Annotated in this window: 49 protein-coding genes (2 of these 49 running past the window's edge); 31 read left to right on the plus strand and 18 right to left on the minus strand. The window is 60.9% G+C overall.

Annotation, left to right across the window (positions count from 1 at the left end; all coding sequences use genetic code 11):
• The 11 genes from murF to lpxC form a co-directional block, all read left to right on the plus strand.
• Positions 1–583, plus strand: partial view of a UDP-N-acetylmuramoyl-tripeptide--D-alanyl-D-alanine ligase gene (gene murF / locus AC2CGQ_RS18425; protein ID WP_049277355.1) — the end only. It extends 779 nt beyond the left edge of the window; 583 of the gene's 1,362 nt are visible here — the last part of the coding sequence; its start codon lies off the left edge, out of view; its stop codon occupies positions 581–583.
• The gene (mraY, locus tag AC2CGQ_RS18430) at positions 577–1,659 is read left to right on the plus strand and encodes a phospho-N-acetylmuramoyl-pentapeptide-transferase (RefSeq protein ID WP_004932782.1); all 1,083 of its coding nucleotides are present in this window, start codon (positions 577–579) and stop codon (positions 1,657–1,659) included. The genes murF and mraY overlap by 7 nt, the downstream gene beginning before the upstream one ends.
• Positions 1,660–1,661: 2 nt before the next feature.
• Positions 1,662–2,981 carry a UDP-N-acetylmuramoyl-L-alanine--D-glutamate ligase gene (gene murD / locus AC2CGQ_RS18435; protein ID WP_351005524.1) on the plus strand — a complete coding sequence of 440 codons (1,320 nt, stop codon included), beginning with the start codon at positions 1,662–1,664 and terminating at the stop codon, positions 2,979–2,981.
• On the plus strand, positions 2,978–4,180 hold the full coding sequence (ftsW, locus tag AC2CGQ_RS18440; protein WP_004932776.1) for a cell division protein FtsW: 1,203 nt from the start codon (positions 2,978–2,980) through the stop codon (positions 4,178–4,180). The genes murD and ftsW overlap by 4 nt, the downstream gene beginning before the upstream one ends.
• A 3-nt stretch (positions 4,181–4,183) precedes the next feature.
• Complete coding sequence (gene murG / locus AC2CGQ_RS18445; RefSeq protein WP_004932773.1) at positions 4,184–5,248, plus strand: undecaprenyldiphospho-muramoylpentapeptide beta-N-acetylglucosaminyltransferase; 1,065 nt, start codon at positions 4,184–4,186, stop codon at positions 5,246–5,248.
• 84 nt (positions 5,249–5,332) lie between these two features.
• On the plus strand, positions 5,333–6,808 hold the full coding sequence (gene murC / locus AC2CGQ_RS18450; RefSeq protein ID WP_484593814.1) for a UDP-N-acetylmuramate--L-alanine ligase: 1,476 nt from the start codon (positions 5,333–5,335) through the stop codon (positions 6,806–6,808).
• Entirely contained in the window at positions 6,801–7,721 is a 921-nt protein-coding gene (locus tag AC2CGQ_RS18455) for a D-alanine--D-alanine ligase (RefSeq protein WP_021505336.1), read from the plus strand. The genes murC and AC2CGQ_RS18455 overlap by 8 nt, the downstream gene beginning before the upstream one ends.
• Position 7,722: 1 nt before the next feature.
• Complete coding sequence (gene ftsQ / locus AC2CGQ_RS18460; protein ID WP_004932761.1) at positions 7,723–8,574, plus strand: cell division protein FtsQ; 852 nt, start codon at positions 7,723–7,725, stop codon at positions 8,572–8,574.
• Positions 8,571–9,827, plus strand: a complete 1,257-nt coding sequence (gene ftsA / locus AC2CGQ_RS18465) for a cell division protein FtsA (RefSeq protein ID WP_004932758.1) — start codon at positions 8,571–8,573, stop codon at positions 9,825–9,827. Before ftsQ ends, ftsA begins: the two co-directional genes overlap by 4 nt.
• 74 nt (positions 9,828–9,901) lie before the next feature.
• A complete protein-coding gene (ftsZ, locus tag AC2CGQ_RS18470; protein ID WP_004932757.1) occupies positions 9,902–11,056 on the plus strand; it encodes a cell division protein FtsZ in 1,155 nt (384 codons plus the stop codon).
• Positions 11,057–11,159: 103 nt separating this feature from the next.
• Positions 11,160–12,077, plus strand: coding sequence for a UDP-3-O-acyl-N-acetylglucosamine deacetylase (lpxC, locus tag AC2CGQ_RS18475; RefSeq protein WP_004932754.1), 918 nt, complete (start codon positions 11,160–11,162; stop codon positions 12,075–12,077).
• 104 nt (positions 12,078–12,181) lie between these two features.
• On the opposite strand, the gene AC2CGQ_RS18480 is transcribed toward lpxC, so the two are convergent.
• On the minus strand, positions 12,182–12,697 hold the full coding sequence (locus tag AC2CGQ_RS18480; protein ID WP_004932751.1) for a DUF721 domain-containing protein: 516 nt from the start codon (positions 12,695–12,697) through the stop codon (positions 12,182–12,184).
• Between the two features lie 26 nt (positions 12,698–12,723).
• On the opposite strand from AC2CGQ_RS18480, the gene secM reads away from it, so the two are divergent.
• The 3 genes from secM to mutT all read left to right on the plus strand — a co-directional run bounded on the left by secM (position 12,724) and on the right by mutT (position 16,530).
• Positions 12,724–13,254, plus strand: coding sequence for a secA translation cis-regulator SecM (gene secM / locus AC2CGQ_RS18485; protein ID WP_004932747.1), 531 nt, complete (start codon positions 12,724–12,726; stop codon positions 13,252–13,254).
• Between the two features lie 82 nt (positions 13,255–13,336).
• On the plus strand, positions 13,337–16,045 hold the full coding sequence (gene secA / locus AC2CGQ_RS18490) for a preprotein translocase subunit SecA (RefSeq protein WP_046898126.1): 2,709 nt from the start codon (positions 13,337–13,339) through the stop codon (positions 16,043–16,045).
• Between the two features lie 80 nt (positions 16,046–16,125).
• Entirely contained in the window at positions 16,126–16,530 is a 405-nt protein-coding gene (gene mutT / locus AC2CGQ_RS18495) for an 8-oxo-dGTP diphosphatase MutT (protein ID WP_015376655.1), read from the plus strand.
• A gap of 39 nt (positions 16,531–16,569) precedes the next feature.
• Here mutT and yacG read toward each other — a convergent pair whose 3' ends face one another.
• The 3 genes from yacG to coaE are packed head-to-tail and all read right to left on the minus strand — an operon-like array spanning position 16,570 to position 18,185.
• Positions 16,570–16,761 carry a DNA gyrase inhibitor YacG gene (yacG, locus tag AC2CGQ_RS18500; protein ID WP_004932737.1) on the minus strand — a complete coding sequence of 64 codons (192 nt, stop codon included), beginning with the start codon at positions 16,759–16,761 and terminating at the stop codon, positions 16,570–16,572.
• A gap of 51 nt (positions 16,762–16,812) precedes the next feature.
• Complete coding sequence (zapD, locus tag AC2CGQ_RS18505; RefSeq protein WP_004932732.1) at positions 16,813–17,565, minus strand: cell division protein ZapD; 753 nt, start codon at positions 17,563–17,565, stop codon at positions 16,813–16,815.
• A 5-nt stretch (positions 17,566–17,570) separates the two neighbouring features.
• Positions 17,571–18,185, minus strand: coding sequence for a dephospho-CoA kinase (gene coaE / locus AC2CGQ_RS18510; RefSeq protein WP_484593815.1), 615 nt, complete (start codon positions 18,183–18,185; stop codon positions 17,571–17,573).
• 362 nt (positions 18,186–18,547) lie between these two features.
• Between coaE and AC2CGQ_RS18515 the strand changes: the two genes are divergently transcribed.
• A complete protein-coding gene (locus AC2CGQ_RS18515) occupies positions 18,548–19,591 on the plus strand; it encodes a GMP reductase (RefSeq protein WP_015376656.1) in 1,044 nt (347 codons plus the stop codon).
• A gap of 52 nt (positions 19,592–19,643) precedes the next feature.
• Here the strand turns inward: AC2CGQ_RS18515 and hofC are convergent, their stop codons facing one another.
• The 4 genes from hofC to nadC form a co-directional block, all read right to left on the minus strand.
• Entirely contained in the window at positions 19,644–20,843 is a 1,200-nt protein-coding gene (hofC, locus tag AC2CGQ_RS18520; RefSeq protein WP_166444845.1) for a protein transport protein HofC, read from the minus strand.
• Positions 20,840–22,282, minus strand: coding sequence for a type II secretion system protein GspE (gspE, locus tag AC2CGQ_RS18525; protein WP_103085968.1), 1,443 nt, complete (start codon positions 22,280–22,282; stop codon positions 20,840–20,842). Before gspE ends, hofC begins: the two co-directional genes overlap by 4 nt.
• Before the next feature lie 5 nt (positions 22,283–22,287).
• The gene (ppdD, locus tag AC2CGQ_RS18530) at positions 22,288–22,725 is read right to left on the minus strand and encodes a prepilin peptidase-dependent pilin (RefSeq protein WP_033631793.1); all 438 of its coding nucleotides are present in this window, start codon (positions 22,723–22,725) and stop codon (positions 22,288–22,290) included.
• Between the two features lie 188 nt (positions 22,726–22,913).
• Positions 22,914–23,804 (minus strand): carboxylating nicotinate-nucleotide diphosphorylase, encoded by an 891-nt coding sequence (nadC, locus tag AC2CGQ_RS18535; RefSeq protein ID WP_004932717.1) that lies wholly within the window; start codon positions 23,802–23,804, stop codon positions 22,914–22,916.
• Positions 23,805–23,888: 84 nt separating this feature from the next.
• Between nadC and ampD the strand changes: the two genes are divergently transcribed.
• Together ampD and ampE are read left to right on the plus strand one after the other, a co-directional pair.
• The gene (gene ampD / locus AC2CGQ_RS18540; protein WP_099981621.1) at positions 23,889–24,485 is read left to right on the plus strand and encodes a 1,6-anhydro-N-acetylmuramyl-L-alanine amidase AmpD; all 597 of its coding nucleotides are present in this window, start codon (positions 23,889–23,891) and stop codon (positions 24,483–24,485) included.
• Positions 24,485–25,339, plus strand: a complete 855-nt coding sequence (ampE, locus tag AC2CGQ_RS18545; RefSeq protein ID WP_004932714.1) for a beta-lactamase regulator AmpE — start codon at positions 24,485–24,487, stop codon at positions 25,337–25,339. The genes ampD and ampE overlap by 1 nt, the downstream gene beginning before the upstream one ends.
• A gap of 57 nt (positions 25,340–25,396) precedes the next feature.
• Here the strand turns inward: ampE and hemL are convergent, their stop codons facing one another.
• Positions 25,397–26,686 carry a glutamate-1-semialdehyde 2,1-aminomutase gene (gene hemL / locus AC2CGQ_RS18550; RefSeq protein WP_049242056.1) on the minus strand — a complete coding sequence of 430 codons (1,290 nt, stop codon included), beginning with the start codon at positions 26,684–26,686 and terminating at the stop codon, positions 25,397–25,399.
• 174 nt (positions 26,687–26,860) lie between these two features.
• Between hemL and clcA the strand changes: the two genes are divergently transcribed.
• Together clcA and erpA are read left to right on the plus strand one after the other, a co-directional pair.
• Entirely contained in the window at positions 26,861–28,300 is a 1,440-nt protein-coding gene (gene clcA, locus AC2CGQ_RS18555) for a H(+)/Cl(-) exchange transporter ClcA (RefSeq protein ID WP_033631797.1), read from the plus strand.
• Positions 28,301–28,389: 89 nt separating this feature from the next.
• Positions 28,390–28,734 carry an iron-sulfur cluster insertion protein ErpA gene (erpA, locus tag AC2CGQ_RS18560; RefSeq protein WP_004932708.1) on the plus strand — a complete coding sequence of 115 codons (345 nt, stop codon included), beginning with the start codon at positions 28,390–28,392 and terminating at the stop codon, positions 28,732–28,734.
• Positions 28,735–28,864: 130 nt separating this feature from the next.
• On the opposite strand, the gene AC2CGQ_RS18565 is transcribed toward erpA, so the two are convergent.
• The 3 genes from AC2CGQ_RS18565 to mtnN are packed head-to-tail and all read right to left on the minus strand — an operon-like array spanning position 28,865 to position 30,988.
• Positions 28,865–29,479 carry a TRIC cation channel family protein gene (locus tag AC2CGQ_RS18565; protein WP_015376663.1) on the minus strand — a complete coding sequence of 205 codons (615 nt, stop codon included), beginning with the start codon at positions 29,477–29,479 and terminating at the stop codon, positions 28,865–28,867.
• Positions 29,479–30,264, minus strand: a complete 786-nt coding sequence (btuF, locus tag AC2CGQ_RS18570) for a vitamin B12 ABC transporter substrate-binding protein BtuF (RefSeq protein WP_088382032.1) — start codon at positions 30,262–30,264, stop codon at positions 29,479–29,481. The genes AC2CGQ_RS18565 and btuF overlap by 1 nt, the downstream gene beginning before the upstream one ends.
• 22 nt (positions 30,265–30,286) lie before the next feature.
• A complete protein-coding gene (mtnN, locus tag AC2CGQ_RS18575) occupies positions 30,287–30,988 on the minus strand; it encodes a 5'-methylthioadenosine/S-adenosylhomocysteine nucleosidase (RefSeq protein WP_015376665.1) in 702 nt (233 codons plus the stop codon).
• A gap of 129 nt (positions 30,989–31,117) precedes the next feature.
• Between mtnN and dgt the strand changes: the two genes are divergently transcribed.
• Positions 31,118–32,635 (plus strand): dGTPase, encoded by a 1,518-nt coding sequence (gene dgt / locus AC2CGQ_RS18580; protein WP_076740945.1) that lies wholly within the window; start codon positions 31,118–31,120, stop codon positions 32,633–32,635.
• Positions 32,636–32,816: 181 nt separating this feature from the next.
• Positions 32,817–34,256: a serine endoprotease DegP gene (degP, locus tag AC2CGQ_RS18585; protein WP_015376667.1), complete on the plus strand. Its 1,440-nt coding sequence runs from the start codon at positions 32,817–32,819 to the stop codon at positions 34,254–34,256.
• 68 nt (positions 34,257–34,324) lie between these two features.
• Here the strand turns inward: degP and barA are convergent, their stop codons facing one another.
• Positions 34,325–37,051, minus strand: coding sequence for a two-component sensor histidine kinase BarA (gene barA / locus AC2CGQ_RS18590; protein WP_015376668.1), 2,727 nt, complete (start codon positions 37,049–37,051; stop codon positions 34,325–34,327).
• A gap of 66 nt (positions 37,052–37,117) precedes the next feature.
• Here barA and rlmD point away from each other — a divergent pair, with 66 nt between their 5' ends.
• The 9 genes from rlmD (at position 37,118) to AC2CGQ_RS18635 (ending at position 49,067) form a co-directional block, all read left to right on the plus strand.
• Complete coding sequence (rlmD, locus tag AC2CGQ_RS18595) at positions 37,118–38,467, plus strand: 23S rRNA (uracil(1939)-C(5))-methyltransferase RlmD (RefSeq protein ID WP_021505325.1); 1,350 nt, start codon at positions 37,118–37,120, stop codon at positions 38,465–38,467.
• Positions 38,468–38,476: 9 nt separating this feature from the next.
• A complete protein-coding gene (gene relA, locus AC2CGQ_RS18600; RefSeq protein ID WP_004932686.1) occupies positions 38,477–40,708 on the plus strand; it encodes a GTP diphosphokinase in 2,232 nt (743 codons plus the stop codon).
• Between the two features lie 102 nt (positions 40,709–40,810).
• Positions 40,811–41,608 carry a nucleoside triphosphate pyrophosphohydrolase gene (mazG, locus tag AC2CGQ_RS18605; RefSeq protein ID WP_099982109.1) on the plus strand — a complete coding sequence of 266 codons (798 nt, stop codon included), beginning with the start codon at positions 40,811–40,813 and terminating at the stop codon, positions 41,606–41,608.
• A 71-nt stretch (positions 41,609–41,679) separates the two neighbouring features.
• On the plus strand, positions 41,680–42,543 hold the full coding sequence (locus AC2CGQ_RS18610) for a pepsin/retropepsin-like aspartic protease family protein (protein WP_015376671.1): 864 nt from the start codon (positions 41,680–41,682) through the stop codon (positions 42,541–42,543).
• A gap of 392 nt (positions 42,544–42,935) precedes the next feature.
• Positions 42,936–44,573: a glutamine hydrolyzing CTP synthase gene (pyrG, locus tag AC2CGQ_RS18615; protein ID WP_004932674.1), complete on the plus strand. Its 1,638-nt coding sequence runs from the start codon at positions 42,936–42,938 to the stop codon at positions 44,571–44,573.
• A gap of 81 nt (positions 44,574–44,654) precedes the next feature.
• Entirely contained in the window at positions 44,655–45,950 is a 1,296-nt protein-coding gene (gene eno, locus AC2CGQ_RS18620; RefSeq protein WP_004932670.1) for a phosphopyruvate hydratase, read from the plus strand.
• Between the two features lie 298 nt (positions 45,951–46,248).
• The gene (locus AC2CGQ_RS18625) at positions 46,249–47,439 is read left to right on the plus strand and encodes an NAD(P)/FAD-dependent oxidoreductase (RefSeq protein ID WP_048326192.1); all 1,191 of its coding nucleotides are present in this window, start codon (positions 46,249–46,251) and stop codon (positions 47,437–47,439) included.
• Complete coding sequence (locus AC2CGQ_RS18630) at positions 47,436–47,840, plus strand: hypothetical protein (RefSeq protein ID WP_079007592.1); 405 nt, start codon at positions 47,436–47,438, stop codon at positions 47,838–47,840. Before AC2CGQ_RS18625 ends, AC2CGQ_RS18630 begins: the two co-directional genes overlap by 4 nt.
• Positions 47,841–47,870: 30 nt before the next feature.
• On the plus strand, positions 47,871–49,067 hold the full coding sequence (locus AC2CGQ_RS18635; RefSeq protein ID WP_172574489.1) for a methionine gamma-lyase: 1,197 nt from the start codon (positions 47,871–47,873) through the stop codon (positions 49,065–49,067).
• A 37-nt stretch (positions 49,068–49,104) separates the two neighbouring features.
• On the opposite strand, the gene AC2CGQ_RS18640 is transcribed toward AC2CGQ_RS18635, so the two are convergent.
• The 4 genes from AC2CGQ_RS18640 to AC2CGQ_RS18655 all read right to left on the minus strand — a co-directional run bounded on the left by AC2CGQ_RS18640 (position 49,105) and on the right by AC2CGQ_RS18655 (position 55,541).
• The gene (locus AC2CGQ_RS18640; RefSeq protein ID WP_015376675.1) at positions 49,105–50,499 is read right to left on the minus strand and encodes an amino acid permease; all 1,395 of its coding nucleotides are present in this window, start codon (positions 50,497–50,499) and stop codon (positions 49,105–49,107) included.
• 102 nt (positions 50,500–50,601) lie between these two features.
• Entirely contained in the window at positions 50,602–52,137 is a 1,536-nt protein-coding gene (gene hutH / locus AC2CGQ_RS18645) for a histidine ammonia-lyase (protein ID WP_015376676.1), read from the minus strand.
• The gene (gene hutU, locus AC2CGQ_RS18650) at positions 52,134–53,825 is read right to left on the minus strand and encodes a urocanate hydratase (RefSeq protein WP_015376677.1); all 1,692 of its coding nucleotides are present in this window, start codon (positions 53,823–53,825) and stop codon (positions 52,134–52,136) included. Before hutU ends, hutH begins: the two co-directional genes overlap by 4 nt.
• Positions 53,826–54,200: 375 nt before the next feature.
• Positions 54,201–55,541, minus strand: coding sequence for an MFS transporter (locus tag AC2CGQ_RS18655; RefSeq protein ID WP_015376678.1), 1,341 nt, complete (start codon positions 55,539–55,541; stop codon positions 54,201–54,203).
• Between the two features lie 327 nt (positions 55,542–55,868).
• On the opposite strand from AC2CGQ_RS18655, the gene queE reads away from it, so the two are divergent.
• Positions 55,869–56,540, plus strand: coding sequence for a 7-carboxy-7-deazaguanine synthase QueE (gene queE / locus AC2CGQ_RS18660; RefSeq protein ID WP_004932641.1), 672 nt, complete (start codon positions 55,869–55,871; stop codon positions 56,538–56,540).
• Between the two features lie 30 nt (positions 56,541–56,570).
• Here the strand turns inward: queE and queD are convergent, their stop codons facing one another.
• A protein-coding gene (gene queD / locus AC2CGQ_RS18665) for a 6-carboxytetrahydropterin synthase QueD (protein WP_004932638.1) crosses the window boundary here: on the minus strand, positions 56,571–56,850 show its 3' portion. It continues 80 nt past the right edge of the window; only the last 280 of its 360 coding nucleotides appear in the window; its start codon lies beyond the right edge, outside the window — the gene reads right to left on this strand; the stop codon is at positions 56,571–56,573.

Raw genomic sequence — 56,850 nt, forward strand, 5'->3', positions numbered from 1 at the left:
CACGCAGTTTACGCTGCACAGCCCGTTCGGCAGCGCCGAGATCGCACTGCCGCTGCCGGGGCGCCACAACGTGGCCAACGCGCTGGCGGCCACGGCGCTGGCGATGTCGGTAGGCGCCACCCTGGAAGCGGTGCGTCAGGGGTTAAAACAATTGCAGGCGGTGCCGGGACGTTTGTTCCCGGTGGCGCTGGCCGAAAGCAAGCTGCTGCTGGACGACAGCTACAACGCCAACGTCGGGTCGATGACCGCGGCGGCGCAGGTGCTGGCGGAGATGCCGGGCTACCGCGTGATGGTGGTCGGCGATATGGCCGAGCTGGGCGCAGAAGCGGAAGAGTGCCACCGTCAGGTGGGCGAAGCCGCCCGTCTGGCCGGGGTCGACAAAGTGATCAGCGTCGGCGGGTTGAGCCGCGTGCTGAGCGAAGCCTCCGGCAACGGCGAACATTATCAGGACAAGACAGCAGTGATCGCGCGCGTGGCGGAATTACTGTCGGAACATGCGGTCATCACCGTGTTAATCAAAGGTTCACGTAGTGCCGCAATGGAGCAGGTAGTACGCGCGTTACAGGAGAAAGCACCATGTTAGTTTGGCTGGCCGAGCATTTGGTCAAATATTACTCAGGCTTCAACGTCTTTTCTTATCTGACGTTCCGAGCCATTGTCAGCCTGCTGACCGCGCTGTTCCTGTCGCTGTGGATGGGCCCGCGGGTGATCAAGCGCCTGCAAGAAATGTCCTTCGGTCAGGTGGTGCGCAACGACGGCCCCGAGTCACACTTCAGCAAGCGCGGCACGCCGACCATGGGCGGCATCATGATCCTGACCTCCATCACCATTTCGGTGCTGATGTGGGCTTACCCGTCCAACCCGTATGTCTGGTGCGTGCTGTTTGTGCTGGTGGGTTACGGCATCGTCGGTTTCGTCGACGACTACCGCAAGGTGGTGCGTAAGGACACCAAAGGACTGATCGCCCGCTGGAAGTATTTCTGGCAGTCGGTGATTGCGCTGATTGTCGCATTCGCCATGTACGCCGTAGGAAAAGACACGCCAGCCACCGAGCTGGTTGTGCCGTTCTTTAAGGACGTGATGCCGCAGCTGGGCCTGCTGTACATCCTGCTGGCCTATTTCGTCATCGTCGGCACCAGCAACGCGGTCAACCTGACCGACGGCCTGGACGGCCTGGCGATTATGCCGACGGTATTCGTGGCGGCCGGTTTCGCGCTGGTGGCCTGGGCGACCGGTAACATGAACTTCGCCAACTACCTGCATATTCCGTATCTGCGTCATGCCGGTGAGTTGGTGATTGTCTGCACCGCCATCGTCGGCGCCGGCCTCGGGTTCCTGTGGTTCAACACCTACCCGGCTCAGGTGTTTATGGGCGACGTCGGTTCGCTGGCGCTGGGCGGCGCGCTGGGCACCATCGCGGTGCTGCTGCGCCAGGAGTTCTTGTTGGTGATCATGGGCGGCGTGTTCGTGGTAGAGACGCTGTCGGTGATCCTGCAGGTGGGATCGTTCAAGCTGCGCGGACAACGCATTTTCCGCATGGCGCCGATTCACCACCACTATGAATTGAAAGGCTGGCCGGAGCCGCGCGTGATCGTGCGCTTCTGGATCATTTCGCTGATGCTAGTGCTGATTGGCCTGGCAACGCTGAAGGTGCGTTAATCATGGCAGACTATCAGGGTAGAAAAGTCGTCATCATCGGGTTGGGCCTCACCGGCCTGTCCTGTGTCGATTTCTTCATGGCGCGCGGCGTGACGCCGCGCGTGATGGATACCCGTATCGCGCCGCCAGGGTTGGACAAACTGCCTGAAAGCGTGGAGCGCCATTTGGGCGATTTGAATCAGGACTGGCTGCTGGCGGCGGATCTGATCGTCGCCAGTCCGGGCATCGCGTTGGCGACCCCGGCATTGAGCGCCGCAGCGGACGCCGGCGTGGAAATCGTCGGCGACGTCGAACTGTTCTGCCGCGAGGCGCAGGCGCCGATCGTGGCGATCACCGGCTCCAACGGCAAGAGCACCGTCACCACCCTGGTGGGCGAAATGGCGAAAGCCGCCGGTTGGGCGGTGGGCGTAGGCGGCAATATCGGCCTGCCGGCGCTGAGCCTGCTGCGCCAGGAATGTCAGCTTTACGTGCTGGAGCTGTCCAGCTTCCAGTTGGAAACGACGTATAGCCTGCGAGCGGCGGCGGCGACCATCCTGAACGTGACCGAAGATCATATGGATCGTTATCCATTTGGCCTGCAGCAGTATCGCGGCGCCAAGCTGCGCGTGTATGAAAACGCTGCGGTGTGCGTGGTGAACGCGGACGATGCGCTGACCATGCCGGTGCGCGGCGCCGACGAACGCTGCGTCAGCTTCGGGGCGGACGTGGGCGACTATCACCTGAACCGTCAGCAGGGCGAAACCTGGCTGCGGGTGCGCGGTGAGAAGGTGCTGAATACGCGCGAGATGAAGCTGACCGGCCGCCACAACTACACCAACGCCCTGGCGGCGCTGGCGTTGGCGGATGCGGTCAATATCCCGCGTGCCTCCAGCCTGAAGGCGTTGACCACCTTCACCGGCCTGGCGCACCGCTTCCAGCTGGCCTGGGAGAACAACGGCGTGCGTTGGATCAACGATTCCAAAGCCACCAACGTCGGCAGCACCGAAGCGGCGCTGAACGGCCTGCAGGTGGACGGCACGCTGCATCTGCTGCTGGGCGGCGACGGCAAGTCCGCCGATTTCTCGCCGCTGGCGCGCTATCTGCAGGGCGACAACGTGCGTCTGTACTGCTTTGGCCGCGACGGCGCCCAGCTGGCGCAGCTGCGGCCGGAAGTGGCGACGCTGACCGAGACCATGGAGCAGGCGATGCGCACCATCGCCGGCCGCGTACAGCCCGGCGATATGGTGCTGTTGTCGCCGGCCTGCGCCAGTCTCGATCAGTTCCGTAATTTTGAAGTGCGCGGCGATGAGTTCGCCCGCCTGGCGCAGGAGCTTGGCGGATGAAACTACGCTTGCCGAACTTCGGGCTGACAGAGCGGATGAAAGACTGGGTGACCGGCGCGCGTGACAACGACGCGGTCAACATGGTGCTGTACGATCGCACCCTGCTGTGGCTGACCTTCGGGTTGGCGATCATCGGCTTCGTGATGGTGACTTCGGCGTCGATGCCGATCGGCCAGCGCCTGGCGGACGATCCGTTCCTGTTCGCCAAGCGTGATGCGTTGTACCTCGGCCTGGCGTTCGGCCTGTCGCTGGTGACGCTGCGCATCCCGATGGAAGTTTGGCAGCGCTACAGCAACGTGATGCTGCTGATGTCGATCGTGATGCTGCTGATCGTCCTGGTGGTGGGGAGCTCGGTAAACGGGGCCTCGCGCTGGATCGCGCTCGGCCCGCTGCGTATTCAGCCGGCGGAGCTGTCCAAGCTGTCGCTGTTCTGCTATCTGGCGAGCTATCTGGTGCGCAAGGTGGAAGAGGTGCGCAGCAACTTCTGGGGCTTCTGCAAGCCGATGGGCGTGATGGTGGTGCTGGCGGTGCTGCTGCTGGCGCAGCCGGACCTCGGCACCGTGGTGGTGCTGTTCATCACCACGCTGGCGATGCTGTTCCTGGCCGGCGCGAAAATGTGGCAGTTCCTGGCGATCATCGGCTCCGGCGTGTTCGCCGTGGTGCTGCTGATTATCGCGGAACCCTACCGTATGCGCCGCGTGACCTCGTTCTGGAACCCGTGGGCCGACCCGTTCGGCAGCGGCTACCAGCTGACCCAGTCGCTGATGGCATTCGGTCGCGGCGAGTTCTGGGGGCAGGGGCTCGGCAACTCGGTGCAGAAACTGGAGTATTTGCCGGAAGCGCACACCGACTTCATCTTCTCCATTTTGGGTGAAGAACTGGGCTATATCGGTGTGGTTTTAGCCCTGTTAATGGTATTCTTCGTCGCTTTTCGCGCGATGTCCATCGGGCGCCGCGCGTTGGAGATCGACCAACGCTTCTCCGGCTTCCTGGCCTGCGCGATCGGCGTGTGGTTCAGCTTCCAGGCGCTGGTTAACGTCGGCGCCGCCGCAGGCATGCTGCCGACCAAAGGTCTGACGCTGCCGCTGATCAGTTACGGCGGCTCGAGCTTGCTGATTATGTCGACGGCGATCGTGCTGTTGCTGCGAATTGATTATGAAACGCGCCTGACCAAGGCTCAGGCGTTTGTGAAGAGGTAAGGGATGAGCGGGAAACCTAAGCGTTTAATGGTGATGGCAGGCGGTACCGGCGGGCACGTGTTCCCGGGGCTGGCGGTCGCGCATCATCTGATGGCGCAGGGCTGGCAGGTGCGCTGGCTCGGAACCGCAGACCGAATGGAAGCCGATCTGGTGCCGAAGCACGGGATCGAGATTGATTTTATCCGCATCTCCGGCCTGCGCGGCAAGGGCCTGAAGGCCCAGTTGACGGCGCCGCTGCGGATCTGGCAGGCAGTGCGGCAGGCGAAAGCCATCATGCGCAGTTATCAGCCGGATGTGGTGCTGGGGATGGGGGGCTACGTTTCCGGCCCCGGCGGCCTGGCGGCCTGGCAGTGTGGCATCCCGGTGGTGCTGCACGAACAGAACGGCATTGCCGGCTTGACCAACCGCTGGCTGGCGCGCATCGCCGCCAAAGTGATGCAGGCCTTCCCCGGCGCGTTCCCGAACGCCGAGGTGGTGGGCAACCCGGTGCGCACCGACGTGTTGGCGCTGCCGTTGCCGGCGGAGCGGTTGCAGGGGCGCGAAGGCCCGATCCGCGTGCTGGTGATTGGCGGAAGTCAGGGCGCGCGCGTGCTGAATCAGACAGTTCCTGAAGTCGCGGCGCGTTTGGGCGATAGAATTACGCTCTGGCATCAGGTTGGCAAGGGCGCGCTGGAAACGGTGCTGCGCGATTACGAAAGGGTAGGGCAGACGCAGCACAAGGTGACCGAGTTCATCGACGACATGGCCGCCGCCTATGCCTGGGCCGACGTGGTGGTCTGCCGCTCCGGCGCGTTGACCGTCAGCGAAATCGCGGCGGCGGGGCTGCCGGCGATTTTCGTGCCGTTCATGCACAAGGACCGCCAGCAGTACTGGAATGCGCGTCCGCTGGAAGAAGCCGGCGCGGCGAAGATTATCGAACAGCCGCAGTTCAACGCCGATGTGGTGGCCGAACTGCTGGCGAGCTGGGATCGCAAGACGCTGCTGGCCATGGCCGAGAAAGCGCGCGCGGTCGCCATTCCGGACGCCACCGAGCGCGTGGCGGCGGAGCTGGTGCGGCTCGCCAAGTAACGAGTGCAGGGGTTCGGTGCGCCGAACCTGAATAAAAGCAATGTGATGTAGGGCCGGGGTACCGGATCCGGATTAGAGAGAGTGATGAATACACAACAACTGGCGAAACTACGTACTATCGTGCCCGAGATGCGTCGCGTCCGGCACATTCACTTTGTCGGCATCGGTGGCGCCGGCATGGGTGGTATCGCCGAAGTGTTGGCAAACGAAGGGTATCAGATCAGCGGCTCCGACCTGGCGCCGAATCCGGTGACCCAACAGCTGAGCGCGCTCGGAGCGACGATTTATTTCAATCACCGTCCGGAAAACGTGCTGGATGCGAGCGTGGTGGTGGTCTCTACCGCCATCTCCGCCGACAACCCGGAGATCGTCGCCGCTCGTGAAGCGCGCATCCCGGTGATCCGCCGCGCTGAAATGCTGGCGGAGCTGATGCGTTTTCGTCACGGCATCGCTATTGCCGGCACGCACGGCAAAACCACCACCACGGCGATGGTCTCGAGCATTTATGCCGAAGCCCGCCTGGACCCGACCTTCGTCAACGGCGGGCTGGTGAAGGCGGCGGGTACCCACGCACGACTGGGGTCCAGCCGTTATCTGATCGCGGAAGCGGATGAGAGCGATGCGTCGTTCCTGCATCTGCAGCCGATGGTGGCCGTGGTCACCAACATTGAAGCCGACCACATGGACACGTACCAGGGCGACTTCGAGAACCTGAAGCAGACGTTTATCAATTTCTTGCACAACCTGCCGTTCTACGGCCGTGCGGTGATGTGCATTGACGATCCGGTGGTGCGTGAGCTGTTGCCGCGCGTGGGGCGCCATATCACCACCTACGGCTTCAGTGAGGATGCCGATGTGCGCATCGAAGACTACCGGCAGATTGGGCCGCAGGGGCACTTTACCCTGAGCCGTCAGGGCAAACCGTTGCTGACGGTGACGCTGAACGCGCCGGGCCGCCACAATGCGTTGAACGCAGCGGCGGCGGTGGCGGTAGCGACCGAAGAAGGCATCGACGACGAAGATATCCTGCGCGCGCTGGCGGGCTTCCAGGGCACCGGGCGCCGCTTCGATTTCCTCGGCGAGTTCCCGCTGGAACCAGTCAACGGCAAAGCGGGCAGCGCGATGCTGGTGGACGATTACGGCCACCATCCGACCGAGGTGGACGCCACGCTGAAAGCGGCGCGCGCCGGCTGGCCGGACAAGCGTCTGGTGATGATCTTCCAGCCGCACCGTTATACGCGCACCCGCGATCTGTACGACGATTTCGCCAACGTGCTGTCGCAGGTGGATGTGCTGCTGATGCTTGACGTGTACGCCGCCGGCGAAGCGCCGATCCCGGGCGCGGACAGCCGTTCGCTGTGCCGCACCATCCGCAGCCGCGGCAAGCTGGATCCGATCCTGGTTTCCGATGCCGATAGCGTGCCGGAAACCCTGGCGCAGCTGCTGCAGGATGAAGACCTGGTGCTGGTGCAAGGCGCCGGCAACGTGGGCAAAATCGCCCGTAAACTGGCCGAGCTGAAGCTGCAGCCGCCGAAGAAAGAGGAGGAGCACCATGGCTGATAAAGTTGCAGTTCTGCTGGGCGGCACCTCCGCCGAACGCGAAGTTTCTCTGCAATCCGGCGCCGCGGTGCTGGCCGGGTTGCGCGAAGCCGGTATCGATGCGCACGGCGTCGACACCCGCGATTTCCCGGTGACCCAGCTGAAAGATCAAGGGTTCACCAAAGTGTTTATCGCGCTGCACGGCCGCGGCGGCGAGGACGGCACCCTGCAGGGGCTGCTGGAGTTCCTCGAGCTGCCTTATACCGGCAGCGGCGTAATGGCCTCGGCGCTGACCATGGACAAATGGCGCACCAAGATGGTGTGGCAGTCGATGGGCTTGCCGGTAGCGCCTTACGTGGCGCTGAATCGCCAGCTGTACCTCGGCGCCGAAAAAGCGGCGCTGCTGGCGCGCGTGGCGGATCTCGGTTTGCCGCTGATCGTCAAGCCGAGCCGCGAAGGCTCCAGCGTCGGCATGAGCAAGGTCACCGAAAGCGCGGCGTTGGCAGCGGCATTGGAAGAGGCCTTCCGCCATGACGACGACGTGCTGGTGGAGAAGTGGCTGAGCGGCCCGGAATACACCGTAGCGATGCTGGGCGACCAGGTTCTGCCATCGATCCGCATCCAGCCGGCCGGCGTGTTTTATGACTACCAGGCCAAGTACATTTCGGACGATACGCAGTACTTCTGCCCGAGCGGTTTGAGCGCCGAGCAGGAAGCTGAGATGGCGGCGTTGGCGCTGCGCGCCTACCGCGGTCTGGACTGCAGCGGCTGGGGCCGCGTCGACGTGATGCAAGACAGCGATGGTCGCTTCTATCTGCTTGAGGTGAACACCTCTCCGGGCATGACCAGTCATAGCCTGGTGCCGATGGCGGCGCGCCAGTTTGGATTAAGCTTCTCGCAGTTGGTGGCGAGAATTTTGGAGTTGGCCGACTGATATGTCGCAAGCTGCCCTGAATGCGCGCGATCGCGAGGTGGATAACGGCCCGCGCCGCAGCAATGGAACCCAGTTGGCGGGAATGATTTTCCTGCTGATGGTGTTGGGAACGGTCGTGTGGAGCGGTTGGGCGGTGCTTGGCTGGATGAAAGACGCCAGCCGCCTGCCGCTCTCAAGGCTGGTGGTGACCGGCGAACGCCATTACACCACCAACGATGATATTCGTCAGGCGATCCTGGCGCTGGGCGCACCCGGCACCTTTATGACGCAGGATGTGGACGTCATCCAGCAGCAGATCGAACGTCTGCCGTGGATCAAGCAGGCCAGCGTGCGCAAACAATGGCCGGATGAGCTGAAGATCCATCTGGTGGAGTACGTCCCGGTGGCGCGCTGGAACGATTTGCACATGGTGGACGCCGAGGGCAAAGCGTTCAGCGTACCGGCGGAGCGGGCGGGCAAGCAGAAGTTGCCGCTGCTCTACGGGCCGGAAGGGAGCGAGCAGGATGTGCTGGAAGGCTATCGGGCGATGAGCGCCACGTTGGCGGCCAGCAAATATACGCTGAAAATGGCGGCGATGACCGCGCGCCATTCCTGGCAGCTGGCGCTGGACAACGATGTCCGGCTTGAGCTGGGGCGCGATGACCGCAACGGGCGTTTGCAGCGGTTTATCGAGCTTTACCCGGTATTGCAGCAGCAGGGCCAGGCGGAGAGCAAGCGTGTCAGCTATGTCGATCTGCGCTACGAGTCCGGCGCTTCGGTAGGGTGGGCTCCGGTGTTGGTCGATCCGCAGGCGCTTGGCGGTCAGCAAAACAGTAATCAGCAACAGAATCAGGCACAGGCAAAACAACAATGATCAAGTCGACGGACAGAAAACTGGTAGTTGGACTGGAGATCGGTACTGCAAAAGTCTCCGCGTTGGTAGGGGAAGTTCTGCCCGATGGCATGGTCAACATTATCGGGGTGGGCAGCTGCCCGTCTCGCGGTATGGATAAGGGTGGCGTAAACGACCTGGAATCGGTGGTGAAGTGCGTACAGCGCGCCATCGATCAGGCCGAGCTGATGGCGGACTGCCAGATCTCTTCGGTGTACCTGGCGCTGTCGGGCAAACACATCAGCTGCCAGAACGAAATCGGCATGGTGCCGATCTCGGAAGAGGAAGTGACGCAGGACGACGTGGAGAATGTGGTGCACACCGCCAAATCGGTGCGCGTGCGCGACGAACACCGTATCCTGCACGTGATTCCTCAGGAATACGCCATCGATTATCAGGAAGGCATCAAAAACCCGGTTGGGCTGTCCGGCGTGCGCATGCAGGCCAAGGTGCATCTGATTACCTGCCATAACGATATGGCGAAGAACATCGTCAAGGCCGTGGAACGTTGCGGCCTGAAAGTTGACCAACTTATTTTCGCCGGTCTGGCCGCGAGCTACGCGGTGCTGACCGAAGATGAACGCGAACTCGGCGTTTGCGTGGTGGATATCGGCGGCGGCACCATGGATATGGCGGTGTATACCGGCGGTGCGCTGCGCCACACCAAAGTGATCCCTTATGCCGGGAACGTGGTCACCAGCGATATCGCCTACGCCTTCGGCACGCCGCCGACCGATGCGGAAGCGATTAAAGTTCGACACGGTTGTGCGCTTGGGTCGATTGTTAGCAAGGATGAGAATGTAGAGGTGCCTAGCGTCGGGGGACGTCCTCCGCGCAGTCTGCAAAGACAGACGCTGGCTGAAGTCATTGAGCCACGCTACACCGAACTGTTGAATCTGGTTAACGATGAAATTTTGCAATTGCAGGAGCAACTGCGTCAGCAAGGGGTGAAGCATCATCTGGCGGCAGGTATCGTGCTGACCGGTGGCGCCGCCCAGATTGATGGCCTGGCAGCCTGTGCGCAACGGGTGTTCCACACTCAGGTACGCATCGGCCAACCCTTGAACATCACGGGTCTGACGGATTATGCGCAGGAGCCTTACTACTCGACGGCGGTAGGTCTGCTGCACTATGGAAAAGAGTCTCACCTGAGCGGTGAGACAGAAGTAGAAAAACGCGCCTCGGTGGGCAATTGGTTTAAACGCATCAATAGCTGGCTGAGAAAAGAGTTTTAATGTTTCAACAAAGAGATCATGCTGAGTAATCTTTTTATGATCTCGCAGCGACAGGCACAAAACGGAGAGAAACTATGTTTGAACCAATGGAACTAACCAATGACGCGGTGATTAAAGTCATCGGCGTCGGCGGCGGCGGTGGCAACGCCGTTGAACACATGGTGCGCGAGCGCATCGAAGGTGTTGAATTCTTCGCTGTGAACACGGACGCCCAGGCGCTCCGCAAAACGGCGGTTGGCCAAACCATCCAGATTGGTAGTGGTATTACCAAAGGTCTGGGTGCGGGCGCGAACCCTGAGGTGGGTCGCAATTCAGCGGAAGAAGACCGCGAAGCCCTGCGCGCAGCGCTGGACGGCGCAGACATGGTCTTCATCGCAGCCGGCATGGGCGGCGGTACCGGTACCGGTGCGGCGCCAGTGGTGGCTGAAGTGGCTAAAGATTTGGGTATTCTGACCGTGGCCGTGGTGACCAAGCCTTTCAACTTCGAAGGCAAGAAGCGCATGGCATTCGCGGAGCAGGGTATCGCTGAACTGTCCAAACACGTGGACTCGCTGATCACCATCCCGAACGACAAGCTGTTGAAAGTTCTGGGGCGCGGCATCTCTCTGCTGGACGCGTTCGGCGCGGCCAACGACGTGCTGAAAGGCGCGGTGCAGGGTATCGCCGAGCTGATCACCCGTCCGGGCCTGATGAACGTCGACTTCGCCGACGTGCGCACCGTGATGTCCGAAATGGGCTACGCGATGATGGGTTCCGGCGTGGCTTGCGGTGAAGACCGCGCCGAAGAAGCGGCCGAAATGGCGATCTCCAGCCCGCTGCTGGAAGACATCGACCTGTCCGGCGCGCGCGGCGTGCTGGTCAACATTACCGCTGGCTTCGATCTGCGTCTGGATGAGTTCGAAACTGTGGGTAACACCATCCGTGCGTTCGCTTCCGACAACGCTACCGTGGTTATCGGTACCTCGCTGGATCCGGAAATGAACGACGAACTGCGCGTTACCGTGGTTGCAACCGGTATCGGTATGGACAAGCGTCCTGAAATCACTCTGGTGACCAATAAGCAGGCCAGCCAGCCAGTGATGGATCACCGTTATCAGCAGCACGGCATGTCGCCTCTGCCGCAGGAAGTGAAACCTGCCGCCAAGGTGGTCAACGACCAAGCTGCGCAGCCGAATAAAGAGCCCGACTATCTTGATATTCCAGCCTTCCTGCGTAAACAGGCAGACTAAGAATATCCTGAGAATTTGGAATCTCCGCTCTTTGTGCTAAACTGTCCCGCCGGCCATGCTGTATGCTTGGCTGGTAGGATGGATAACATTGCGAGATAAAACGATGATCAAACAAAGGACATTAAAACGTATTGTTCAGGCGACTGGCGTCGGTTTGCATACCGGCAAGAAAGTCACGCTGACAATGCGCCCAGCGCCGGCTAATACCGGGGTCATCTATCGTCGCACTGACTTGAATCCACCGGTTGATTTTCCGGCTGATGCAAAATCCGTGCGTGATACCATGCTCTGTACTTGCCTGGTGAATGAGCATGACGTGCGTATTTCGACCGTTGAGCACCTCAACGCCGCGCTGGCTGGGCTGGGCATCGACAATATCGTCATCGAAGTCGACGCCGCTGAAATCCCAATCATGGACGGCAGCGCCAGTCCGTTCGTGTTCTTGCTGCTGGATGCCGGCATCGAAGAACTGAACTCGGCGAAGAAATTCCTGCGTCTGAAAGAGACTGTGCGTGTTGAAGATGGCGACAAATGGGCCGAGCTGTCCCCGCATAACGGGTTCCGCCTGGACTTCACCATCGACTTCAACCACCCGGCTATCGACGCCAGCTCTCAGCGCTACCGTCTTGATTTCTCGGCTGAGTCGTTCGTGCGTCAAATCAGCCGCGCGCGCACCTTCGGGTTCATGCGCGATATCGAATATCTGCAGTCCCGCGGCTTGGCCCTGGGCGGCAGCTTCGATTGCGCCATCGTGGTAGATGACTACCGCGTGCTGAACGAAGACGGTCTGCGTTTCGAAGACGAGTTCGTACGTCACAAAATGCTGGACGCCATCGGCGACCTGTTCATGTGCGGCCACAACATCATTGGCGCGTTCACCGCGTTCAAGTCTGGGCACGCGCTGAACAACAAACTGCTGCAGGCCGTACTGGCCAAGCAGGAAGCGTGGGAATACGTGACCTTCCAGGACGAAGCCGAAATGCCGTTGGCATTCAAGGCACCGTCTACCGTATTGGCGTAAGGTCTGAATTCCTCGCCTGCTGCGAATAACGGCAGGCGCATCCTCTGAGAGCCTGAGAATTCAGGCTCGTGATGCCGTCTGATGTTTTGCAGTTGTGTCGCTGATTACTTATCACGACTGGTTGTGTTGGTACCCTCTCCGGCCAATGCAGCCAGCCGTTCCAATATCTTGCGCAGTTTCTCCGGGCTACGGCTCGCCAATCCTCTCAGCTCTTCCGCACTTTCCAGACTCAAATGCCGCATCGGCACGGGTTTTTCCGGCGCTTTCTCGGCGTTTTGCACCTGGTTGCTGCCTTTCGCCATCAAGGCCGGATTAATCCTGATGTCGATCGACGACAATGATGGTAGAATTTGCGCTCGTAGTGCAGACAGCAAAGCGGGTTGTTCGTAGCGCAAGCGCATCATCCAACTGGCATTTGCCGTTTCGAGCACTAAAATACCCTGTCGGAAATTCGCGACGCGGCACCAGGGATGCAGGGGAGCGGGCAACAGGCCCTTCACTGCACGGTTAAGCTTGAGCAGCGCCACCGCGCGTTGCTGGACGTTATGCAGCGGCCCTTTGCTGCCGGCAGACGCGTCGTCGAACAGGACATCTAATAATTGTGGACGGCTATCGCGCATAATGGGCTCCGGCGGATTATAAACTCGTGATCGGTATTCTAAATCGTTGGCGACAATTTGGCAGACGTTATTTCTGGCCCCATCTCCTGTTAGGGATGGTTGCGGCCACGCTTGGCGCGTCTTCCAATTTGTCCGGCGCTCCCGATCAGGCCGCACTGCCGAATACGTCGTCCAGCCTTAACCGGCAAAATTCGGCCAACGGCACCTTCAACAGCCTGGCCCTGCTGCAGGACGCGCACCGCCGCCCTACCTTCAGCGTAGATTATTGGCAGCAGCATGCACTGCGCACCGTCATTCGTCATCTCTCTTTCGCGTTGGCGCCGCAGGCGGTTTATGCGCGGGTACAGGAGAGCGAAGCCGAAGCGGAACCGCCTTTGCAGGTAGCGCAACTGGCGCTGCTGTCTACCCTCAATGCGCTGCTGACGCATGAGCCGAAGCCGCCGACCATCATTCGCCACACCCACCTTGAGGTGCTGCCAACGCTGGCGCGGCACCAGACCGGCCTGTGGGTGGCTCAGGTGCAAGGCATTCGCGCCGGGCCCGTCGTTCTCGTCTGACTCCGCCCTTAGGGCATAAAAACCATAAATAATAGCAAGTTGACTGCCGCATTCGGCCGTCATGACAGAGATATCAAACATCATGTTAGTGAAATTATTAACCAAAGTTTTTGGCAGCCGTAACGATCGTACCCTGCGCCGCATGCGCAAAGTGGTTGAGCAGATCAACCGCATGGAACCGGACATGGAAAAACTGTCCGATGACGAGCTGAAAGCGAAAACCAACGAGTTCCGCGCACGCCTGGAAAAAGGCGAGTCGCTGGAAAGCCTGATCCCGGAAGCCTTCGCCGTGGTGCGTGAGGCGAGCAAGCGCGTGTTCGGCATGCGTCACTTCGACGTGCAGCTGCTGGGCGGCATGGTGCTGAACGACCGCTGCATCGCCGAGATGCGCACCGGTGAAGGTAAAACCCTGACCGCGACGCTGCCGGCCTACCTGAACGCCCTGAGCGGCCGCGGCGTGCACGTGGTGACCGTCAACGACTATCTGGCGCAGCGTGACGCCGAAAACAACCGCCCGCTGTTCGAGTTCCTCGGCCTGAGCATCGGCATCAACCTGCCGGGCATGCCGGCGCCGGCCAAGCGTGAAGCTTACGCTGCCGACATCACCTACGGCACCAACAACGAATACGGCTTCGACTACCTGCGCGACAACATGGCGTTCAGCCCGGAAGAGCGCGTGCAGCGCAAACTGCACTATGCGCTGGTGGATGAGGTGGACTCCATCCTGATCGATGAAGCGCGTACGCCGCTGATCATCTCCGGCCCGGCCGAAGACAGCTCCGAGATGTACATCAAGGTCAACAAGCTGATCCCTAAACTGATCCGCCAGGAAAAAGAAGACTCCGACACCTTCAAGGGTGAAGGGCACTTCTCGGTGGATGAGAAGGCGCGCCAGGTTCACCTGACCGAACGCGGCCTGATCCTGATCGAAGAGATGCTGGTAGAGGCTGGCATCATGGATGAAGGCGAATCGCTGTACTCGCCGACCAATATCATGCTGATGCACCACGTTACCGCCGCGCTGCGCGCCCACGTGCTGTTCACCCGCGACGTTGACTACATCGTGAAAGACGGCGAAGTGATCATCGTCGATGAGCACACCGGCCGCACCATGCAGGGCCGCCGTTGGTCCGATGGCCTGCACCAGGCGGTGGAAGCCAAAGAAGGCGTGGAGATCCAGAACGAGAACCAGACGCTGGCTTCGATCACCTTCCAGAACTACTTCCGTCTGTACGAGAAGCTGGCCGGGATGACCGGTACCGCCGATACCGAAGCCTTCGAATTCAGCTCGATCTACAAGCTGGACACCATCGTGGTGCCAACCAACCGTCCGATGATCCGTAAGGACATGCCGGATCTGGTGTACATGACCGAGAAAGAGAAGATCGGCGCCATCATCGAGGACATCCGCGAGCGTACCGCCAAAGGCCAGCCGGTGTTGGTGGGTACCATCTCAATCGAGAAATCCGAAGTGGTGTCCCGTGAGCTGACCAAAGCGGGCATCGACCACAAGGTGCTGAACGCCAAATTCCACGCCATGGAAGCGGACATCGTCGCCCAGGCCGGCCAGAGCGGTGCGGTAACCATCGCCACCAACATGGCGGGCCGTGGTACCGATATCGTGTTGGGCGGCAGCTGGCAGGCTGAAGTGGCGCTGCTGGAAGAACCGACCGAAGAGCAGATCGAAGCCATCAAAGCCGCCTGGAAAGAGCGCCACGACGCGGTGCTGGCGGCGGGCGGCCTGCATATCATCGGCACCGAGCGCCATGAATCGCGCCGTATCGATAACCAGCTGCGCGGCCGTTCCGGTCGTCAGGGCGACGCCGGTTCATCCCGCTTCTACCTGTCGATGGAAGATGCCCTGATGCGTATCTTCGCCTCGGATCGCGTGTCCGGCATGATGCGTAAACTGGGCATGAAAGAAGGCGAAGCGATTGAGCACCCGTGGGTGACCAAGGCGATCGCCAATGCCCAGCGTAAGGTAGAGAGCCGCAACTTCGACATCCGTAAGCAGCTGCTGGAGTACGATGACGTCGCCAACGATCAGCGCCGCGCCATCTACAGCCAACGCAACGAATTGCTGGACGTGTCCGACGTGAGCGAAACCATCGCCAGCATCCGCGAGGACGTGTTCAAGAGCACCATCGACAACTACATCACGCCGCAGTCGCTGGAAGAAGAGTGGGACATTCAGGGGCTGGAAGAGCGCCTGAAGAACGACTTCGATCTGGAGATGCCGATCGCCCAGTGGCTGGACAAAGAGCCGGAGCTGCACGAAGAGACGCTGCGCGAACGCATTCTGGAGAACGCCAAAGAGCAGTATCAGCGTAAGGAAGAAGTGGTCGGCAGCGAGATGATGCGCAACTTCGAGAAGGGCGTGATGCTGCAGACGTTGGATTCTCTGTGGAAAGAGCATCTGGCGGCGATGGACTACCTGCGCCAGGGTATCCACCTGCGCGGTTACGCGCAGAAGGATCCGAAGCAGGAGTACAAGCGTGAATCCTTCAACATGTTCGCCACCATGCTGGAATCGCTGAAATATGAAGTGATCAGCGTGCTGAGCAAGGTACAGGTGCGGATGCCGGAAGAGGTGGAAGCGCTGGAACAGCAGCGCCGTGAAGAGGCCGAGCGTCTGGCGCAGCAGCAACAGCTGAGCCACCACGACGAGAACGCGCTGGTGACTGAAGATCCGAACGCGCCGGCGACCGCCGAGCGTAAAGTGGGGCGCAACGATCCTTGCCCATGCGGTTCCGGCAAGAAATACAAGCAGTGCCACGGCCGCCTGCAGTAATGCCGGCCGCGGTTAACCGATAACACCCAGGGGTTCAGCTTGCTGAGCCCCTGTTTTTTGGCACCCATCAGGAGGGTGAGATGAAACATCTGAATATCGCCGTGGGCATTATCCGCAATGCTCAACAGGAGATCTTTATTACCCGCCGCGCCGCCGATGCGCACATGGCCGGCTTTTGGGAGTTTCCCGGCGGTAAGATCGAACAGGGTGAAACGCCGGAACAGGCGTTGAGCCGCGAGCTGCGGGAAGAGACCGGTATCGAAACCGAACGCGCCGAACTGCTGGAGGTGGTGGAGCACCGCTTCAGCGATCGCATCGTGACGCTGAATTTTTATCTGGTAGAAGCCTGGGCGGGTGAGCCGTTCGGCCGCGAGGGGCAACCGATGCGCTGGGTAAAACAGGTGGACCTGCGTGAAGACGAGTTCCCGGAAGCCAACGTCGGCATTATTCAGCTGCTGGTGGCACAGGCGAACGCCGCGCAATAACCAGTTTGGCCTGGCGTCCGCCAGGCCAACAGCGGGCGATCAGCGATCGTCCATTTCGCTCCAGTCTTCGCTTTCCGACAGATCGCTGTTGCTCGGAATGCGCTTCTCTTCATCGGCCCACTCGCCGAGATCGATCAGCTGGCAGCGTTTGCTGCAAAACGGCCGGAATGGGCTGACTTCACCCCAAACCACGCCGGTGCCACAGGTTGGGCATTTTACTACGGTCGTCATAACGGTTCCTTACGCCTTCTTGCGGTGCTGAGAAGGCTTTCTTTCATAAGTTCAACAACAGGCCAGTTCGAACGTCAGGCGTTCAGGCACCGCGCCATGTTCGCTGTCCAGCGGCAGGAAACGAATAGCATAACGCGTCTTATGGCCGGAAATCTGCGGATAAAGCTGCGGCGCCAGATGGAGGCGCAGGCGCAGCAGATCCGCCCCTTCGGCGTTGTCCTGGAAAAAACCGTTCAGGCTGATTTGATTGCGGAACGGCCCGGATTGGCGGATCAGATCCAACACCATGATCAGCGCCTGGTTCAGCGGATCCAGCGACTGCAGCCAGGCGGCGACGTCGGCATCGCGATCTTGCTGCGGCGCGTGCATCCACATGTGCAGGGTCGGCAGATCGAAGCTGCAGCAACCGCCAGGAATGTTCAGCCGCTGACGCACCAGGCCGATCAGCCGATCTTCGCGCAGCGCCTGGCCGAGGCGCGGCGCCGCCATCAGCGCCGATGAGCGCGACTTCAGCTGGCCGCGCAGCTGGTCGATCAGCGCCATATCCACGCCCGGCACATCGGCCCAGGCCAACAGTTTCTGCTGCTGGCGCTCCAGCTCTTTGAGCAGTTCGGTGCGCACTTCGCCGCGCTCCAGCACGTCCAGCAAGTCGGAGACGGTGCGAAAGAAGGTGAGGGCGATGGCGGTTTCACTCAGGGCGCGTTGGCCGTGCAGCTGTTGCAGCAGGAATTCGATGCGCAGCCAGGTGCGCATCTTCTCGTTCAGCGGGTGTTCAAAGAGAACGGTTGGGGAAACATCACTCATGCAGTTTAATCCTGTTGGGGCGCTGTTGCCGCCAGTTCAAGGTAGCGACGATGCAGAGCGGCGACCTGTGGCTCTATCCCCTGAGCGGCGCCGCTGTTGTCAATAATGTCATCCGCCACGGCGAGGCGCTGCTGGCGCGTGGCCTGGGCGGCGAGAATGCTCTGCGCTTGCTCACGGCTTACGCCGTCGCGCGCGATGGTGCGAGCCAGCTGGGTTTCGGCGTCGACGTCGATCACCAGCACCCGATCGGCGCGATCCTGCAGGCGGTTTTCCACCAGCAGCGGCACCACCCACAGCGCGTACGGGCTGGTGGCTTGCGCCAGTTGGCGCTGGGTTTCACGGTGTATCAGCGGGTGCAGCAGCTGGTTCAGCCAGGTTTTGTCATCGGGATGGCTGAAGATGCGCTGACGCAGCGCAGCGCGGTTCAACGCACCGTCCGGCAGCAACATTTCATTACCAAATCGTTCGGCGATCGCGGCCAAGGCAGGGGTGCCCGGCTCGACGACCTGACGGGCGATCATGTCAGCATCGACAAGGGTTGCGCCGTGGCGCGCAAAGGCGTTCGCGACGGTCGTCTTGCCGCTGCCTATGCCCCCGGTCAACGCAACAATGTAGGCCATGGTGTTAGGTGCATCCGATGTTCATAAAAAAATAATAGTCGAATCATAAAGCGATCGCGCAGAAGTGCAAGTCGGCAGGCGGCGCTTGCGCATCGGCACCGATTGGGTGGTGAGAAAAAACGCAGCGGCACGGCAAAAATGAGCGGGCAGTCACACTGCGATTATGCAGGTAAATTTGTCGGATTGTAGCGTAAATAAAGGCGAATTCGCAGTCTTGTTCGGCGATTATTAGCGCGTATTATAACGTCACTGGAACTGGCATTAATCTCGCCGCCGTCTTTTTGCGCCACTGGAAAGCCGTCGGGTAGAGGTGCGAATATCCTCCTTGCGATCCGTCGCCATTAACCAGGAAATCATAAGTCATGCGTATTGAAGAAGATTTGAAGTTGGGCTTTAAAGACGTGTTGATCCGCCCTAAGCGCTCCACGCTGAAAAGCCGCTCCGAGGTTGAACTGGAACGTCAGTTTACCTTCAAGCATTCAGGTTGCAGCTGGTCCGGCGTGCCGATTATCGCCGCCAACATGGACACGGTGGGCACCTTCCGCATGGCCGAGGCCCTGGCTTCTTTCGACGTTCTCACCGCCGTACACAAACATTACAGCGTCGAGCAATGGGCTGACTTCGTGCAGCGCATGCCGGAATCGGTGCTGCGCCATGTGATGGTCTCCACCGGCACCTCCGAAGCCGACTTCGCCAAAATGCAGCAGATCCTGGCCCTGTCTCCGGCGCTGAAATTCATCTGTATCGACGTGGCCAACGGCTACTCCGAACACTTCGTCGCCTTCCTGCAGAAAGCGCGCGAAGCCTGCCCGAATCACGTCATCTGCGCAGGTAACGTGGTAACCGGCGAAATGGTGGAAGAGTTGATCCTCTCCGGCGCCGACATCGTTAAAGTCGGCATCGGCCCGGGGTCGGTATGCACCACCCGCGTGAAGACCGGTGTGGGCTACCCGCAGTTGTCGGCGGTGATCGAATGCGCCGATGCGGCCCACGGGCTGGGCGGCCAAATCGTCAGCGACGGCGGCTGCTCGGTGCCGGGCGATGTCGCCAAAGCCTTCGGCGGCGGCGCGGACTTCGTGATGCTGGGCGGCATGCTGGCCGGCCACGACGAGTGCGAAGGCACCGTGGTGGAAGAGAACGGCGAGAAATTTATGCTGTTCTACGGCATGAGCTCCGAGTCAGCGATGAAGCGCCACGTCGGCGGCGTAGCAGAGTATCGCGCGGCCGAAGGCAAAACCGTCAAGCTGCCGCTGCGCGGCGAGGTAGAGTTTACCGTGCGCGATATCCTCGGCGGCCTGCGTTCCGCCTGCACCTACGTCGGCGCCGAGCGTCTGAAAGAGCTGACCAAGCGCACCACCTTTATCCGCGTGGCGGAGCAGGAAAACCGCGTCTTCGGCAGCAAATAAGCCGCAGCTTGCATTCGGGCGCCGCGCACCACGGCGCCCGCTATCCTCTTCTTTATCCCAGCACGCTGCCCAGTTGAAAGATAGGCAGATACATGGCGATAACCAAAGCGCCGACAATCCCGCCCACCACCAGCATCAACAGCGGCTCCAGCGTTTGCGCCAGCGTATCGGCCAGCTCGTGCGTCTGCCGTTCATACCACTGCGCCAACTTATCCAGCAAGGCGTCCAGCGAACCGGACTCCTCGCCCACCCGCACCAGCTGCCGGCACAGCGGCGGAAACAGCGGTTGCAGGCCCAGGGCATGATGAAACGCTTCGCCTTCGGCGATCTGCCGTTGCACCTGCTCCAGCGCCTGCCGGTACAACGGATGATCCGCCGCCAGCGCCGCCGCGTTCAAGCCTTCCACCAGCGTCAGCCCCGCGCGTTGGGTCATGGTCAGGATACGAAATGTTTGGCTCAGCGCGCCGCCGCTCACCAGCCGGGCAATTAGCGGCAGGCGCAGCAAGGCGGCCTGTTCGCGTTGGCGCCACGGAGGGCGCGGATGCAGCCAGCGGCAGTAGCCGAACAGCAACGCGCCGAGCAGCAGCGCCAAATAGGGGCCAACGGCGATCAGCAGCGCGGACAACCCCAATAATCCTTGGGTAAACCAGGGCAGCTGCGCATCGAACGACTGATAAACCTTGGCAAATTCCGGCAGCACCATCACCAGCATCAGCACGCTGACCAGCAGCGCCACCGCGCAGATGAAGAGGGGATAACGCAGCGCTTTGGTCACCTTGCGGCGCAGCAGCAGCTGGGCCTCCTGCTGTTGCGCCAGCTGCAGGCAGCAGCGATCGAGGTTGCCGGTCAGTTCGCCGATGGCGATCAGTTGGCGATAGATCAGTGGAAAAACGCTTGGTTGTGCGGCAAGGCTTTCGGAGAGCGGCTGCCCTTCGCACACCTGGTCGGCCAGCTGGCGCAGCAGGCAACGCCAGGCTGCCGAAGGATGCTCTGCCGCCAGAAGCTGCAGCGTATTGACCAGCGGCAGCCCGGCCTGCAACAGGGTAGCGAGCTGGCGGGTGAAGTGGATTAACGGTTCTCCGCGCCATTGGCCGGGCGTGACGCGTTTGCCGTGCCCGATCCGCCAAGGTTGCAGGCCTTGTTCGATCAGCAGCCGGCTCACCTGCCGTTTTTCATCGCTCATCAGTTCGCCGCGGCGTAAGGTGCCCTGAGCGTCGAAAGCCTGCCACAGAAACAACCGGCGCGCTTTCATGGCGTGGTTACGCCGGGCTGGACGACGTCGATCACGCGGTACAGTTCTTCCAGCGAGGTCGTGCCTTCGGCGGCCAGCGACAGACCCGCCTGCAGCAGCGAAAGCTGCCCCTGCTCGTGGGCGATATCCGCCAGCAGACTGGGAGCGGCGTTCGCCAGCAATGCCGCCTGAATTTCCGGCGTAATGGCCAACAGTTCATACACGCCGATGCGCCCATAATAGCCGCCGAAGCAGTGCTCGCAGCCGTCGGCGCGCCAGGCGGTCAGCGGTTCCGGCCAGAGCGCGGTGGGAAAATGCGCCGGCTGGCTTTGCGGGTAGCGGCAGTGGCGACACAGCCTGCGCACCAGCCGCTGGGCGACGACCAGCTTCAGGCAGCCGGCGAGCAGGTAGCCGGGGATACCCATGTGCATCAGCCGCGTCAGGGTTTCAGCAGTGGAGTTGGTATGCAGCGTCGACAGCACCAGGTGGCCGGTTTGTGCGGCCTTGACCGCGATCTCGGCGGTTTCCGCATCGCGGATCTCGCCGATCATGATGACGTCCGGATCCTGGCGCAGCAGGGCACGCAGCACTCGGGTGAAGTTCAGCTCGGTTTTGGCGTTGATCTGGGTCTGATTGACGCCGAACAGCGGGATCTCGACCGGATCCTCGACGCTGCACAGGTTGCTTTGCGCATCATTCAACTGGCGCAGCCCGCTGTACAGCGTTACCGTCTTGCCGCTGCCGGTCGGGCCGGTCACCAGGATCAAACCTTGCGGGCAGGCCAACGCTGCCGCGTAGCGCGCCAGATCCGTCCGGCTCATGCCCAGTTGATCCAGCGGCAGCTCTTGCTGCTCGCCCTGCTGAACGCGCAGCACCACCTTTTCGCCGTGCAACGTCGGCAGGGTGGCGATGCGCATGGCATAGCGCGCGCTGTCCAGCGTCAGGCTGAGCTGCCCGTCCTGAGGTTGACGGCGCTCGGTGATATCCAGTTGGCCGAGGATCTTCAGCCGGGCGATGAGGCGCGCAGCCAGCTGCGGCGGCGGTGAGGCAAGGGTTTGCAGCACGCCGTCGATGCGCAGGCGAATGCGAAAATGCTGCCGAAAGGGCTCAAAGTGAATGTCCGAGGCGCGGCGCTGAATGGCCAGGCGCAGCGTCTGGTTGATGAACTGTACCACCGGCGCATCGCCGTCGTCGGGGTAGGCGATGTCGGTCGTGTCCTCTTCGGCCGTCAACGGCGCCGGGAGCGGCTCGTGGTGCTGGTTCAGTGCCATCTCCAGCCTGGCCGCCGGCCATTGTTCCAAATGGATGCGCTTGCCGGTGGCGAAACGTAGCGCCGCCAGCAGCCCCTGCGGCGCTTCTTCGCTGAGCGCGACCGTCAGGGTGGTCGGGTCTTCGCTCAGCGCCAGCGCCTGATAGCGCCGGCACAGGGCGTGAACCTCTTCGCTGATTTGCGCGTTCATCGCCATTACTCCGCCGCGTTGTCGAAGCGGAAGACTTCCTGGCACACCTCAACCAGCGTCGCGTTTTCGCTGCTGCACAGCCGGCTCCAGCGGGTCAGCCCATCGGCGTTAGACTTGGGGGTTAATGCCACCGCCAGGCCCTGCAGCGTTTGGCTGCCGGTCAGCGTGATCACGCCTTTGACGACTTTCACCCCGCTGACATAGCGCGATGTGCCGCCGGTGGGAATGCCTTTGCTGCCGGCCTCGCAGCCGGCGGGCGCGCCTTCGTCCAGCACGCACAGCTCGACCGCCATTTTATACGGCGCCATGGTTTGCAGCATGTCGGTCATCGCTGCTTTCTGGATGTAGCGCTGGTAGGCGGGAATGCCGATGGCGCTGAGGATGGCGATGATGGCGATCACCACCATCAGTTCTATCAGGGTAAAGCCGCGTTGTGTTTCCATGCGTTGTTTCCTCCATTGGGGTGTGGAAGACAACGGTAGCGGCTTGCTCGGGGGCACGGCGAGGGGCGGTTACGCGTTTCTCGGCGTACTTCCATCAGTAATGATGTGGTTTGCAGCGGTGAAAAAAACGGTGCGAGGGGCTTCGCAAACTGCGGTAACGCCCCCGGCAGCGGCCGGGGGCGAGGGGATCATTTGAAGCGCATCGACAGATCGAGCGCGGTCACATGCTTGGTCAGCGCGCCGACCGAAATGTAATCCACGCCGGTCTCGGCGAAGGTGCGCAGCGTCTCGCGGGTGACGTTGCCGGACACTTCCAGCTGGGCGCGGCCCTGGGTTTGTGCGACCGCCTGACGCATCATCTCTACGCTGAAGTTGTCCAGCATGATGATGTCGGCGCCGGCATCCAGCGCCTGCTGCAGTTCATCGAGCGACTCGACTTCCACTTCCACCGGCACGTCGGCGTGCAGCCAGAAGGCTTTTTCCACCGCGTTCTTGATAGAACCGGAGGCGATGATGTGGTTTTCCTTGATCAGGAAGGCATCGGACAGCCCCAGCCGGTGGTTGCTGCCGCCCCCGCACAGCACGGCGTATTTCAGCGCGGTGCGCAGGCCGGGTAAGGTCTTGCGGGTATCGAGCAGGCGAGTCCGGGTGCCTTCCAGCAGGGCCACGTAGCGGCTGACTTCGGTCGCCACACCGGAGAGCGTCTGCACGAAGTTCAGCGCGGTGCGCTCGCCGGTCAGCATCACCCGCGCCGGGCCGCGCAGCCGGCAGAGCGGTTGGTTCGGCGTCAGACGGTCGCCGTCCGCCACCAGCCACTCCACCTGCACCTGATTGCCCAACTGAATAAAGACTTCGTTCAGCCAGCGACGGCCACAGAACACGCCGGCTTCGCGGGTGATGACGGTGGCTTCGGCCTGTTTGTCTGCCGGTAACAATTGCGCGGTAATATCGCGCCCGGCGTCGACTTCGCCCCCCAGGTCTTCGCGCAGCGCCTGGGCGACGGCATAGGGAATATCACTTTCAATTCGTTCAAGAAGCTCGGTGCGGCGACTGTCGGCACTGTAGCGGCGTGTCGGCATGGAAAACTCCGAAATGGACGGTTAGATCGTAGGGGAACATGCTACTCTGTTGCAGGAATAAGTACCACCGCAGAGAGGTGTCTGATGCAGTTGGAAAATGGCTGGATTGTTGGGGTGACGCGAGTGCTCTCGCCGCACTGCGATCGGCGCCCGGATGACGAGCCGCCCTCGCTGCTGGTCATCCACAACATCAGCTTGCCGCCCGGCGAGTTCGGTGGCCCCTATATCGACCAGCTGTTCACCGGCACGCTCGACCCTGCGCAGCACCCTTATTTCGCCGAGATCCATCAGCTGCGGGTGTCGGCGCATTGCCTGATTCGCCGCGGCGGAGATATGGTGCAGTATGTGCCTTTCGACCAGCGTGCCTGGCACGCGGGCGTTTCCCTGTATCAGGGGCGCGATCGGTGCAACGATTTCTCCATCGGCATCGAGCTGGAAGGAACTGACCAGTTACCCTACACCGAAGCGCAATATCGCACGCTGCAGGCGGTCACCGTGCTGCTGGCCGAACATTATCCACCGCTGGCGGCCAATATTGCCGGGCATTGCGATATCGCCCCCGGCCGCAAGACCGATCCCGGGCCGGCGTTCGATTGGGATCGCTATCTGGCATCTCTGGAACAACGCGGCGCGCCCGCCGACGCTATGCTTGAGACAAGAAAAAGGGAGAGGAATCGCTAATGACGCTGTTTACGCTGTTGCTGGTTTTGGCCTGGGAGCGCCTGTTCAAGCTGGGAGAACACTGGCAGCTGGATCATCGCCTCGAAGTGGTATTTCAGCGGCTGCATCGGGTTTCGCTGGCACAGACGCTGGCGATGACCGCCGCCTGGATGGTGATCGTCTGGGGCGTTCTGTGGTTGTCGCACGGGCTGTTCTTCGGCGTGGTGACGCTGCTGCTGTGGATCGTCATCGATCTGCTGTGCGTCGGCGCCGGCATCAAGCGCAAACACTACCGCGCCTACCTGAAAGCGGCGCGGCAGGGGGATATCCACGCCAGCGATCAGATGGCGGAAGAGCTGGCGTTGATCCACGGCTTGCCGGTGGACTGCAGCGAAGAGCTGCGCCTGCGCGAGCTGCAAAACGCGCTGCTGTGGATTAACTTCCGTTATTACCTGGCGCCGCTGTTCTGGTTTGTGGTCTTTGGGCCGTACGGTCCGATCGCGCTGGCGGGGTATGCCTTTCTGCGCGCCTATCAAACCTGGCTGGCGCGCCACAATACGCCGCTGGAGCGTTCGCAATCGGGCATCGATCACCTGCTGAACTGGCTGGACTGGATCCCGGTGCGTTTGGCTGGAGTGGCCTACGCGCTGTTTGGCCACGGTGAACGCGCGTTGCCGGCCTGGTTCGCCTCGCTCGGGGATCGGCATTCGTCGTCGTATCAGGTGCTGACGCGGTTGGCCCAGTTCTCGCTGGCGCGCGATCCGCATATGGATCCGGTGCAAACGCCGCGGGCGGCGGTGACGCTGGCGCGCAAGGTGACGATGATCATCGTGGTGGTGGTGGCGCTGTTGACCATTTACGGCACGCTGCTTTAAGCCGCAGAGAAAAAAACGGGCGCCGAGGCGCCCGTTTTTTTGGCCATTCGGCCGGGATTACAGCTTGGCGAAGCAGCGACGCGCGGCGTCGATGGTGCGCTGAATGTCTTCCTTGCTGTGCGCCACGGACATGAAGCCCGCTTCGAAGGCGGACGGCGCCAGATACACCCCTTCTTCCAGCATCAGGTGGAAGAAGCGCTTGAAGCGTTCCACGTCGCACTGCATCACGTCCTGGTAGCAGGTGACCGCCGGCGCGTCGGTGAAGAACAGGCCGAACATGCCGCCGACGTTGTTGACCACCAGCGGAATATTCTCCTCCTGCGCCGCGTGCAGCAGGCCAGCGGCCAGCATCTCGGTCAGTTCGGTCAGCGTCTGGTGCACGCCGACCTGTGAGACTTCGGTCAAACAAGCGTAGCCCGCCGCCATGGCGATCGGGTTGCCGGACAGGGTGCCGGCCTGGTAGACCGGGCCGGTCGGCGCCAGCGCCTCCATCACCTCGCGACGGCCGCCGAAGGCGCCCACCGGCATGCCGCCGCCGATGATTTTGCCGAGGCAGGTCAGATCAGGCTCGACGCCGTAATAGGATTGCGCGCCGGCCAGCGCGACGCGGAAGCCGGTCATCACTTCGTCGATGATCAAGAGCGCGCCGTACTTGTCGCACAGGGCGCGCAGGCCCGGCAGGAATTCCGGCAGCGGCGGCACGCAGTTCATGTTGCCGGCGACCGGCTCGACGATGATACAGGCGATTTCGGACGGGTACTGTTCGAAGGCGGCGCGCACCGAATCCAGATCGTTATAGGTGCAGGTCAGAGTGTGCTTGGCGAAGTCGGCCGGCACGCCCGGTGAGTTCGGCTGGCCGAGGGTCAGCGCGCCGGAGCCGGCTTTCACCAGCAGGCAGTCGGCGTGGCCGTGATAGCAGCCTTCGAACTTGATGATTTTATCGCGGTTGGTGTAGCCGCGCGCCAGGCGGATGGCGCTCATGGTGGCTTCGGTGCCTGAGTTCACCATGCGCACCATATCCATCGTCGGCACCAGCTCGGTGACCAGCTGCGCCATTTTGACTTCCATCTCGGTCGGCGCGCCGAAGCTCAGGCCGCGCTGCGCCGCTTCGATTACCGCGTCGCGGATCGCCGGGTGGTTATGCCCCAGCACCATCGGCCCCCAGGAACCGACATAGTCGATATAGGCCTTGCCGTCGGCATCGAACAGGTAAGCCCCGTCTGCCCGCTCGATAAACAGCGGCACACCGCCTACGCCGGTGAATGCACGCACCGGAGAGTTTACCCCGCCGGGGATCAACTGTTGCGCCTGGGCGTACAGACTTTCGGACTTGCTGTGTAGGCTCATAAATCGGCTCCTGGATTCTCTTTTGAATGATTTGACCGCGCTATTCTAGAGGAGAGCGCCGCGTTATGAAACGATCACAGTCAGATACCATTAACGGCAGCGCCCGCCGCCAGGTTGGGGTAGAATTATCGCCCTGCCTATTTGTATTACAAATTACCTGACGAATCACTCGCGATGACAGAATCACAATCACAGCCCGTCGGGACGTTGAGCCCGCGTCTTAGCCGCAGCGATGCGGTGCGTCAGTTTATTCGCCGCGATAAAACCCCGGTGGCGATCCTGGTGATGGCCGCGCTGGTGGGGGCGCTGGCCGGTTTGCTCGGCGTGGCCTTCGATAAAGCGGTGGAGTGGGTGCAGCAGCAGCGGCTGGCTTCGCTGGCGCAGGTCGCCGACTCCTGGCTCCTGGTGTGGCCCCTGGCGTTTATCCTGTCCGCCGCGCTGGCAGCGCTGGGCTATTACCTGGTGCGGCGCTTTGCGCCTGAGGCGGGCGGCTCGGGCATTCCGGAAATCGAAGGCGCGCTGGAAGAGCTGCGGCCGGTACGCTGGTGGCGCGTGATCCCGGTGAAATTCATCGGCGGCATGGGCACGCTGGGGGCGGGCATGGTGCTGGGGCGTGAAGGGCCCACGGTGCAGATGGGCGGCAACGTCGGGCGCATGGTATTGGACGTGCTGCGCATTCGCGGCGCCGAGGCGCGTCATACGCTGCTGGCGACCGGGGCCGCCGCCGGCTTGTCCGCCGCGTTCAACGCGCCGCTGGCCGGCATCTTGTTCATCATCGAAGAGATGCGGCCGCAGTTCCGCTACAACCTGATCTCGATTAAAGCGGTGTTTATCGGCGTTATCATGTCGAGCGTGGTGTTCCAGCTGTTTAACGGCCAGGGGGCGGTGATCGCGGTCGACAAACTTTCTTCGGCGCCCATCAATACCCTGTGGCTCTATCTGGTGTTGGGGGCAATCTTCGGCGCGGTGGGCGTGGGTTTCAACGCGCTGATCTTCCGCACTCAGGACATGTTCGCGCGCCTGCACGGCGGCAGAATGCGCAATGTCTTGCTGATGGGCGGGCTGCTCGGCGGCGTGTGCGGCATTCTGGGGCTGATCCAGCCGGAGGCAGCGGGCGGCGGCTTTGGGCTGATCCCGATCGCCGCGGCGGGCAACTACAGCGTCGGCATGTTGATGTTTATCTTTATCACCCGCATCTTCACCACGCTGCTGTGCTTCGGTTCCGGCGCGCCGGGCGGCATCTTCGCGCCGATGCTGGCGTTGGGCACGCTGTTCGGCACCGCCTTCGGGCTGGCGGGGGCGCATCTGTTCCCGCAGTACGGCATCGAGGCGGGCACCTTCGCCATCGCCGGCATGGGGGCGCTGTTCGCCGCCACGGTGCGCGCCCCGCTGACCGGCATCGTGCTGGTGCTGGAAATGACCGACAACTACCAACTTATTTTACCGATGATCATCACCTGCCTCGGCGCCACGGTGGTGGCGCAGCTGCTCGGCGGCAAGCCGCTGTATTCGTCGATCCTGGCCCGCACGCTGCAAAAGCAGGAGGCGCAGCTGGCGCGGGAGGCGGCGCAGAAAACAAGTAAGGAAAATACAACAAATGCGGTGAATACTTGAACGCAACACTCAGGTATCGGATAATCGTTAATATTAATCAGGCAGCCATAGTCGCGATCTGATGCTGAACAATGTTGGGAGTAAAGAGTATGAGTGATCAAACGGCACTGCCCCTGCAATTTACCGAGGCAGCAGCAAACAAGGTTAAGTTCCTGATTGCTGACGAAGAAAACCCGAACCTGAAGTTGCGGGTTTATATTACCGGCGGCGGCTGCAGCGGATTCCAGTACGGCTTCACTTTTGACGACAAAGTCAACGATGGCGATATGACCATCGAGAAGCAGGGCGTGGCGCTGGTGGTCGATCCGATGAGCCTGCAGTACCTGGTCGGCGGTTCGGTGGACTACACCGAAGGGCTGGAAGGATCGCGCTTTGTGGTGACCAACCCGAATGCCAAAACCACCTGCGGTTGCGGTTCGTCGTTCAGCATCTGAGTTTGCCTGCCAGAATATCAACCCGCTCGCCTTACGGCCGGCGGGTTTTTTTATGCCTACCCTTCCACGAGGATCACTGCCGTGCCGTTCTCCTGCGCCGGCCAGCCGGCCGTGAGTGATGTGCGGCGGCTCAGCGTTCGAGAATAAAGGCGGGCAGCTTGAGATGCCAACGAATGGCCGCCAGCCGAATGGCCAGGGTAATGAGCATGCCCAGCATCATGGCCTGTTGCAGCGGCATATTGAAGGTGTAAAACGCCGTGGCGTGCACGATGCCGCCGATGATGCAGGCGGTGGCGTAAATTTCGGTGCGCAGGATCATCGGGATCTCGCGCGCCAGCACGTCGCGGATAATGCCGCCGCCGACGCCGGTGATTACCCCCATGCAGATCGCCACCAGCGGGCCGGTGCCGGCCGCGAAGGCCTTGTTGACGCCGATGCCGACGAACACCGCCAGCCCGACGGCGTCGAGCACCGGAAGCACCCACTTCGGCAGGCGGCGCGGCTGGCGCACCAGCAGCAGCGTCAAGACGCAGGTGATCATTGCCACCACCAGATCGGTGGGATCCTTGACCCAGAACACCGGGCCGTTGGCCAGCGCCATGTCGCGGATGGTGCCGCCGCCGACCGCGGTGACCACGCCCAATACCAGCACGCCAAACGGATCCATGCGCAGCTTGCCGGCCAGCAGCACGCCGGAGACGGCGAACACCGCCGTGCCGAGAATATCCAGCCAGAACACCAGCATCAGCGGATCTCCGCCAGCTGGCGGCACAGCTGCTGCGCCGCCAACAGTAGGCGCGGCCCGCCGCGATTGAACCAGTCTTCGTTCAGCGCGATCACCGGCACCTGCAGCTGCGGCGCCCAGAAGGCTTTCACATTGGCGGCCTCTTTCGCGCCGCCGGTGATGACGATGGCCTGCGGCTGACGCGCCAGTACCTGCTCGCGGCTGATCTGCGGCCAAGGGGTACGGCTGTCGGCGAAGACGTTCTGCCCGCCGCACAGCGCCAGCACCTGGCTTTGCAGCGTGGCGCCGGAGCTGGTGAACAGCGGCTGGGTGCCGAACTGCAGCAACACGCGGCGTGGCACGTTAGTGGCGTACTGTTGCTTGAGAGCGGCGAACTGGCGGCGAAGGCCTTCTGCGGCCTGATGCGCCTGGTCCGGGTGCGGGCTGTAGCGCGCCAGCTTGTCCAGCAAGCCGACGATCCCTTCGAGATTGTCGGCGTCCGCATAGAAGATCGGGATGCCGAACGCGGCGAGCTGATCCAACGCGCGTTGCGGATTGCCGCCGCGCCAGGCGAGGATCAGATCCGGCTTGAGCGCCAGCACCCGCTCCAGATTGATGCCCTGCCAGGAGGCCACCTGCTCCAGCCTGGCGGCCTGCGGCGGGTAATCGGAATAGGCGCTCGCCGCCACCAGCACATCGCCCATGCCGGCGGCATAGGCGAGTTCGGTGGCGTTGGGCGCCAGGCTGATCACCCGCTGCGCGGCACCGGCCGGCAGAGCCAGCCAGAGCGCCAACAGGCAGAACATCGAGGTGAAGCGCAGTCTCACATCAACCGCGCTTGGCCAGGGTTTGCAGCATGGCGTTGACCATCAGCGTGGACTGCTTGGCCGCTACCACCAGGAACTCGTCAAAGCTCATGTGCGATTCGCTGTCGGCGACGTCGGAAATGGCGCGCACCACCACGAACGGCGTGCCGAACAGATGGCAGACGTGGGCGATCGCCGCGGCTTCCATTTCCACGGCGGCGACGCTCGGGAAGGTGGCGCGGATGCGCGCCAGCGGTTCGGCGCCGTTGATGAAGGCGTCACCGCTGCAGATCAGGCCGCGCACCGCGTGCAGATCCAGCTGTTTGATGCAGCTTTCCGCCAGCGCGATCAGCGCGTCGTCGGCGACGAACGCCGCCGGGCAGCCGGCCATCTGGCCCGGCTCGTAGCCGAAGGCGGTGACGTCGGCGTCGTGGTAGCGCACTTCTTCCGACACCACGATATCGCCCACGCGCAGCGTGCTGGCCAGGCCGCCGGCGGAGCCGGTATTGATCACCACGTCCGGGCTGCAGTGCTCCAGCAACAGGGTGGTGCCCATGGCCGCAGAGACTTTGCCGATGCCGGATTTCAGCAGGGCCACGTCAACGCCGCCGATCTGGCCGGTGTAGATTTCGCAGCCCGCGCGCTGGATGGTTTGACGGTTTTCGATTTGATCGCGCAGCAGGGTGACTTCCTGCTCCATTGCGCCGATGATGCCTACTTTCATAAATAACACTCGCTGATTGGCCGTGAGAATTGCGGCATAGTCTATCATGGCTGTGTAAGAGAGATAATGCGTTGCATCCGCCGCCGGGAATTGTTATCACGGGGGCAGGGCGCAACGGCGGAGAAACAGATGTCCGGGATCGACTTCAAGCAAAAAATCAGCTTCCAACGGCCTTTCAGCAAACCGATCGAGGCCGAGGAAGAGTACGACATCGTGCGGCAGTTCGAGAGCGATCGCGGGCGCATCGTCAACTCGGCCGCCATTCGCCGTTTGCAGCAAAAAACCCAGGTGTTTCCTCTGGAGCGCAACGCGGCGGTGCGCAGCCGCCTGACGCACTCGATGGAGGTGCAGCAGGTCGGGCGCCATATCGCCAAAGAGATCCTCAACCGCTTCAAACAGGCGGGTAAGATCGATGAATTCGGCCTGACCCGGCTGCTCGATCCGTTTGAGAGCATCGTGGAAATGGCCTGTCTGATGCACGATATCGGCAATCCGCCGTTCGGTCACTTCGGCGAGTCGGCGATCAATGACTGGTTTGCCCAGCGGCTCGATCCCACCAGCTGCGGCAGCGAGCCGGGCAGTCACGATCGCTGCCAGGTCGCGGCGCTGCGCCTGCATGAAGGGGAGAGCGATCTGAACCGGCTGCGCAGCCGGATCCGTCAGGATCTCAGCCACTTCGAGGGCAACGCCCAGGCGATCCGCATGGTGTATAGCCTGCTGAAACTCAATCTGACCTACGCGCAGGTCGGCTGCATTTTGAAATACACCCGCCCGGCTTATTGGGCGGGCGACATCCCCGCCAGCCACAGTTATCTGATGAAAAAGCCCGGCTACTATCTGGCGGAAGAGGCCTTCGTCGATCGGCTGCGGCGTGAGCTGCATATGGGCGAGTTCGATCGTTTCCCGCTGACCTACATTATGGAGGCCGCCGACGATATCTCGTACTGTGTGGCCGATCTGGAAGACGCGGTGGAGAAGAGCATTTTCACCGTCGAGCAACTGTATCAGCACCTGATTCAGGAGTGGGGCGAGGTGGCGCCGGGCGATCTGTTCGACAAGACCGTCGCCAGCGCGTTTCGCAAGATCGATCGCGGTGGCGCGCGGCGCAGCGCGGAAGATCAGTTCTTCATGTATCTGCGGGTGTTTACCGTGGCGCGGCTGGTGCCGCACGCGGCGCAGCGCTTTATCGACAATCTGGACGCGGTTTATCAGGGCAGCTTCAATCAGGCGCTGCTGGAGGATTCCAGCCCGGCCTACCGGCTGCTGAAAATATTTAAAAATGTGGCGTTCAAGCATGTGTTCAACCACCCGGAGGTCGAACAGCTCGAGCTGCAAGGCTACCGGGTGATCAGCGGCCTGCTGGACATTTACAGCCCGCTGTTGGCGATGTCGCTGGCGGACTTCAGCCTGCTGGTGCGTGAGGACAGCCACCGCGCTTACCCGATCGAAACGCGCCTGTTCCACAAGCTGTCCACCAAGCATCGGCTGGCGTATGCGGAGGCGGTAGAAGGGCTGCAGCATTTATCGCCGGAGCAGCAAGCCATTCGGGAATATTATTTCCGCGCGCGTTTATTGCAGGACTATATCAGCGGAATGACCGACCTTTATGCCTATGATGAATATCGTCGATTAATGGCGGCGGAATAATTAAGCTGAGGAATAATTATCAGCAATTCCAACCGGTTGGCTGTCTTGATTTTTGTAAAGACGGACAATATTTGTTTACTATTGCCAATCATCTGTGCCGGAACTTCAGGCTATTAATTAACTCTGAATAAGCACGCAAGACGGCCATTCTTTTTTGAACGACTTTATAAGAGACACACAGATGAAAAAAACCGCATTAGTTCTGAGCGCATTGGCATTCAGCATCGGCATGGCGATGGGCCCGGTGACGGCCAGCGCCGCTGAAACCGCCTCTTCCAGCACCCAGCAGTTGCCGAGCCTGGCGCCGATGCTGGAAAAGGTAATGCCTTCCGTGGTGAGCATTAACGTTGAGGGCAGCACCACGGTCAATACGCCGCGCATGCCGCAGCAGTTCCAACAGTTCTTCGGTGAAGATTCGCCGTTCTGCCAGGACGGTTCGCCGTTCCAGGGCTCGCCGATGTGTCAGGGCGGTGAACAGCCTGGGCCGGATGGCCAGCCGCAGGGCACGCAGCAGAAATTCCAGGCGCTGGGCGCCGGGGTGGTCATCGATGCCGCCAAGGGCTATGTGGTGACCAATAACCACGTGGTGGATAACGCCAACAAGATCCAGGTGCAGCTGAGCGACGGCCGCCGTTTCGACGCCAAGGTGATCGGCAAGGATCCGCGTTCCGACATCGCCCTGATCCAGCTGAAAGACTTCAAGAATCTGACGGCGATCAAGATGGCGGATTCCGATCAGTTGCGCGTCGGCGATTACACCGTAGCGATCGGCAACCCCTACGGGCTGGGCGAAACCGCCACCTCGGGCATCGTTTCCGCCCTGGGGCGCAGCGGCCTGAATATCGAAAACTACGAAAACTTTATCCAGACCGATGCGGCGATCAACCGCGGCAACTCCGGCGGCGCGCTGGTTAACCTGAACGGCGAGCTGATCGGCATCAACACCGCGATCCTGGCGCCGGACGGCGGCAACATCGGCATCGGCTTCGCCATTCCGAGCAACATGGTGAAAAACCTGACGGCGCAAATGGTCGAGTATGGCCAAGTGAAACGCGGCGAGCTCGGCATCATGGGCACCGAGCTTAACTCTGAGCTGGCCAAGGCGATGAAGGTCGACGCGCAGCGCGGCGCTTTCGTCAGCCAGGTGGTGCCGAAGTCTTCCGCCGCGAAGGCGGGCATCAAAGCCGGTGACGTGATCGTCACCATGAACGGCAAGGCCATCTCCAGCTTCGCCTCGTTCCGGGCGGAGATCGGCACGCTGCCGGTCGGCAGCAAGATGTCGCTGGGCATTATCCGCGACGGCAAACCGGTGACCATTGACGTCACGCTGGAGCAAAGCGCGCAGACCCAGGTGGCCTCGGGCAATATCTACACCGGCATTGAAGGCGCCGAGCTGAGCAATGCCCAGGTCGGCAACCAGAAAGGCGTCAAGGTCGACAGCGTGAAAGCCGGCAGCGCCGCCGCGCGCATCGGCCTGAAAAAGGGCGACGTGATCCTGGGCGTGAACCAACAGCCGATCCAGAACCTGGGCGAGTTGCGTAAAATCCTCGACAGCAAGCCGTCGGTGCTGGCGTTGAATATTCAGCGCGGCGATAGCCAGCTGTACCTGCTGGCGCAGTGATAAACGTCAGGCGCTAAAAGCAACAAAGGCACGCTATGGCGTGCCTTTTTGCATTATGGCCTGAGGATTCAGGCCGGTTGCGCCAGATGCACGCGCGCCGCGTGGATCACCAGTTCAATCTCATCCAACAGCTCCAGCCACTCCGGCTCCAGTTCGTCGTTGGTGATGCCCTGGCGCAGCTGCCGCTCGAGGTAGAAACACAGCTGCTTGAGGCGCGGCACGCCGCTGTAGCTGCAGCTGCCGTGCAGCTTATGGACCAGGTCGAGGATCTCGTCGTCGTGTTGCCCTTCGAGCAGCGCCTGCACTCGTTCGCGCACCTGCGGCAGGAAATCGAGCAGCATTTGCAGCAGATCGCGCGCCAGATCCGGCTTATTGGCCGCCTGACGCAGCGCCAGCGGCCAGTCGAGCGACAGCGGCGCGTCGTCGGCGACGGCGTTTTCCATTTCGCCACTGTGATAGCGCGACAGCACGCGGGTCAGCATTTTCTCGTCGATCGGCTTGGCCAGGTAGTCGTCCATCCCGGCCTGCAGCAGGTGCTCGCGCTCGCCGCTGGCTGCATGGGCGGTGACGGCGACGATCGGCGTGGAGTTGTGGTGCGGCAACTGGCGGATCAGTTCGCTGGCGTGAATGCCGTCCATCTTCGGCATTTGAATGTCCATCAGGATCAGATCCAGCACGTTGTTGCGCGCCAGCGCCAGCGCTTCCTCACCGCTCTCGCACAGCAGCGTTTTTTCCACCTGTTCGCCCAGCAGCGTGCCGATCAGCTTCAGGTTGGCCGGGTTGTCGTCGACCGCCATCACCGTCAGCGGCAGACGTTTACGCTCAGGCGGGGCGGCGAGCCGATCGGGCGTCTCCATTCTCAGCAGAGGGAACAGACGCGTGCTGGTGATCGGCTTGATCAGGCAGCCGAGCGCGCCTTGTTGTTTAAGCAGCTCGGCATCGATCTGCGCCTGGCACGGCAGCGCCAGAATGACCCTATCGGCCAGCTTCAGCGAGGCCAGCAATTTGTCCTGATGCTGCGCCATGTTGTCGCGGAACGGGATCGGCACGCCGGCCAGCAGGAAGTCATAGTGGCTTGGCGGCAACTGGCCCAGCGTCGGCGAGTGGGTGATCACCAGCTGCGTGACGCTGAGCATGTTGAGCGTCGCCTGCGCCGCCGTCGGGTTAGACTCGATATAGGCCAGCGTTTTGCCGTTCAGATCCGGCAGGCTCGGCGCCAGCGACAGCATGCCCTCGTTCAGATCCAGCGTGATATGGAACCAGAAGGTCGAGCCGCGGTTCAACTGGCTGTGGAAGCAGATATCGCCCCCCATCTCTTTCACCAGCTTTTGTGTGATCACCAGCCCCAGCCCGGTGCCGCCGTGGCGGCGGGAGATGCTGGCGTCCGCCTGGCGGAATGCCTGGAACAGCTGCGACTGCTGGCGTTCGGAGATGCCGATGCCGGTATCGTGGATCTGCACTTCCACTTCCACCCGGCGATCCAGCTGTTTGCGCAGCTCGACGCGAATGTCGATATTGCCGGTTTCGGTGAATTTGATGGCGTTGCCCAGCAGGTTGGTGATGATTTGCTGCAGGCGCAGCGAGTCGCCGATCACCTGCTCCGGCACGTCGTTGTGCACATCCAGCGTCAGCTCCAGGCCCTTGTCGTGGGCGCTGGGCGCCAGCAGCACCACCACTTCGTCCAGCGTTTCACGCAGGGCGAACGGAATATGCTCCAGCACCAGCTTGCCGGCCTCCAGCTTGGAAAAGTCCAGCACGTCATTGATGATGGTCAGCAGGTTGTTGGCCGAGCGCTCGATGGTCTGCAAATAGTCGGTCTGGGTTGCGCTCAGATCGGTTTTCAGCATCTGGCGGGTGAAGCCGATCACGCCGTTGAGCGGAGTACGCAGCTCATGCGACATGTTGGCCAGAAATTCGGACTTGATGCGCGCCGCCTCCTGCGCACGTTTTTTCGCCAGATCCAGTTCGACGTTCTGGATCTCCATCTGCTCCAGCGTTTCGCGCAGGTCTGACGTGGCCTGATCGATGTTCTGCTGCATCTCTTCGTGATAGGCGGTGAGCGACATCGCCATCGAGTTGATGCCGTTTTTCAGCATGTGCAGCTCGCCGAGCATGTAGCCTTCCACGCGGCTGTCGAGCTGGCCGCGGCGGATGCGGTCGACGGTGTTCACCATATTGCGGATCGGGCCGGTCACGTCGCGCATCAGCCGGTAAGCGAACAGGATGGCGATACACATGCACAGCAGCAACAGCAGGGTAGAGACAAAGACCTCTTTATATTGCTGCAGCCGCACCGACTGCAGATCCAGCTCGATCGCCACATAGCCCAGGTTGTTGTCGGGATGGCTGCCGCCGTCGGCGGTTTCATCCGGATACTGGCTTTCCGACAGGATCGGCGTGCGCAGGATCAGCGAATCGCCGCGTCGGGTGAGCATCAGATCGGTGGGCAACGGCACGCCTTTCGGCAGCTGCAGCTGAGCGAAGTTGTGATGATAATTGGAGGTGACGAACAAATTGTTCTGCGCATCGAACACGGTGATCGAACGCACGATGTCCGAATGGCGGCGGTGCAACAGGCTGACCAACTGCCTGACCGATTCGCGGCTGCGGAACGTCATGCCGTACTCGCTGGCCACCGCCAGCGGCTCGATGATGCTGGCGCCGGCGTCGACCAGTTGTTCCTGCAGCTCGTTATAGCGGTGCACCACGAAGAAGGTGCTGAGCAGCAAACCAATCAGCAAGGTCGGTGCCAGAATCAGGATCATCATGCGCGCACGCAGGCTGTATTTGGTCATGGGATTCCAATGTGGGAGAATTGACAGCTGACACTAGCTTAATGAACCAGCACACAATCGACAAATATGGCGCAATTCTACTCTCCCAAACGCCGCGTGACGACCCGGCAGAGCTCACAAATCTTCACCGTGACGGTGAGCGATCTCGATCCTTTCGGCCAGGGCGTGGCGCGCCACGACGGCAAAGCGGTGTTCGTGCCGGGCGTCTTGCCGGGCGAGCAGGCGGAAATCCAGCTGACCGAAGACAAGCGTCAGTTCGCCAAAGGCAAGCTCAAACGCCTGCTGAGCCGCAGCCCGCAGCGGGTAGAACCGCGCTGCCCGCATTTTGGCGTGTGCGGCGGCTGCCAGCAGCAACATGCGGATGAGGCGCTGCAACAGCAGAGCAAGGCGGCGGCGCTGGTGCGCATGATCGCCCGCGAAACCGGAGTAACCCCGCAACAGGAACCGGTGATCGCCGGCCCGGAATACGGCTATCGCCGCCGCGCCCGCCTGAGCCTGGCGTGGCAGCCGAAGCAGCAGCGCCTGATGATGGGCTTTCGCCAGGCGGCCTCCAGCGAGCTGGTGGCGGTGGAGCACTGCCCGGTGCTGCGGCCGGAGCTGGAGCAGCTGCTGGCGCCGGTGCGCGCCTGCCTGAGCGGGCTGCAGGCGGTGCGGCGGCTGGGGCATGTGGAGCTGGTGCTGGCGGATAACGGCCCGCTGCTGGTGCTGCGTCATCTCGACGCGCTGAAAGAGGCGGATCGGCAGGCGCTGTTGGCGTTTGGCGAGCGGGAAAAGGTCGCCGTTTATCTGGCGCCGGACAGCGATCGGGTGGAAAAACTGTGCGGTGAAACGCCGTATTATCAGGTTGACGGGCTACGCTTAGACTTCAGTCCGCGCGACTTTATTCAGGTCAATGACGTCGTAAACCAACAAATGGTGGCGCAGGCCCTTGAATGGCTCGACATTCAACCCAATGATCGGGTGCTGGACCTGTTCTGCGGCATGGGTAATTTCACCCTGCCGCTGGCGCGCCGCGCCGCCGCGGTGGTGGGCATCGAAGGTGTTGCCACGCTGGTAGCGAATGGGCAATATAATGCACATAAGAATAAGCTGAATAATGCGTCGTTCTTCCATGAGAATCTGGAGGACAACGTTGCGCGGCAACCTTGGGCAGCACAAGGGTTTGATAAGGTGATGCTGGATCCCGCCCGCGCCGGTGCGGCCGGGGTGATGTCACACATTGTAAAACTGGCGCCGGCGCGGGTGGTGTATGTTTCCTGTAACCCCACCACGCTGGCTCGCGACAGCAACGTGCTGTTGAACGCCGGTTATCGTCTTGCGCGCGTGCGGATGTTGGATATGTTTCCGCACACGGGGCATCTTGAATCAATGGCGCTGTTTATCAACGAGCGTGCGCCAGAGGTCGCTGCAAAGTAGGGAGAAGTTATGGTTGCGGTAAGAAGTGCACATCTGAATACGGCGGGTGAGTTCGCTCTTGATGAGTGGATCGCCGGCTTGGGGCTACCTAACCCGCAGTCATGTGAGCGATTGGCCGCAACCTGGCGTTATTGTGAGCAGCAGACCCAAAACCATCCTGACGCCTCGCTGCTGCTGTGGCGCGGCCTGGAGATGGTGGAAATTCTCTCGACGCTGAGCATGGACAACGACAGCATGCGCGCCGCGCTGCTGTTCCCGCTGGTGGACGCCGGCATCGTGCAGGAAGAGACCCTGACCGAAGCGTTCGGCAAGGGCATCGTCGCGCTGGTGCACGGCGTGCGTGATATGGACGCCATTCGCCAACTGAAAGCCACCCAAAACGACTCGATGGCCTCCGAACAGGTCGACAACGTGCGCCGCATGCTGTTGGCGATGGTGGAGGATTTCCGCTGCGTGGTCATCAAGCTGGCGGAGCGCATCGCCCACCTGCGTGAGGTGAAAGACGCGCCGGAAGACGAACGCGTGCTGGCGGCGAAAGAGTGTTCCAACATCTACGCCCCGCTGGCCAACCGGCTCGGCATCGGCCAGCTGAAGTGGGAGCTGGAGGATTTCTGCTTCCGCTACCTGCATCCGGAAGAATATAAGCGCATCGCCAAGCTGTTGCATGAGCGCCGCATCGATCGCGAACAGTTCATCGACGATTTCGTCGCCGGGCTGCGCGCCGAGATGGCCAACGAAGGCATTCGGGTGGAGATCTACGGCCGGCCGAAACACATCTACAGCATCTGGCGCAAGATGCAGAAAAAACACCTGGCGTTCGACGAACTGTTCGACGTGCGTGCGGTGCGCATCGTGGCGGAGCGCCTGCAGGATTGCTACGCGGCGTTGGGCATCGTGCATACCCACTTCCGCCATTTGCCGGATGAGTTCGACGACTACGTCGCTAACCCGAAACCGAACGGCTACCAGTCGATCCACACCGTGGTGCTGGGGCCGCGCGGCAAAACCGTAGAGATTCAGATCCGCACGCGCCAAATGCACGAAGACGCCGAACTGGGCGTGGCCGCGCACTGGAAGTACAAAGAGGGCGCAGGCGTGACCGTGCGCTCCGGCTACGAAGAACGCATCGCCTGGCTGCGCAAGCTGATCGCCTGGCAGGAAGAAATGGCGGACTCCGGCGAGATGCTCGACGAAGTGCGCAGCCAGGTGTTCGACGATCGGGTCTATGTATTTACCCCGAAAGGCGACGTGGTGGATCTGCCGGCCGGCTCCACGCCGCTCGATTTCGCCTACCACATTCACAGCGACGTCGGTCACCGCTGTATCGGCGCCAAGATCGGCGGCCGCATCGTGCCGTTTACCTATCAGCTGAAGATGGGCGATCAGATTGAGATTATCACCCAGAAACAGCCGAACCCGAGCCGCGACTGGCTGAACCCAAACCTGGGGTATGTCACCACCAGCCGCGGGCGCTCGAAGATCCACAACTGGTTCCGCAAGCAGGATCGCGACAAGAACATTCTCGCCGGCCGCCAGATGCTGGACAACGAACTGGAACACCTCGGCATCAGCCTGAAAGAGGCCGAAAAGCTGCTGATCCCGCGCTACAACATGAACTCGCTGGACGAGGTATTGGCGGCGATCGGCGGCGGGGACATTCGCCTGAACCAGATGGTGAATTACCTGCAGGGTAAGTTCAACAAGCCGAGCGCCGAAGAACAGGATCGCGAGGCGCTGCGCCAGCTGGTGCAGCAGAAAGCGCCGCCGCCGGCCCGCAACAAGGACAACGGCCGAGTGGTGGTGGAGGGCGTGGGCAACCTGATGCACCACATTGCCCGCTGTTGCCAGCCGATCCCTGGCGACGACATCGTCGGTTTTATCACCCAGGGGCGCGGTATCTCGATCCACCGTGCGGACTGCGATCAGCTGGTCGATTTGCAATCGCACGCGCCGGAGCGCATCGTCGATGCGGTATGGGGTGAAAGCTACTCCAGCGGTTATTCGCTGGTGGTGCGCGTGATGGCCAACGATCGCAGCGGGTTGCTGCGCGACATTACCACCATTTTGGCCAACGAAAAGGTCAACGTGCTGGGGGTTGCCAGCCGCAGCGACACCAAGAAACAGTTGGCCACCATCGACATGGATATCGAAATCTACAACCAGCAGGTGCTGAGCCGGGTGCTGGCGAAGCTGAACCAGCTGCCGGACGTGATAGACGCCAAGCGTCTGCACGGCAACTAAGCTCACATCGCCTTTCGGGCCGTATGCGCTATCGATACGGCCCGAGGTCCATGCATTCGGTGGGCGCTCTCATGCGCCCTCATTCTTTCTCAGAGATTTTTTATGACCCAATCCACTCCGCTGCAGCGCCTGCTGAACATCATGAAAACGCTGCGCGATCCCCAGGTCGGTTGCTCGTGGGACCGCAAGCAAACTTTCGCCACCATCGCGCCCTACACGCTGGAAGAGACTTACGAAGTGCTGGACGCCATCGAGCGGCAGGACTACGCCGATCTGCGCGACGAACTGGGCGATTTGCTGTTCCAGGTGGTGTTCTACGCCCAGATGGGGCAGGAACAGGGGCTGTTCGATTTCGATGAGGTGTGCACCGCCATCAGCGATAAGCTGGAGCGCCGTCACCCGCACATTTTCGGTGACGCCGAGGGTGGTGGGGACAGCGAAGCCGTGGCCGCGCGCTGGGAGCAGCTCAAGGCCGGCGAGCGCGCCGAAAAAGCGCTGCACTCGGTGCTGGACGACATTCCGCAGGCGTTGCCGGCGCTGATGAAGGCGCACAAAATCCAAAAACGCTGCGCCTCGGTCGGTTTCGACTGGAACACCCTGGGGCCGGTGCTGGACAAAGTGTACGAAGAGATCGATGAAGTGATGCACGAAGCCCGCCAGGCGGTGGTCGATGAGAGCAAGCTGGAAGAGGAGATCGGCGATCTGCTGTTCGCCACGGTGAACCTGTCGCGCCATCTGGGGCACAAAGCGGAGAACGCGCTGCAGGCGGCGAACCGCAAGTTCGAGCGCCGCTTCCGCCAGGTGGAAGCGATCGTCCAGCAACGCGGGCTGCGGCTTGAAGACGCCACGCTGGAGCAGATGGAAGACGCCTGGCAGCAGGTGAAGAAATCTGAAATCTGATGCGCTTCCGGCGTTCATGGCGCCGGGGTGAACATGAAGGACGTTCCACGCAGACAAGGGAAGGTGGCGTCATGATCAAGAGGCTAATGCTTTTAGCCTGTTTTTTCCCCGGTTTCAGCACGGCGTCTCCTCCTGCTGATGTTGGGCGGCTGCGGTATGATGAACGCAGGCTGCCATTAGTCGATGTGCAGATCGATAACCGGTTACACACGTTCATGCTGGATACCGGCAGCGCAGAAGGGATACACCTTTATCAGCACGATCTGGAGCGTCTGGTCGCGCAACCGAGTCTGAAGGCGGTGCAGCTGGCGCCTCGGCGGCTGAGAGATCTCTCTGGCGGTGAAAATCAGGTGTCTGCCTGGCGGATTAGTCGGCTGTTTATTGGCAATATCCCGTTTAACGACGTCGAAGCGGTGAGTTTTAAGCCCTGGGGACTCAGCCTGGGAAACGAGGTGCCGGTAAGTGAAGTGATGGGGCTTGGGTTGTTCCGCGATCGAAAGGTGCTGATGGACTTCGAAAACGACCGCTTGCAAATGTTGACTCATCTGCCTTCAGACATTGCAATATGGGCTTCATATCCATTCGAACAGACTGATGAGGGGCTGAGTGTGACGGCCTTCGTTGGCAATAAACCGTTGCGCCTGATTGTTGATACCGGCGCCAGCCATTCTCTTTTGTTTGCCGCAGGCTTGCCGGCTGGCCTCTTGTTTTCCGGCTGTCGCTCCATTGAGCCTGAGGCCGATAACCTGGATTGCCGAGTGACCAGATTCACCTTGACCGATCGCCGGGGACGGCATCACAACGATTTGGCCATCGTTACCGAAGGCCCAACGTCTGAGGCGCTGGGTTTTGATGGTCTGCTGGGGATGGGTTTTATGCGGGGTCATCGTGTGATTGTTGATATGCCTGAACGCATGCTCTACATCAGTCGTTAACCTGATGCGCCTCGATCCCAGGTAATCGGGTTTAGGGAAGCTGAACCGCCGCTACAATGTTGATCGACGACAAGGTTCACGAAAGCTGAAACGGTTAAGCTTGCAGTCAGGTCACAGGCGCATGGCTGCCGTCGGCAGCAAAAGGCCAACAAACTGAAATCTAAGGCGTTTTATCGCTCCCGAGGGGCGGTAAAAAGAAATTTTCTCCGCTAACTCTTTGTATTTCCTAGAGGGTTTACGGGGCGCCGGCGGAGTAAACCCTGATGAACACGGGAGGGCGGCCGAGATGATGGACAGCAAAACGATCGTTTGTAGGTCAGGAGAGGTTCGGGTATACTACTTTCCCGTCCTGGTTCTTCCATCGTCTTTAAACCTAAACTCTCAGGTTCAGCATGACAACTAATTATATTTTTGTGACCGGCGGGGTCGTATCCTCTCTGGGTAAAGGCATTGCCGCAGCCTCTCTGGCGGCTATTCTTGAAGCCCGTGGCCTCAACGTTACCATCATGAAACTGGACCCGTACATCAACGTGGATCCGGGCACCATGAGCCCGATTCAGCATGGGGAAGTTTTCGTCACCGAAGACGGCGCAGAAACCGATCTGGATTTGGGTCACTACGAGCGCTTCATCCGCACCAAAATGTCGCGTCGCAACAACTTCACCACCGGCCGCATCTACTCCGACGTGCTGCGTAAAGAACGCCGCGGCGACTATCTGGGCGCGACCGTGCAGGTCATTCCGCACATCACCAACGCGATCAAAGAGCGCATCATCGAAGGCGGCGAAGGCCACGATGTGGTGCTGGTGGAAATCGGCGGCACCGTCGGCGATATCGAATCGCTGCCGTTCCTCGAAGCCATCCGTCAGATGGCGGTGGAAGTGGGCCGCGAGCACACCCTGTACATGCACCTGACGCTGGTGCCGTACATGGCGGCGGCGGGCGAAGTGAAAACCAAGCCGACCCAGCATTCCGTAAAAGAGCTGCTTTCTATCGGTATTCAGCCTGATGTGCTGATTTGCCGTTCCGACCGCGCGGTTCCTGCTAACGAACGCGCTAAAATCGCACTTTTCTGCAACGTGCCGGAAAAAGCGGTTATCTCTCTGAAAGACGTTGATTCTATTTATAAAATCCCAGGCCTATTGAAATCTCAGGGGCTGGACGATTATATTTGTAAACGATTCAGCCTGAACGCGCCGGAAGCCAACCTGGCCGAATGGGAACAGGTGATTTACGAAGAAGCCAATCCGGGCGGCGAAGTGACCATCGGTATGGTCGGCAAATACGTTGAGCTGCCGGACGCTTACAAGTCGGTGATCGAAGCGCTGAAGCACGGCGGGCTGAAAAACCGTCTGACCGTGAACATCAAGCTGATCGACTCGCAGGACGTGGAAACCCGCGGCGTGGAAGTGCTGAAAGGGCTGGATGCGATCCTGATCCCGGGCGGCTTCGGTTACCGCGGCGTGGAAGGCAAAGTGATGACCGCGCGCTATGCCCGCGAGAACAACATTCCTTACCTGGGCATTTGCCTGGGCATGCAGGTGGCGTTGATGGAGTTCGCTCGCAACGTGGCCGGCATGGAGAACGCCAACTCCACCGAGTTTATGCCAGACTGTAAGTACCCGGTGGTGGCGTTGATCACCGAATGGCGCGATGAAGACGGCAACGTCGAAGTGCGCAGCGAAGAAAGCGATTTGGGCGGCACGATGCGCGTAGGTGGCCAACAGTGCAACCTGAGCGACAACAGCCTGGTGCGCCAGCTGTACGGCGAACCGACCATTGTCGAGCGTCATCGTCACCGTTACGAAGTTAACAACATGCTGTTGAAGCAGATCGAAGCCGCAGGGCTGCGTGTCGCCGGTCGTTCCGCCGACAACAAGCTGGTCGAGATCATTGAACTGCCGAATCACCCGTGGTTTGTAGCCTGCCAGTTCCACCCGGAATTTACGTCTACGCCGCGTGATGGGCATCCGCTGTTCGCCGGCTTCGTGAAAGCCGCTGGCGAGCATCAGAAGCGCCAGGTGAAATAACATATTTGGTAGGCGGCGCGCGGTGAGAACCGCGCGCTGTTTGTCTGGAGTTTTAGTTTAACTTGTACTGAGGAAAACCTAATGTCCAAAATCGTTAAAGTCATCGGTCGTGAAATCATCGACTCCCGCGGTAACCCGACTGTTGAAGCCGAAGTTCATCTGGAAGGCGGTTTCGTCGGCCTGGCTGCTGCGCCGTCAGGTGCTTCTACCGGTTCCCGCGAAGCGCTGGAACTGCGTGACGGTGACAAGTCTCGTTTCCTGGGTAAAGGCGTACTGAAAGCCGTTGCTGCAGTAAACGGTCCGATTGCTCAGGCAGTACTGGGTAAAGATGCCAAAGACCAGGCGAACATCGACAAGATCATGATCGAGCTGGACGGCACCGAAAACAAATCCAACTTCGGCGCCAACGCCATTCTGGCGGTTTCCCTGGCAGCAGCGAAAGCGGCCGCAGCCTCTAAAGGCATGCCGCTGTACGAGCACATCGCTGAACTGAACGGCACCCCAGGCAAATTCTCCATGCCACTGCCGATGATGAACATCATCAACGGCGGCGAGCACGCTGACAACAACGTCGACATTCAGGAATTCATGATTCAGCCGGTTGGCGCGAAGACCCTGAAAGAAGCGGTGCGCATCGGTTCTGAAGTGTTCCACCACCTGGCGAAAGTTCTGAAAGCCAAAGGCATGAACACCGCCGTGGGCGACGAAGGCGGCTATGCGCCAAACCTGGGTTCCAACGCCGAAGCGCTGGCGGTTATCGCTGAAGCGGTAAAAGCGGCGGGCTACGAGCTGGGCAAAGACGTCACTCTGGCGATGGACTGCGCGGCTTCCGAATTCTACAAAGACGGTAAATACGTGCTGGCCGGCGAAGGTAACAAAGCCTTCACTTCCGAAGAGTTCACTCACTTCCTGGAAGAGCTGACCAAACAGTACCCAATCGTGTCTATCGAAGACGGCCTGGATGAATCCGACTGGGCGGGCTTCGCTTACCAGACCAAAGTGCTGGGCGACAAAATCCAGCTGGTTGGCGACGATCTGTTCGTGACCAACACCAAGATCCTGAAAGAAGGCATCGAGAAAGGCATCGCTAACTCCATCCTGATCAAGTTCAACCAGATCGGTTCTCTGACCGAAACCCTGGCAGCTATCAAGATGGCGAAAGACGCCGGTTACACTGCGGTGATCTCTCACCGTTCCGGTGAAACCGAAGACGCGACCATCGCTGACCTGGCGGTAGGGACTGCGGCTGGCCAGATCAAAACCGGTTCCATGAGCCGTTCTGACCGCGTTGCCAAGTACAACCAACTGATCCGTATCGAAGAAGCGCTGGGTGACCGTGCGCCGTTCAACGGCCTGAAAGAAGTTAAAGGCCAGTAAGTTCGACCGATTCGGTTGCTAAATAAAAAACCCGCTGCGGCGGGTTTTTTATTTTTTAAATTCGTGATGATTGTCAGTTTAATAATAAGTTTTTCATTGAAAGCGTGGTTTTGTTTAACCCGATAATTTCATTAAAGATAGTAAATACCTTTATTTTATATTCCAATTCTATTTGCTTTATAACTATTCGTTACTAGACTGCCAATAAGGCAGTTTATTTTTCGCCGTTCTGCCGTGGACCTTCATCATCACCATACCTTAATACTGCCGGCTTGCTGGCCGGTTGAGCGAGGGCTTGATGCGACAACGAATCATCATTGTCGGCGGCGGAACCGGCGGCACCATCCTGGCCAATTTATTGGCCGCAAAATTACACCGGGAAATTATTAATAATAAAGTCGAGTTATTAATGATATCGGATTCACCGCTGCATTATTACAAACCGGCGTTTATGTATGTGGCATTCAATTCTTTTTTCAAGCAGGAGCTTACGCGCTCACAGCGGAGTTTATTGCGGCCAGAAATACAGTTTATTATTGATAAAGCGGAATCTTTCGATTTAAAACAGCGAAGTATAGCGACGCAAAGCGGTAAGCTTTACTCCTATGACTTTCTGGTTTTCGCCACCGGCTGCGTACCCTGGCCAGAGCGCATCGAAGGGTTGGCGCAGGCGGGCGATCATTTTTACCAGTATCAGGCCGCCAGGCGGTTAGCGCATAAATTGGCGACGATCGAGAAAGGCCGCATTTTCATCACCGTGTCCTTCCCTGAAACGCCCAACGTGCCCCACCAGTGCGGCATCGCCCCGATCGAAACCACCCTGATGCTGGATGACTACCTGCGGCGGCGCGGCGTGCGCAAGGCGGTAGAGATTGTGTACACCTATCCGACCATTTCTCAACTCTTGCGTAACTGCCTGTTTTTACAGCGCCCGACAGGCGAAGCGTTGCCCGCCATTTTTGCCGCACGTGACATTCTCCACCAGCGTGGGTTTACCCTCAGCCGGGTAGACGCCCAACGTAACATAGCCTATTCCGCTGAGGGGGAAGAGCAGCCGTTCGACATTCTGATGGCAACGCCGCCGATTCGCGCAGTCGAGGCGGTGCGCAATACCGGGTTGAGCGAGAGTCAAAACGGTGAAGGCTGGCTGCCGACCGATCATCAAACGCTGCAGGTCTACGGCCAACAGGGCGTGTATGTCATAGGCGATACCGTGGATTTGCCGGTCAGCAAGGCCGGCGGCTCTTGCCATAATCAGGCGCCGGTCATTGCCGACAACATCGTGGCGGAAATGCGGCTGGGCCAAACCGTGAGCCATTATGACGGCAAGGTGCAGGCGGTCGCGCAAATGGGGCTGAATGCCGGCATGCCGCTGGTGTACGACTACCGTCACGACGTGCTGCCGACGCCCGCCACCAAGGTGGGCGGCATGCTGCGCAATGGGTTTAACCGCGGCCTTTACTGGGCCACGGTAAGGGGGATGCTATGACGGGAAGCACGGTGCATGCGGCTGACCTGCAATCATTGGCGGCGTTGCTCGAGAAACTGCAGCCGCTACTGGCGGGTGGCCGGTTGGATAACGTGGTCGATCTGTTGTCGCTGCTGTCGGACGTGGTGGATATTGCCGACAACGCGCTGGTGGAGAAACTGGCCGGCGTCTTTGAAGGTTTGGTGACCCTCGGCTGGGAAGGCGGAACGGCGCTGCAGATGGCGCACAGCGAGCTGCAGTTGAATCCTCCACCGGCCAGTTTTCGCGCGCTGTACGCCTTGCTGAAGCAGCCGGATACCCTGCTGGGGTTAACGCTGCTGCTGCGTACTTTACAAATCATCGGCCAGCGCACGCGAGACAGCGCGTTGCCGTCAGCCCTGCCAGATGAATCGTCGAATTAAGCTTCACCCACTCAGGTAAGGAGTTGTGTTATGTCCGCTACAGCAGTTGGCCACGACTTTGCCACCCGGGCTATTCATTACGGCTACGATCCTCAGCGGTATCAGGGGGCACTGTCTCCGCCGGTGTTTATGAGCTCTACGTTTGCTTTTCCCACGGCGGAATACGGCGGCGCCTGCTTTGCCGGCACCGAGCCGGGGTACTTTTATTCGCGTATCGCCAACCCGACGTTAAACCTGCTCGAGCAACGCATCGCCAACCTGGAGGAAGGGGAAGCTGCGGTGGCGTTCGCTTCCGGTATGGGGGCGATCACCGCGTGTTGTTGGACGCTGCTCAGACCGGATGATGAGCTAATTGTCGACGAAACCGTCTATGGTTGCACCTTCAGCTACTTTCATCATGGTCTGGCGCGCTTTGGCGTCAAGATAACCCACGTTGATCTGACCCGGCCGGAGCGGTTGGCGGCGGCCATTGGACCGCGTACCCGCCTGGTGTATTGCGAAACGCCGGCCAATCCCAATATGCGTTTGATCGATATCGCCGCCGTGGCGGAGATTGCCCATCGGCATCAGGCGCTGTTGCTGGTGGACAACACCTACTGTACGCCCTATCTGCAGCGGCCTTTGGCGCTAGGCGCCGATATCGTGGTGCACTCGGCGACCAAGTACCTCGGCGGGCACGGCGATCTCCTGGCCGGGATCGCGGTGACGCGTCAGGCGTTGGCCGAGGCGATCCGTCTGGAGGGGCTAAAGGACATGAATGGGGCGGTACTGTCGGCGCAGGATGCCGCGCTGGTGCTGCGTGGGATGAAAACTTTGCCGCTGCGCATGGATCGTCATTGCGATAATGCGCAGCGCCTGGCGGAGATGCTGACGGAGCATCCGGCGGTCGAGCGGGTATATTACCCCGGCCTGGCGAACTTCCCTCAGCATGCGTTGGCGCAGCGGCAAATGGCGCGCCCCGGCGGCATGCTGGCGTTTGAGCTGCGGGGTGGCCTGTGTGCAGGCATTCGCTTCCTCAATGCGCTGCAGCTCATCTTGCGCGCGGTCAGCCTGGGCGATTGCGAAAGCCTGGCGCAACACCCGGCCAGCATGACGCACTCGGCCTACACGCCTGAAGAGCGGAAACGGCACCACATCAGCGAGGGGCTGGTGCGGCTGTCCGCCGGGCTGGAGGCGTTTGACGATCTGCAGGCGGATATCCTGCAAGCGCTGGCGCAGGCGCAATAAAAAAACCCGCCGCAGCGGGTTTTAGCCGAAGCGAGCGTTACATCTGTTGCGTCGCTGTGGTCACCGGCGAACCGCCGCCTTTTTTGCGCACCCACAGCCAGTAAGCCGCGGTGAGGAACGCGATCCACACCAGCCCGACATACAGGGCGATGCGGCTCTCTTCGAAGTAGCCGAGCAGGCCGATGACGAACGCCATAAAGGCGGTCGCCAATGCCGGCGCCACCGGCCACCACGGCACCGGGAAACTCAACTGACGGGTTTCCTCCGGCGACAGCGTGCGGCGCATGACGATCTGCGACAGCAGGATCATCAGCCACACCCAGACGGTGGCGAAGGTAGCGATTGAGGCGATGATCATGAAGACCTTCTCCGGGATCAGGTAGTTGAGCACCACCGCCAGCAGCAGGGCGACCGACATCACCAGCACCGTCATCCACGGCACGCCGCTGGCGGTCAGTTTGGTGAAGCTGCGCGGCGCCTGGCCGTCCTGCGCCATGCCGTACATCATGCGGCCGGCGCCGAAGATGTCGCTGTTGATGGCCGAAATGGCCGCGGTGATCACCACCACGTTCAGCACGTTGGCGGCGGAGCTGATGCCGAGGTTGCTGAAGATCTCAACGAACGGGCTGCCGTTCTGGCCGATGCTGTTCCACGGATAGATCGCCATCAGCACCGTCAGCGTCAGCACGTAAAACAGCAGGATGCGCACCGGTACGGCGTTGATCGCCTTCGGCAGCACTTTGGCGGGGTCTTTCGCCTCGCTGGCGGTGATGCCGATGATCTCGATGCCGCCGAAGGCGAACATCACTACCGCTAATGACGCGACCACGCCGCCGATGCCGTTAGGCATAAAGCCGCCGTGCTGCCACAGGTTGCTGATGCCGGTGGCGTGCTGGGCTTGCCCGAAACCGAACAGCATTACCGCCGCACCGCCGACGATCATCGCCACGATGGCGGCGACCTTGACCAGCGACAGCCAGAACTCCAGCTCGCCGAAAACCTTGACGCTGCACAGGTTGAGCGCGCCGATAAACAGGATGATGCTGAGCACCCAGACCCACTGGGCGACGTCCGGGAACCACAGCCCCATATAGATGCCGAAGGCAGTGACGTCCGCCAGGGCGACGATCACCATTTCAAAGGTGTAGGTCCAGCCGGTGAGGAACCCGGCCAGCGGGCCGAGATAGTGGCTGGCGTAGTGGCCGAACGAACCGGAAACTGGCTGGTGCACCGCCATTTCGCCCAGCGCGCGCATCACCATGAATACCGCCGCGCCGCCCACCAGGTAGGCCAGCAGCACCGCCGGGCCGGCCAGCTGGATGGCGCCGGCGGAGCCGTAGAACAGGCCGGTGCCGATCGCCGAGCCGAGAGCCATGAAACGGATATGTCGCGCGTTTAGTCCGCGTCTGAGTTGTGTTGTTTCGTTACGCATGTTGCTTCCCGTTAAGTGTTTGCCGAACAGGCACGCGCTGCCCGCGCCGGGTGGAACGCACCCGGCGGGGCAGAACAAACTGCGTGATTCAGTATGTGATGATTATGCCTGGCTAGGCAGCAGCGCCGCAGGCAGCAGCGATGTCAGGTGACCGGCCGCCAAGAGTTGGCTGGCGGCTTCAATGTCGGGGGCGAAGAAACGATCCTTGTCGTAGAAACTGACATGCTCGCGCAGCAGACGGCGCGCCTGCTCCAGACCTTCCGAGGTCTTCAGGCCGTTGCGGAAATCCAGGCCCTGGCAGGCGGCCAGCCACTCGACCGCCAGAATACCGCGTACGTTGTCCGCCATGTTCCACAGGCGGCGGCCGGCGGCCGGCGCCATGGAAACGTGGTCCTCCTGGTTGGCGGAGGTCGGAATACTGTCGACGCTTGATGGATGCGCCAGCGCTTTGTTTTCGCTGGCCAGCGCTGCGGCGGTGACCTGAGCGATCATGAAGCCGGAGTTCACGCCGCCGTTCTCCACCAGGAACGGTGGCAGCTGCGACATGTGTTTGTCCATCATCAGCGAGATGCGGCGCTCGGACAGCGAACCGATTTCGGCGAATGCCAGCGCCAGGTTATCGGCGGCCATCGCCACCGGTTCGGCGTGGAAGTTGCCGCCGGACAGCACGTCGCCCTGTTCGGCGAACACCAACGGGTTATCGGAGACGGCGTTGGCTTCGATCTCCAGCACCTCGGCGGCCTGACGGATCTGCGTCAGGCAGGCGCCCATGACCTGCGGCTGGCAGCGCAGGGAGTAAGGATCCTGCACTTTTTCACAGTTGCGGTGCGAGTCGGAGACTTCGCTGCGCGCGCCGAGCAGGTGGCGGTAGGCGAGGGCGGCGTCGATCTGGCCGCGCTGGCCGCGCACCTCGTGGATACGCGCATCGAACGGGCTGCGAGAGCCCAGCGCCGCTTCCACCGTCAGGCTGCCCGCCACGGTGGCGGCCGCGAACAGATCTTCGGCATCGAACAGGCCGCGCAGCGCGAAGGCGGCGGAGACCTGGGTGCCGTTCAGCAATGCCAGGCCCTCTTTCGCCGCCAGCGTCAGCGGTTTCAGGCCGGCTTTGGCCAGCGCTTCGGTCGCCGGCAGCCATTGGCCCTGATGGCGTGCCTTACCTTCGCCCAGCAGCACCAGGCTCATGTGCGCCAGCGGCGCCAGGTCGCCGGAGGCGCCGACGGAGCCTTTCAGCGGAATATGCGGATAGACTTCGGCGTTGACCAGCGCGATCAGCGCTTGGATAACTTCCAGGCGAATGCCGGAGAAGCCGCGCGACAGGCTGTTGATCTTCAGCACCATGATCAGGCGCACCAGATTGTCGTCGGTCGGCTCGCCCACGCCGGCGGCGTGTGACAGCACGATCGAGCGCTGCAGATTTTCCAAATCGTCGCGGGCGATGCGCGTCGAAGCCAGCAGGCCAAATCCGGTGTTGATGCCGTATGTGGTGCGGTTTTCTTCAACGATGCGCTCTACGCAGGCCACGCTCTGCTGGATAGGGCCGTAGGCGTTGTCGTCCAGCGTCAGCGTCACCGGATGTTGATAGACGTCGCGTAGCTGGGCCAGCGTCAGTTTGCCCGGGCGAATAGTCAGCGCTTTCATGCTTTTTCTCCTTGGGTGGCGGCAACCATCGGCAGGTTCAGGCCTTGCTCGCGGGCGCAGTCGATAGCGATATCGTAGCCGGCGTCGGCGTGACGCATGACCCCGGTAGCCGGGTCATTGTGCAGCACGCGGGCGATGCGCTCGGCGGCCTCATCGGTGCCGTCGCAGACGATCACCATGCCGGAGTGTTGGGAGAAGCCCATGCCGACGCCGCCGCCGTGGTGCAGGGAAACCCAGGTGGCGCCGCTGGCGGTGTTCAGCAGGGCGTTCAGCAGCGGCCAGTCGGAGACCGCATCTGAGCCGTCTTTCATCGCTTCAGTTTCACGGTTCGGGCTGGAAACGGAGCCGGAATCCAGGTGGTCGCGGCCGATGACGATCGGGGCGGACAGTTCGCCGCGGCGCACCATCTCGTTGAACGCCAGGCCCAGCTTGGCGCGCTGGCCGAGGCCAACCCAGCAGATGCGCGCCGGCAGGCCCTGGAAGCTGATGCGCTCGCGCGCCATGTCCAGCCAGCGGTGCAGGTGCTCGTCATCCGGGATCAGCTCTTTCACCATGGCGTCGGTTTTGTAGATGTCCTGCGGATCGCCGGACAGCGCCGCCCAGCGGAACGGCCCGATGCCGCGGCAGAACAGCGGACGGATGTAGGCCGGCACGAAGCCTGGGAAGTCGAAGGCGTTGTCGACGCCGGTTTCTTTCGCCATCTGGCGAATGTTGTTGCCGTAGTCGAAGGTCGGCACGCCCATCTGCTGGAACGCCAGCATGGCTTTGACGTGATCGGCCATCGATTGCTTGGCGGCGGCGACCACTTTGGCCGGCTCGGTTTGCGCGCGCTGGCGATACTCTTCCCAGCTCCAGCCCTTCGGCAGGTAGCCGTTCAGCGGATCGTGGGCGCTGGTCTGGTCGGTGACCATGTCCGGGCGCACGCCGCGGCGCACCAGCTCAGGCAGGATTTCCGCCGCGTTGCCGCACAGAGCGATGGAGATGGCTTTGCCTTCTGCGGTGTATTTTTTGATGCGGGCCAGCGCGTCGTCCAGATCTTTGGCCTGCTCATCGACGTAGCGGGTTTTCAGACGGAAATCGATGCGGCTCTGCTGACATTCGATGTTCAGCGAGCAGGCGCCCGCCAGCGTCGCAGCCAGCGGTTGCGCGCCGCCCATGCCGCCCAGACCGGCGGTCAGCACCCAACGCCCCTGCAGACTGCCGTCGTAGTGCTGGCGGCCCGCTTCGACGAAGGTCTCATAGGTGCCCTGAACGATGCCCTGGCTGCCGATGTAGATCCAGCTGCCGGCGGTCATCTGGCCGTACATCGCCAGGCCTTTGGCGTCCAGCTCGTTGAAGTGTTCCCAGGTCGCCCAGTGCGGCACCAGGTTGGAGTTGGCGATCAGCACGCGCGGCGCGTTGCTGTGGGTTTTGAATACGCCGACCGGCTTGCCGGACTGCACCAGCAGGGTTTCGTCTTCTTCCAGCGTTTTCAGGGTTTCGACGATCTTGTCGTAACAATCCCAGTCGCGCGCGGCGCGGCCGATGCCGCCGTACACCACCAGCTCGTGTGGGTTCTCCGCAACTTCAGGATCGAGGTTGTTCATCAGCATGCGTAACGGCGCTTCGGTCAGCCAGCTTTTTGCGTTTAATTGTGTGCCGCGTGGCGCGCGTACATCGACATTGCGAACTTTGTTATTTGTAGTCACAGCATTTTCCTCAAACAGTATCGGTGCAGATTCCATGCCGCGGTGGGGATGAGTACCACGGCATAACAATGCGTAGGGCTTATTAACATATACTTGTATGTACAAGCATATGCAACACTGACCAGTTGCCGCTGAAAAGTGGCATAAGAAAAAGTTATTTTCTTTTTATATCAGGTTGATATGCGATTTTTTATCGCCGGTCTCAGATACGGAAAGCCGGAGAAAAGTGAGCTGTTCGGCAAAAATGAATTAAAATTGACTCATTTTTGGGCGGCTAGTCACAATATTTTTACAGACTGATTACAGTTGGCGGCGGAGGATAAACAAGCCCTATCACCGCAGGAAGAAAGCCCGTCGTGGGCGGGCTTGCCAGGCTCAGGCAGCCGGTTGCAGCATCGGCTTGCGGCTCATCTTGCACACCGTGGCGATGGCGGCGATCAGAGCCGGTACGCACAGGAACATCAGGATGCTCTGCACTTCCCACTGCATCGCCAGCAGTTGGGCGCCCATCATGGTGCCGGCGACGCCGCCGAAGCGGCCGATGCCCTGCATCCAGGCGATGCCGGTGGCGCGGCTGTGGGTCGGGTAGAAGGTGGCCGCCAGCGTTTGCAGCCCGGACTGCGCGCCGTTCATGGTGACGCCCATCAGGAAGATGAAGGCGCCCAGCAGCACGATCTGCTTGTCTTCGGTGGCCATCGCCACGATCAGCAGGGCGGTGACGACAAAGCCGCTCGAGACCACTTTGTGCGCATTCCAGCGGTCCATCAGCCAGCCGGCCACCAGGATGCCGAGCGTGCCGCCGAAGGTGAACAGCGAGGTGAGCATCGCCGATTGCTCCAGCTGATAGCCCAAGCCCTGCATCAGGATCGGCATCCAGCTCAGCAACACGTAGTAGATCACCAGCCCCATGAAGTAGGTCACCCACAGCATCAGCGTGCCGAGCAGGTAAGGGCGACTGAACAGCAGCCCGACGCTGGTCTTGGCCTGCGTCAGCTTCTCTTCATACAGGTAAAAACGCGTCACGCCGTCGAGGCTCTGGCTGACGAAGCGTTGCGCAATGCGTTTGATCTTCGCCGCATCCTGCCCGCGGTTGACCATATATTTGACCGATTCCGGCAGCAGCAGGATCAGCAACACCGTCAACGCCAGCGGCGCAATGGCGCCGAGCAACAGCACGCTGTGCCAGCCGTAGCTCGGGATCAGCCACGATGAAATGGCGCCGCCGCCGGCCGCGCCCAGCGGAAAGCCGCAATACATGGTATTGATCGCCAGCGAACGGCAGCGCTGCGGCGCGTATTCGGAGATCAGCGTGATAGCGTTGGGCATCGCCGCTCCCAGCCCGAGGCCGGTGAGGAAACGCCACAGCGTCAGGCTATTGAGCGAGCCGGCGTAGGCGGTGGCCAGGCTCGACAGGCCGAAGAACAGGCAGGAAAACACCAGCACGCGCTTGCGGCCGATGCGGTCGGAGATTGGCCCGGCTATCAGCGCGCCGAGCGACAGCCCCAACAGCGCGGCGCTCAGCACCGGCCCCAGATCCTGCTTCACGATGCCCCAGTCTTTGGCGACCGAGGGGGCGATATAGCCCATGGCGGCGGTATCGAAACCGTCGATGGCGAGGATCAGGAATCCGAGAATGATCAGTGTCCAGTGAAACAGCGAAAACTTGCTGTCGTCGATGGCCTGTTGAATGTTTAACTCGCTGGTGGAATGAGTCATGGCACCCTCTAAACGCAGATGTAGTCGTGATGAATAGTACGTGGCCGAAACTGATGCTCGGCTTGTGTTTGCTTGTATATACATCTGCGCGTCGGCGCTTTATGTCAAATATAATTATCTTATTTGTTAACTTCGTGTTGTTTTCTGTGGAGCAGGTTGCACCGTGGATGAAAGGCCTAAGACCGGTTAACAAATTAAATGAACGCCATTGGCGGTGAGATATGCTGGCGGCGGCGCGGAGGAAAAAATTTAATACAATTTTGGCCGTTTGGTCGCCGAGCCGGAATCTGCGATAATCGTTTTTTACTTTTCCAGATTGAGAAACCGATGCAGTACCCGATCAACGAGATGTTCCAAACCTTGCAGGGCGAAGGCTTTTTCACCGGCGTGCCGGCTATTTTCATCCGCCTGCAGGGCTGCCCGGTAGGGTGCAGCTGGTGCGACACCAAACATACCTGGGAAAAGGAAGCCCATCGGGAAGTCGACCTGCAACGGATCCTGGTCAAAACAGAAGAGAGCGACGCCTGGGGCAATGCCAGCGCCGAGCAGCTGCTGGCGGTGATGCGTCAGCAAGGCTACACCGCGCGTCATGTGGTGATCACCGGCGGCGAACCCTGCATCTACGATCTGGCGCCGCTGACCGAGCTGTTCGAACAGCACGGCTACCGTTGCCAGATTGAAACCAGCGGCACCCACGAAATTCGCTGTTCCGCCAACACCTGGGTGACGGTTTCGCCCAAGGTGAATATGCGCGGCGGCATGAAGGTGTTGGATCAGGCGCTGCGGCGCGCCGACGAGGTGAAGCATCCGGTGGCGCGCGAGCGCGACATCGAGGCGCTGGATGCGCTGCTGGCGACGTTGCAGGATGACAAGGCGCGCATTATCGCACTGCAGCCGATCAGCCAGAAAGAAGAGGCGACCCGTCTGTGTATTGAAACCTGTATCGCGCGCAATTGGCGGCTGTCGATGCAGACCCACAAGTATTTGAACATCGCCTAAAATCAGGGCGCCATTGCGGCGCCCTTTCTTTTAACCTTTATATACGCATCCCGCCGTACAGGTCTCTTTCACCATCACCGCCGTCAATTCCGGCAGCTGGGGCTTGAGCTGCTGCCAAATCCAGGCGGCGAGCACTTCGCTGGTGGGATTTTCCAATCCTGGAATATCGTTCAGATAATGGTGATCCAGCCGTTCCCAGATCGGGGAAAACACAGCCTTGAGCTCGGCGAAATCCATCACCCAACCGGTGTGGGGATCCACTTCACCGGTCACTTCCAGACGCACCATAAACGAATGCCCATGCAGACGG

This window comes from Serratia sp. DFXYC6, from assembly GCF_057196085.1.

What these genes read in the sequence shown, in the direction of transcription:
- mraY (WP_004932782.1), top strand. Translation starts at nt 577, where the DNA reads ATGTTAGTTTGGCTGGCCGAGCATTTGGTCAAATATTACTCAGGCTTC.
- murD (WP_351005524.1), top strand. Translation starts at nt 1,662, where the DNA reads ATGGCAGACTATCAGGGTAGAAAAGTCGTCATCATCGGGTTGGGCCTC.
- ftsW (WP_004932776.1), top strand. Translation starts at nt 2,978, where the DNA reads ATGAAACTACGCTTGCCGAACTTCGGGCTGACAGAGCGGATGAAAGAC.
- murG (WP_004932773.1), top strand. Translation starts at nt 4,184, where the DNA reads ATGAGCGGGAAACCTAAGCGTTTAATGGTGATGGCAGGCGGTACCGGC.
- murC (WP_484593814.1), top strand. Translation starts at nt 5,333, where the DNA reads ATGAATACACAACAACTGGCGAAACTACGTACTATCGTGCCCGAGATG.
- AC2CGQ_RS18455 (WP_021505336.1), top strand. Translation starts at nt 6,801, where the DNA reads ATGGCTGATAAAGTTGCAGTTCTGCTGGGCGGCACCTCCGCCGAACGC.
- ftsQ (WP_004932761.1), top strand. Translation starts at nt 7,723, where the DNA reads ATGTCGCAAGCTGCCCTGAATGCGCGCGATCGCGAGGTGGATAACGGC.
- ftsA (WP_004932758.1), top strand. Translation starts at nt 8,571, where the DNA reads ATGATCAAGTCGACGGACAGAAAACTGGTAGTTGGACTGGAGATCGGT.
- ftsZ (WP_004932757.1), top strand. Translation starts at nt 9,902, where the DNA reads ATGTTTGAACCAATGGAACTAACCAATGACGCGGTGATTAAAGTCATC.
- lpxC (WP_004932754.1), top strand. Translation starts at nt 11,160, where the DNA reads ATGATCAAACAAAGGACATTAAAACGTATTGTTCAGGCGACTGGCGTC.
- AC2CGQ_RS18480 (WP_004932751.1), bottom strand. Translation starts at nt 12,697, where the DNA reads ATGCGCGATAGCCGTCCACAATTATTAGATGTCCTGTTCGACGACGCG.
- secA (WP_046898126.1), top strand. Translation starts at nt 13,337, where the DNA reads ATGTTAGTGAAATTATTAACCAAAGTTTTTGGCAGCCGTAACGATCGT.
- mutT (WP_015376655.1), top strand. Translation starts at nt 16,126, where the DNA reads ATGAAACATCTGAATATCGCCGTGGGCATTATCCGCAATGCTCAACAG.
- yacG (WP_004932737.1), bottom strand. Translation starts at nt 16,761, where the DNA reads ATGACGACCGTAGTAAAATGCCCAACCTGTGGCACCGGCGTGGTTTGG.
- zapD (WP_004932732.1), bottom strand. Translation starts at nt 17,565, where the DNA reads ATGAGTGATGTTTCCCCAACCGTTCTCTTTGAACACCCGCTGAACGAG.
- coaE (WP_484593815.1), bottom strand. Translation starts at nt 18,185, where the DNA reads ATGGCCTACATTGTTGCGTTGACCGGGGGCATAGGCAGCGGCAAGACG.
- AC2CGQ_RS18515 (WP_015376656.1), top strand. Translation starts at nt 18,548, where the DNA reads ATGCGTATTGAAGAAGATTTGAAGTTGGGCTTTAAAGACGTGTTGATC.
- hofC (WP_166444845.1), bottom strand. Translation starts at nt 20,843, where the DNA reads ATGAAAGCGCGCCGGTTGTTTCTGTGGCAGGCTTTCGACGCTCAGGGC.
- gspE (WP_103085968.1), bottom strand. Translation starts at nt 22,282, where the DNA reads ATGAACGCGCAAATCAGCGAAGAGGTTCACGCCCTGTGCCGGCGCTAT.
- ppdD (WP_033631793.1), bottom strand. Translation starts at nt 22,725, where the DNA reads ATGGAAACACAACGCGGCTTTACCCTGATAGAACTGATGGTGGTGATC.
- nadC (WP_004932717.1), bottom strand. Translation starts at nt 23,804, where the DNA reads ATGCCGACACGCCGCTACAGTGCCGACAGTCGCCGCACCGAGCTTCTT.
- ampD (WP_099981621.1), top strand. Translation starts at nt 23,889, where the DNA reads ATGCAGTTGGAAAATGGCTGGATTGTTGGGGTGACGCGAGTGCTCTCG.
- ampE (WP_004932714.1), top strand. Translation starts at nt 24,485, where the DNA reads ATGACGCTGTTTACGCTGTTGCTGGTTTTGGCCTGGGAGCGCCTGTTC.
- hemL (WP_049242056.1), bottom strand. Translation starts at nt 26,686, where the DNA reads ATGAGCCTACACAGCAAGTCCGAAAGTCTGTACGCCCAGGCGCAACAG.
- clcA (WP_033631797.1), top strand. Translation starts at nt 26,861, where the DNA reads ATGACAGAATCACAATCACAGCCCGTCGGGACGTTGAGCCCGCGTCTT.
- erpA (WP_004932708.1), top strand. Translation starts at nt 28,390, where the DNA reads ATGAGTGATCAAACGGCACTGCCCCTGCAATTTACCGAGGCAGCAGCA.
- AC2CGQ_RS18565 (WP_015376663.1), bottom strand. Translation starts at nt 29,479, where the DNA reads ATGCTGGTGTTCTGGCTGGATATTCTCGGCACGGCGGTGTTCGCCGTC.
- btuF (WP_088382032.1), bottom strand. Translation starts at nt 30,264, where the DNA reads ATGTTCTGCCTGTTGGCGCTCTGGCTGGCTCTGCCGGCCGGTGCCGCG.
- mtnN (WP_015376665.1), bottom strand. Translation starts at nt 30,988, where the DNA reads ATGAAAGTAGGCATCATCGGCGCAATGGAGCAGGAAGTCACCCTGCTG.
- dgt (WP_076740945.1), top strand. Translation starts at nt 31,118, where the DNA reads ATGTCCGGGATCGACTTCAAGCAAAAAATCAGCTTCCAACGGCCTTTC.
- degP (WP_015376667.1), top strand. Translation starts at nt 32,817, where the DNA reads ATGAAAAAAACCGCATTAGTTCTGAGCGCATTGGCATTCAGCATCGGC.
- barA (WP_015376668.1), bottom strand. Translation starts at nt 37,051, where the DNA reads ATGACCAAATACAGCCTGCGTGCGCGCATGATGATCCTGATTCTGGCA.
- rlmD (WP_021505325.1), top strand. Translation starts at nt 37,118, where the DNA reads ATGGCGCAATTCTACTCTCCCAAACGCCGCGTGACGACCCGGCAGAGC.
- relA (WP_004932686.1), top strand. Translation starts at nt 38,477, where the DNA reads ATGGTTGCGGTAAGAAGTGCACATCTGAATACGGCGGGTGAGTTCGCT.
- mazG (WP_099982109.1), top strand. Translation starts at nt 40,811, where the DNA reads ATGACCCAATCCACTCCGCTGCAGCGCCTGCTGAACATCATGAAAACG.
- AC2CGQ_RS18610 (WP_015376671.1), top strand. Translation starts at nt 41,680, where the DNA reads ATGATCAAGAGGCTAATGCTTTTAGCCTGTTTTTTCCCCGGTTTCAGC.
- pyrG (WP_004932674.1), top strand. Translation starts at nt 42,936, where the DNA reads ATGACAACTAATTATATTTTTGTGACCGGCGGGGTCGTATCCTCTCTG.
- eno (WP_004932670.1), top strand. Translation starts at nt 44,655, where the DNA reads ATGTCCAAAATCGTTAAAGTCATCGGTCGTGAAATCATCGACTCCCGC.
- AC2CGQ_RS18625 (WP_048326192.1), top strand. Translation starts at nt 46,249, where the DNA reads ATGCGACAACGAATCATCATTGTCGGCGGCGGAACCGGCGGCACCATC.
- AC2CGQ_RS18630 (WP_079007592.1), top strand. Translation starts at nt 47,436, where the DNA reads ATGACGGGAAGCACGGTGCATGCGGCTGACCTGCAATCATTGGCGGCG.
- AC2CGQ_RS18635 (WP_172574489.1), top strand. Translation starts at nt 47,871, where the DNA reads ATGTCCGCTACAGCAGTTGGCCACGACTTTGCCACCCGGGCTATTCAT.
- AC2CGQ_RS18640 (WP_015376675.1), bottom strand. Translation starts at nt 50,499, where the DNA reads ATGCGTAACGAAACAACACAACTCAGACGCGGACTAAACGCGCGACAT.
- hutH (WP_015376676.1), bottom strand. Translation starts at nt 52,137, where the DNA reads ATGAAAGCGCTGACTATTCGCCCGGGCAAACTGACGCTGGCCCAGCTA.
- AC2CGQ_RS18655 (WP_015376678.1), bottom strand. Translation starts at nt 55,541, where the DNA reads ATGACTCATTCCACCAGCGAGTTAAACATTCAACAGGCCATCGACGAC.
- queE (WP_004932641.1), top strand. Translation starts at nt 55,869, where the DNA reads ATGCAGTACCCGATCAACGAGATGTTCCAAACCTTGCAGGGCGAAGGC.